Below are 57,671 nucleotides of genomic sequence, written 5' to 3'. Positions count from 1 at the left end.
CCAAGCCTTGCAATACCACGCCCAATTCTTGTGCTTTGTTATGGTCATCGGCCAAACGTTCGATATGATGATCCAGGGCATAGATACCGGCTGCCGCAAGAAAGCCGGCTTGCCGCATACCGCCACCCAGTATTTTCCTGACCCGAATGGCTTCATGGATCAGCTGCGCACTTCCCACCAGAACGGAACCGACGGGGCAACCCAACCCTTTGCTCAAACAAACGCTTATCGAATCGAAAAGAAGCCCATACTGCTTAGGGGTTTCCTTCTTGGCTACCAAGGCGTTCCATAGGCGGGCCCCATCCAAATGATAGGCCAAACCATGCGTTTCGCAGACTGCCTTGATTTTTCGCAATTCCGCAAAATCCCAGCACGCCCCTCCACCTTTATTCGTGGTATTTTCGATACAAACAAGACTGGTCAGGGGACTGTGGTAAAAATCCGGGGGGTTGATGGCCGCTTCGACTTGGTCGGCCGTCATCATGCCGCGATGGCCATCGACCAGTTTGCACGAAACCCCACTATTGAAACTCGCCCCTCCCCCTTCATAGTTGTATACGTGGGCATACTTGTCACAAATCAACTGTTCACCCGGGTTGGTATGTAGTTTTATCGCCGTTTGATTGGTCATACTCCCGCTCGGAAAGAACAAGGCCGCTTCTTTGCCGAACATTTCGGCCACTTTGGCTTCCAGTGCATTGACCGTGGGATCATTCTTAAAGACGTCGTCACCGACCTGTGCGGTCATCATGGCTTCAAGCATACCCCGCCCTGGCCGGGTAACCGTATCACTGATCAAATTGATTTCCATGGGTCAATTTTCTGAACAGGCCATGCCAATGGGCGATCCATCGGGAATCTTCGGCGCCGTCATTTTCTTTTTGTAACCCCTTGGATTTCCTATAAAGCCTTCTACTTCTTTGCGCATCAGGATGGCGTTGGGGTCGGTGACCCTTGATCCCTCTCCCAAGTAGGTTTTTAGCCGCATCATTTCAAAAAGGATGGTCTCCGTCACTTGGGGCATGCTATTTTTATTGCTCGCCAAATACATCAATTCTTGCAAGACCTGCCAATTGATGGTTTTCTGTAATTCACCGAGGTATCCCTTTTGACGTTTTGCTTTTAGGGTACTGTCGAACACGGTCTCAATAACTTCCTTTAGGCTCAATTGGTCATCATCCAAGGCTTTTTGCTGAATCAAACGATTTGCTCGCTCGGGGTGGAACAACAACGACAAGCTGGTCTCGCTGGCGGTCTCAACCGCCCCGAATGGATCGAAAGCGACCCCGGTCTTCCCTTTGAACGATTCGCGGGTCCTGTTATACCCGATACTCCTGGGTGGGAAAAGCGCTAGTTTCTCTTGCGGTATGGCCAAGGTTTTCGGTGAAATCGTTTTCAACAAGGCCTTTAAGGCGTTTTCCTGCGTAGCCCGGTTCACGACTTTTACGGTAAGCTGACCATCGCCTTTTACCGTATAATTATAATCCAGCCCCCCGACGATCTTGGCGACGGCCTCGGTCTGGTAGCGGTGCAGGAAGTACAAAGGAACGAACACATCTTCCAGTACCGAGTTCGGTTCCCCTTTTCTAATATTGTCAATAGAGAAATTCGCGATGGCTTTTTCCCTGATTTTAAGGATATCGTCCAACTCTTGACTGGCACTTGTCCCATTGTCCCAAAGGTGGGCAAGCGCATGGGCTCCACCTAGGGGTCGGGCATCTTGATCTGAAAGGTAACGCAGGCCTTTCGACTGGGCTTCGGATAGAATGGCATTTAGCGCTTGGGTCTCATCGGTACCTTTAGGGAAATCCGAATACGAATAGGCCACCGTAACCTTGTCCCACTCACCGATCCCGGTATCATAAGCCTTCGAAAAGTCGATTATCCCACCGTTCATGGTGAACTGTGGGTGGGGATAATCCATGACGGAGGCCCTATTGTTGGTACTGGCCGCAAAATTGTGGGCAAAACCGAGCGTATGGCCGATTTCATGAGCCGACAATTGTCGGATCCTGGCCAAAGCCAATTCAAGCATGGGCTGGTAATTATCATCCCGTTCGGCGAAGGGTTTGTCCATCAAAGCTTGGGCGATCAAGAAATCTTGTCGGATACGCAAACTGCCAAGGCTTACATGGCCTTTGATGATCTCACCGGTTCGCGGATCGGTGACACTGCTGCCATAGCTCCATCCGCGCGTCGAACGATGTACCCATTGGATGACATTATAACGTACATCCAATGGGTCGGCATCATCGGGCAATATCTTCACTTGGTAGGCGTCTTTGAAACCAATGGCCTCAAAAGCTTGGTTCCACCATTTACCCCCTTCCAATAGTGCGGAACGGACGGGTTCGGGCGTACCGTTGTCCAAATAATAGATGATCGGTTCAACAGCCTCACTGACCGCTGCCTCCGGATTTTTCTTTTCGAGACGATGCCTTCTAACGAACCGCTTCAATATCGGTTCTTGAACCGGTGTTGCATAATCATAATAGGTAAAAGGGTACGAGCCACATCGTGGATCGAACTGTCTTTTTTGATAGCCGTCATCCGGTAATTCTACTAAGGAATGGTGTTGGGCTACCGTTACCAAGTTCGGGTTCGGGGTCACCGATCGGATGTATCCCCCTTTGGCATCCCCTTTAAAAGTCAAGGTCAAATCGAACTCTACGTTCTTAGGAAAGGCTTTGGTACGCTCGAAGGCCAAGGCACTCTTCGATTTGTCCAAACTATACGACCCTTGGTCGGCCCGCCTTAATCGCGCGGAAACCCCATGGGCATCACGCATTAAAAAGTCGGTGAAATCGATCAAGTAACTGCCCTTTGATTCTTCGGCGATCTTAAATCCGTGTAAGACCGACTTCGCAAAGGCCTGTTCGACCGATTGCCGTTCCAAAGCATTGTCTGTCAGCGCACGGAAACGCATATTGGGCTGCACTAATAGTAATTTGGTCCCCGCCTTTTTAAAGAAAACCACTTGTTCATTACCCAACTGACCACGATCCAGGCCGATATCGTTGCTACCGATCCCACTGCTTAATGAATACACATATAAAAACTCCTTTTCGAGCTCATCGACCTGTAAATAAATCTTATCACTCGCATCGTCATAGTAAAAATTGAAATAGCCATCGAACTTTTGGAAATCTTTGGTCATCTCAAAATTTTGGGCGGATGTCGTCCCCCCTAAAAACAGCAAAAACAGGCTTATCACAGCGGTTGGTCTCATAGAAAATGAATTGATTTTAAAAATATATAAATTTGGTTGTCCAACCATAGTGAAAGTTTATTTTTGCCTGAAATCTAAACGGAATGGTAACTACAGATCAGCAGAAAGATCTTATCGAGCGCCTTGGTGCGTTAAGGAGGTATCTTTGACATTGATGCCAAACTCATCGAAATAGAGAACGAGGAAGAAAAAACACTCGCTCCAGGGTTCTGGGACAACCCCCAAGAAGCCCAAAAACAAATGCAGACGATCAAATCGAAGAAGAAATGGGTTGAGGAGTTCAACGCAGCTACTACCCATGCCAATGATTTGGAGGTGTTACTCGAATTCCATGAAGCCGGTGAAGTGACCGATGAGGAGGTTACGGAAAAGCACTCCCAAGCGCTTGAAAGTATTGAAAACCTTGAATTCAGGAACATGCTTTCAGAAGAAGGTGATGAATTGACCGCGGTATTACAGATTACGGCAGGTGCCGGGGGTACCGAAAGTTGTGATTGGGCTTCAATGCTCATGCGGATGTACATGATGTGGAGTGAAAAGAACGGCTACAAGGTCAAGGAACTCAACTATCAAGAAGGTGATGTAGCCGGGATCAAAACGGTGACCCTTGAAATTGAGGGTGAATATGCCTTTGGTTGGTTGAAGGGTGAGAACGGTGTGCACCGCCTTGTACGCATTTCCCCCTTCGATAGTAACGCCAAGCGGCATACCTCCTTTGCCTCGGTCTATGTATATCCTTTGGTCGACGATAGTATTGAAATCGAGGTAAACCCTTCCGATATCGAAATCACCACGGCCCGTTCAAGCGGAGCCGGAGGTCAAAATGTCAACAAGGTGGAGACCAAGGTGCAGTTGGTCCATAAACCCACAGGAATACAGATTTCCTGTTCCGATTCCCGCTCACAACATGACAACAGGGCGACGGCCATGCGCATGCTCAAATCGCAGCTGTACGAAATCGAATTGCGAAAGCGGCAAGAAGCCCGACAAGAAATCGAAGCCTCCAAAATGAAGATCGAATGGGGCTCTCAGATCCGGAACTATGTCATGCATCCGTATAAATTGGTGAAAGACGTACGAACCACCCATGAAACCGGCAACGTAGATGCGGTGATGGATGGGGATATCAGTGCCTTTTTGAAGGCTTATTTAATGATGATGGGGCAAAGAGAAAGCTGAATTCGTTAAGGGAATCCTAATTCCCGAATCAGCAGAATCCATTTAACAAACATTTAACCCGGTAGGACTAAACCCTACCCTACTTTTGAAATCCAATCGAAAATGAAAACATCAACACTACTTACCTCAATCGTGGCCATGCTTATGGTAACGGCTCCGATGATGGCACAATTCGGCACCCGAAACCAGTTGAACAACCGTCGCGGCGGTAGTGTCGTTCCCCAGGTACAGACCCCTCCAAAAGAACCGGAACCCAAAACGGCCGATCAGCTCGTCGATGAGCAAATGCCTAAAATCATCGAAAACCTAGAACTGGATCCTTTCGAAGAGGCCGTTATGCGCTCTACACTGGTCAAATACGTACAAAAGAGAATGGAGTTGCAGATCCTAAAACTGGAACCCCAGAAAATGAAGGAAGAGTTCGATAAACTGAGCGAACAACAAAACGAAGAATTGAAAGCCGGATTGCCGGAAGAAAAATACCTGGCCTATCTCGATCTGCAGAAAAACCGTTTTCAGGCCAAGAAGCGAAAGAAACGCAAAAAGAAGAAAAACAAAGAATAATATGCAAAAACTGTTCTTGGGATTGCTGCTGGCGTGCACTTCCCTTACTATGGCCCAACGCCCGCAAAACCTACCACAAGTAAAAATTTCAGGAACAGTCATCGACAAAGATTCAGGGCAACCCCTTGAATATGCCACCTTGGTCCTACAGTCGGTCCGCAATCCGGAAGTCGTCACCGGCGGCATCACCGATGCACAAGGCCGTTTCGAGGTCGAAACGACCGCAGGGCGGTACCACGTTTCGATCGAATACATTTCCTATACGACCTATCGCCTTGAAAATCAGCTGTTACGTTCCAATACGGATCTGGGGGTAATTTCACTCGCCATCGATGTTGCCCAGTTGGATGAAGTCGAGGTCATTGCGGAGCGGACCACGGTCGAATTGCGTCTGGATAAAAAGATTTACAACGTAGGCAAAGACCTTACCGTTCGTGGGGGTACCGTCAGTGATGTACTCGATAACGTACCGTCGGTTTCGGTCGATGTAGAAGGCAACGTGCAACTTCGTGGCAACGATGATGTCCGGATTTTGATCAATGGCAAGCCTTCGGCGATCACTGGATTGAACAGCACCGATGCTTTACGGCAATTGCCGGCTGAATCCATAGAAAAAGTGGAGGTCATTACCTCACCATCGGCCCGTTATGATGCTGAAGGATCTGGGGGTATTATCAATATCATTCTACGGCGTAGTAAATTGCAAGGATTGAATGGCGCCCTCACCGTCAATGGTGGATATCCGTGGTCGGCCGGGATCAACGGTAATCTCAACTACCGAACCGGGGATTTGAATTTTTTCACCAACACCGGGTATAATTACCGGGAGCGCCCCGGAAATTCCTTGAACGACACCGATTTTTTCGACAGCGATGGGCAGTTTACCAACAGTATTCGCGAAGAACGTGACTTTGAACGGGTCCGTAAAGGGCTGAACGCGAACTTCGGGCTTGAATGGTATGTCGGAAAGAACACTTCGATCACGAATTCCATATTTATCAGGGACCGTAACAATACCAGTGAAACCACGAACAATTTCAGCCAACGAAACGCCGGCGGAACGGAAACCTCCGGATTTCGCTTCGATCCCGAAACCGAGAATGACGATTCTTTTCAATATGCCTTGAATTTCGACACCCAATTCAATGGCAATTCAGATCATACGCTGACTTTTGCTTTTCAATACGAAACCAGTGATGAAGTCGAAGAATCGCTCATCGTACAAAATGGCTTTGACAGCGAACGCGTGCGCACGGCCGAAGACCAAGAACGGGTATTCTTTCAGTTGGATTATGTCGTACCATCAGGTAAAGGGGGGCAATTCGAGTTTGGTTATCGAGGGGACTTCAACCAATTGAATACGGATTATGACGTTGATTTCATCAGTCCTACGCTGACGGAGCTGGGTATTAGCGACCCGAGTAACGTACTCGAGTTCGAGCAGCGCGTCAATGCGTTTTACAGCCAATACGGCAATACCTTCGACAAGTTTTCCTTTTTGGCTGGACTACGTTATGAGGCCACCAAACAGATTGTTGAGCAATTGGAGACCAACGAATTCAGTGATAATGATTTCAACGGCCTCTTCCCTACCCTAAACCTGAATTATGAATTGAGCGAAGGGGAGAGTTTTCAATTCGGCTACAACCGTCGTATCCGACGCCCCCGGTCCTTTTTCCTCAACCCGTTTCCATCGCGTTCAAGCCCAACCAATCTATTTCAAGGGAACCCGAACCTGGCCCCCAGTTTTTCAAACCAAGTGGATTTCGGATACTTAAAGCGCTTTAAGAAATTGACCTTGAACGGATCCATCTATTACCAACGGGCCACGGATGTGATTACCTTCATCACCGAAGATACAGGTGAAACGACCTTGTTCGATGGCGAAACCGTCAGTATCATACGGCGTACACCGGTAAACCTCGCCAGTAACGAACGCTTTGGGTTCGAAGTGACCTCGAATTATCGCCCGACGCGAAAATGGAACCTCAATGGCAATATCAATATTTTCAATTTGATCACACGAGGTGATTTCAATGACCAAAACTTCGACGCGGAAAACTTAAGCTGGTTTATCCGTTTGAACAATAAGATCACTTTGCCCAAACAGATCGATTGGCAGACCCGTGTGTTTTATCGCGGCCCTACTGAAAACGCACAGACCAAAAACCAAGGCATTTTTTCAATGGATCTGGCCTTCAGCAAGGACTTTTTCAATGAGAAAGCATCATTGGCTTTTAACGTAAGCGATGTGTTCAATAGTCGAAGGCGGGTCAGTGAGACGGTAACGCCGTTCTTTGAGACCGACAGTGAGTTTCAATGGCGGGTTCGCAGTTATAACCTTTCGTTCACCTATCGCTTCAATCAGAAAAAGAAAAGAGGCCAACGCCAGCAGGATTTCGATGGGGATGGTGAAGAATTCGGAGCATAAAAAAAGGAGCTGAAAAGCTCCTTTTTAATTTATGCGTTTCGCTTGGCGCGTTTGGCCTCGCGTTTTTCCTTCCACATCTCGAGTAAATTTCCGGTCAACCAATAGGGTACTACAAAGGTCAACAAGAATATCATTAGCCAGAAACCGATTGTCAAAATGGTCAAAAACGCTAAAAATCCGAGATACTGATCAAATTCTACCATTGGTACTTTTATTTACAGGGCGAAGATACAAGGAAAAATTTGCAACTAAGTTATCGATCCTAAGAATTTTCCTTGGACCCGAACAGTTTCCTACGGAACATGCCGAACAGACCTACGGCCCCGAGTGCGATGAACTTCCAGAATTTCAATAACAATGCAAAGAATCCGGCTTTGGCCAAGACTTTTCCTGCAATGAGACCGCCAATACCGTAAGCCGCGACTTCATCAAGATCCGGGTTGAAATCGGAATATCTGTTGCCGCTGTTGAACTCCACGCTGGCGATAATGGGCTCGACATTCTCTTGCACCAAGGGCAGCTGTCCCATTTGACTGATAGCGTTCATGGTCAAGTATCCTTTGCGCCCTAAAATGCGGATGTTATAATTCAAGGTGTTTTCTTCCTCCCCTTCGAACTTGATTTCCTTGGCCCAATGGAGTTTTTTAGCCCCTTGGTCATAATAGGGTTTCGCGGCCCAACCGACGATTTCGATTCCGGGATACCCCATTTCGACACGACGATCGTTCTCGGCTACCGCATCTTCCTTCATCTGATCCATCAAATCATCATAATCGATATCCTCTGCATCCTCATCATCGATATAGCCGTCTTCGGAATAGGTAAGTTCAATGGCATAGGTAAAATCATCTCCCAGCAATGAAGTCCCTTCCGGAATCAACATCCCCAGGGGATCTGAAGGCGGATTGCCCCACAGGTCGGTAAGCAGACGTTGGGATTGCTCGGCATCCAAAAATCCGAAACCTTCCGGTACATGTAATGTGGCCAGGTCGTCGCCGATACTGATCTCGCCATGTTGGTACGTAAAAGAATCGTTGATACTGTCGAGCACCCTGGCATAAGCTTCCTCATCAAAGGAATCTTCGGTCGCCGTTGAATCGACTTGTCCGTGTAACACTAGTGCCCCAAAGGCACAAATCGTGGTCAATAGGTATTTTTTCATAGGTAATGATTTGGGGATTGGTTCATGGGACTTAACGTTCCTTTAAGAAAAATATTGGGGGAAGTGGCGCCTTTTTCATGGGAAGAAAAAGAACTGGCTATCTTTGTTCCATATTATTTGCAACTATGACGTATCGTATCGAAAAAGACACTATGGGCGAGGTGAAAGTCCCCGCTGACAAATACTGGGGCGCCCAGACCGAACGCTCTAGGAATAACTTCAAAATAGGACCAGCCGGATCTATGCCCCTTGAGGTGGTCAAGGGCTTTGCTTATCTAAAAAAAGCGGCTGCATATACCAACCACGAACTCGGGGTCTTAGCGGTTGAAAAACGGGACCTGATCGCATCCGTTTGTGACGAAATCCTTGCCGGCAAGCACGACGATCAATTTCCATTGGTGATTTGGCAGACCGGATCGGGTACCCAAAGCAACATGAACGTCAACGAAGTCATCGCAAACCGCGCCCATGAAATTGCCGGAAAGGTCATCGGGGAAGGCGAAAAGACCATTCAGCCCAACGATGATGTGAACAAATCACAATCTTCGAACGATACCTTCCCTACCGGAATGCATATCGCGGCCTACAAGAAGATCGTCGATGTGACCGTACCCGGTGTCGAACAGTTACGAAATACCTTGGACGCCAAGGCCAAAGCCTTTTCGAAAGTGGTCAAAATCGGACGCACCCATTTGATGGATGCCACGCCTTTGACGCTTGGGCAGGAGTTTTCAGGCTATGTCTCCCAGCTCGATCACGGGCTAAAAGCGTTGAAGCATACCATGGGGCATTTGGCTGAATTGGCCTTAGGGGGTACTGCGGTAGGTACCGGTCTCAATACCCCCAAAGGATATGATGTGACGGTAGCGCGTTATATTGCTGAATTCAGTGGACTTCCCTTTGTGACCGCCGAGAACAAATTCGAAGCCCTTGCTGCGCATGACGCGATCGTCGAAACCCATGGAGCTTTGAAACAATTGGCCGTTTCCTTGAACAAAATCGCCAACGATATTCGTATGATGGCTTCCGGACCACGCTCAGGAATCGGGGAAATCATCATTCCTGCCAACGAACCCGGAAGTTCGATCATGCCCGGAAAAGTGAATCCGACACAATGTGAGGCCATGACCATGGTCTGCGCCCAGGTCATGGGTAACGATGTCGCCGTTACCGTCGGTGGTACCCAAGGGCATTATGAGCTCAATGTCTTTAAACCCATGATGGCTGCCAACATCCTGCAGTCTGCCCAATTGATCGGGGATGCTTGTGTCAGTTTCGATGTGAACTGTGCTGCGGGAATCGAACCCAATCACGATACCATCGAACGGCTGTTGAACAACTCCTTGATGCTCGTTACTGCCTTGAATACGAAAATAGGCTACTACAAAGCAGCTGAAATCGCCAATACGGCCCATCAAAATGGAACGACTTTGCGTGAGGAAGCGATCAATCTCGGGTATGTCACCGCGGAAGAGTACGATGCTTGGGTAAAGCCCGAAGATATGGTGGGGAGCTTGAAATAATCATTCGCGAAACGAAAATGCAAAAAGGGCGGTCAAATCAATGACCGCCCTTTTCCGTGTATATAGTGTGTGTAGTGTTTAGGAAGCTTACTTTAGGGTGAACTTCGAAGTACCCAACAATTTCAAGCCGTCGTCATAAACATTCACCATGTAGTTCCCTTTTTGGAAATTACTGGCCGGTTTGTTGATGTAATCGCAGACATCCAATGAACTATTCTCATAGTAGAAACTAGTGCCCTTGCTGTAGGTAATCGATGCCCCGTCTTCGTTCGACTTGCTGAAGCTTTCGCCCAAAACGTTCCCTTGTGGGTCAAGTACTTCGATGAAGAACTCACGATCACCAGCTTGGGCGATTACGTTATCGGCAACGGTAAAACAAACTTTGAACTTATCGGTAGCTTTCGCTCTTGAAGTTGAGACCAATCGGCCGCTATTGCGTTCTTTCACCGCATCGATCTTGAATTCCGAAAGGTTCAAGGCCGAACCTCTTTCAACGGCATCAGCCAATTGGGTGTTCTGCACGACCAATGAATCGTTGAATACGGTTTGTTTTTCCAACTCGACAAAGGTACTGTCGCGTTGCATGGCCAACAATGAATTCGATTGGGTCAAGGAATCGACCTGCTTCAAAAGCTCTTCGCGTTCCGCTTTCAAGACACTCACTTGGCGACGGTATCTTGATAATGAGGCGATATCGGCCTTCATACCTTGCACCGAGTCGATATATTTTGCAATGTTGTCCCTTGCAGCGACCAATTCCTCATTGGTGGCATTGCTTTCAAGGATCGCTTTGTCATACTCTGACTTCAAACTGTTCAAGTCTTCAACCACCAAATCTTTTTCCTGCTTTAAGGCAGTAGTGGTTTTTTTCTTGTCTTGGTAAAGACTAACGGTGTAGATGATGGTCCCTAAAAGGATCACCCCTAAAAGGCCCGCTATCACTTTCAATCCGTTGTTACTTTTTGTCTCTGTCATAATTTTGATTTTAGTAATCGCTCTAAAAAATTATTTCTAGTGTTTGGTTTATATACGTCATGGTTTTCGATTTAGATTTCGGTCGGTTCTTTTTCCGACAAAAAACTTTGGTAAGCCTTTAAATACGTAGCTTTAGGGAAATAAAAAAATAATGCGGTTTTTCTATTGCATGCTTGGCTTGACCGTTTTCATTGCCTTTTCCTGCCGGGATAATCAAGCTTCGACCTCCACCGAAAAGGGAAATGACCTCTCACAAAACCATTTGGTCGTTACTCCGATTGAACATGCCACTTTTATTTTGGAATGGAACGGGGTGGTACTTTATGTGGATCCCGTTGGGGGAAAAGAAGCCTTTGCCGGACAAAAGCCTGCCGACCTGATCCTGATTACGGACATCCATGGCGACCATTTCGACCTCGGGACTTTGAAAGCCCTCGAAACCACCAAGGCAAAGATCATTTTGCCCCAAGCCGCCGCCAAAGGGATGCCCAATGAATTTGACCCCCAGTTGGATGTCTTACACAATGGCGATCAAAAAGAACGCTTTGGGATTACCATTACGGCGATTCCAATGTACAACCTTCGCGAAGCGGCACTTGATTTTCACCCTAAGGGTCGCGGTAATGGGTATGTATTGGAAATGGCCGATGAACGGATCTATATTTCGGGGGATACGGAAGACATCCCTGAAATGCGGGCACTGAAGGATATCGATAAGGCTTTTGTCTGCATGAACCTCCCCTATACCATGGACGTAGCGAGCGCCGCGGATGCTGTCTTGGAATTCCGGCCCAAAGAAGTGATTCCCTATCACTACCGCGGTAGTGCCGGGTTAAGTGACGTGCAACGTTTCAAAAGAATCGTGAGGTCGCAAAACGATGGAATCAAAGTTAGCCTGCTTCGATGGTATTGAGGCGTTTATCGGATGAGCTTTTTGTACTTGATCCGCTTTGGCATGATATCGGTGCCCAAACGTTTCTTCTTATTTTCTTCGTAATCGGAGAATGATCCCTCGAAAAAATAAACTTGCGAATCCCCTTCGAAGGCTAAAATATGGGTGCAGATCCGATCCAAGAACCAGCGGTCGTGGGATATGATCACGGCACAGCCCGCGAAATTTTCCAGACCTTCTTCGAGTGCCCGGAGGGTATTGACATCCAAATCATTGGTAGGTTCATCAAGCAGCAATACATTGCCTTCTTCCTTTAAGGTCATGGCCAGGTGCAAACGGTTCCGCTCGCCACCTGATAACATATTGACTTTTTTGTTCTGTTCGCTCCCAGAAAAATTGAAGCGGCTCAGATAGGCCCTGGAATTCACTTGTTTGCCACCCATCATGACCAGTTCTTGGCCGTCACTGAAATTCTCCCAAATCGTCTTCTCAGGGTCGATATTGGAATGGCTTTGGTCGACATAGGCCAATTTAGCGGTATCGCCAACGGCAAAGGATCCTTTATCGGGGCTTTCCTCGCCCATGACCATTCTGAATATGGTCGTTTTTCCAGCCCCGTTCGGACCGATTATCCCAACAATACCTGCTTGTGGCAACTTGAAGTTCAGGTCTTCATAAAGCAATTTATCCCCAAACGCCTTGCTAACCCCACTGGCCTCAATGACGTTGGTCCCCAATCTAGGTCCATTGGGGATATAGATTTCAAGTTTCTCCTCGAGTTGTTTTTGATCTTGATTGGCCAACTTATCGTAATTCTTCAAACGGGCCTTTTGTTTTGCCTGTCGGCCTTTGGCCCCTTGACGTACCCATTCCAACTCGCGTTCCAAGGTCTTTTGGCGTTTGGAAGCCTGCTTGCTTTCTTGGGCCAAGCGTTTTGCTTTTTGGTCTAGCCATCCAGAGTAGTTACCCTTCCATGGAATTCCCTCACCACGGTCAAGTTCCAAGATCCATCCTGCGACATTATCCAAGAAATACCGGTCGTGCGTTACGGCGATGACGGTGCCTTTGTATTGGGCCAAATGATGTTCCAACCAATGTACCGATTCGGCATCCAAATGGTTGGTCGGCTCATCCAATAGTAAGACATCCGGTTCTTTGAGCAATAACCTGCAAAGGGCGACGCGTCGGCGTTCCCCTCCTGATAATACTGATATGGGTTGGCTACCTTCCGGGGTTCGTAAAGCATCCATGGCGATTTCCAACTTGGTATCCAACTCCCAAGCATTGCTGGCGTCGATTTGGTCTTGCAAAGCTGCTTGCTTGTCCATCAACTTTTGCATTTTATCGGCATCCTCATAGACCTCGGGTAGCCCGAACATGTCATTGATCTTGTTGTATTCATCCAAGATGGCGACCGTTTCGGCCACCCCTTCTTTGACCACTTCCAATACGGTCTTCGATTCATCCAGTTGGGGTTCCTGTTCTAAGTATCCCACGGTATATCCGGGTGAAAAGACGACATCGCCCTGATAGTTCTTATCGACTCCGGCTATGATCTTCAACAGGGTCGACTTTCCCGATCCGTTCAATCCCAAAATGCCGATTTTGGCGCCGTAGAAAAAACTGAGGTAAATGTTCTTCAAAACGGGGGTATTGGCCGTCTTGAAGGTTTTGGTCACGCCGGTCATTGAAAAAATGACCTTTTTATCGTCTGACATAGGTGTATGTTCTTGGTAGTGTTATTTAAATATTGAATTTTCGAAGGTCCCTCCCGCTAAAAGTGCAAACCGATCATACCCTTCCTTTAAGGGCATTGAACACCCAGGCTATGGCAAAGAAGCCGACACCGACCGCACCGAAACCGTAACCTGCGACTTCATCATATTTGAACGCCCCTAAGGCGATCATTCCCAATCCCACCACGATCATTATTATCGTAGCATAGGTCAACACTGTGTTCTTGTTCATTCCCATAAGTTCCTATAAGTGAAAATCAAATATCGTAAAAAATGCCCCAACCTTAACCTCGGCATTCATATTTGTCGTAGTATCTTAGCTGGACCGGAAATATAGGAAACATGGATATCAATTTCAATAAAAACGAGGACCATAACAAACTGCAGCTCTCCGAACTGCGGAATCGCTTTGCCAAAGTCAAATTGGGCGGCGGTAAAGGTCGAATTGAAAAGCACCATGCCAAAGGAAAGTTGACCGCTCGTGAGCGTATCGCTTATTTGCTCGATGATGATGATCAAAGCATTGAAATCGGTGGTTTCGCCGGGGAGGGCATGTATGAAGAACACGGGGGTTGTCCTTCGGCCGGGGTGGTGGTCAAAATCGGCCACGTACACGGCAGGCAATGCATTGTGGTGGCCAACGATGCCACCGTTAAAGCCGGTGCCTGGTTTCCGATTACCGGAAAAAAGAACCTTAGGGCCCAGGAATTGGCCATAGAGAACCGTTTGCCCATTATCTATTTGGTCGACAGTGCCGGGGTATACCTGCCGATGCAAGATGAGATTTTTCCAGATAAAGAACACTTCGGGCGTATTTTCAGGAACAATGCCATCATGAGCAGCTCAGGGATTACGCAGATCGCTGCCGTAATGGGAAGTTGTGTGGCCGGTGGGGCTTATTTGCCCATAATGAGCGATGAAGCCCTGATCGTTGATAAGACGGGCAGTATTTTCTTGGCAGGAAGTTACCTTGTCAAGGCGGCTATCGGTGAAAGTATCGATAACGAAACCTTGGGTGGGGCGACGACCCATTGCGAAATCAGTGGGGTAACCGATTACAAAGCCAAAGACGACAAAGCCGCCTTGGATACCATCAAAGGGTTGATATCCAAAATCGGCAATGCCGAATCGGCGGGGTACAATCGCGTTAAGGCCAAAGCCCCAAAAGAGAACCCAGAGGATATCTTCGGAATCCTGCCCCGCTCGCGATCCGATCAATACGATATGTTGGAAATCATCAAACGCCTGGTCGATGATTCCGATTTTGAACAATACAAAGAAGGATACGGGAAGACGCTATTGACCGGCTATGCCCGAATCGATGGTTGGGCCGTAGGTATTGTGGCGAACCAGCGTAAAGTGGTCAAAAGCGGTAAAGGTGAGATGCAATTCGGTGGGGTGATCTATTCGGATTCGGCCGACAAGGCTACCCGCTTTATCGCCAATTGCAACCAAAAGAAAATCCCATTGGTCTTTTTACAAGACGTTACCGGCTTTATGGTGGGTAGTAAGAGTGAACATGGGGGCATCATCAAAGACGGTGCGAAAATGGTGAACGCGGTCAGTAATTCCGTAGTACCTAAGTTTACCGTGGTGGTCGGTAATAGTTATGGAGCAGGTAACTATGCCATGTGCGGCAAGGCCTATGACCCCAGGCTAATCGTGGCCTGGCCTAGTGCCGAATTGGCCGTTATGAGCGGAAACTCCGCGGCCAAGGTATTGTTACAGATCGAAAAGGCGGCCTTGGAAAAGAAAGGGGAAACCTTTGATGCTAAAAAAGAAAAGGACTTATTCGATACCATTAAGGCACGGTACGATCAACAAATCAGCCCGTACTATGCCGCAGCACGCCTTTGGACCGATGCCATCATCGATCCCTTAGCGACCAGGAAATGGATTTCCGCCGGAATCGAAGCGGCGGATCATGCTCCTATAACCAAGCCATTCAACCTTGGGGTCTTACAAGTTTAGTTGGCCGTAAAGGTGAAGAACAGCTGTTCTTTGTCGCTGTCCTTGTCCAAGCGTACCAGATGCTCTTCCGAACGTTGGTTCGGTTTTCCGTAGTTGTAATGTACCGTACACTTGACCCAATTCGGGGTTTCTTGTGCCGTGTTCAGGTTGGTCACGTACACCTGCCATTGGCCCACGGCCATGTCTCCCACGATCTCGAATTGTTCGACCGAATATCCATGCCGGCGTTCATTGACGATGGCCTGTTTGTCGGCCAAGGCCGAATGCTCCCAATCGAAAAAACGGTTTTGGGGGTTCACGAACTTCAATACGAAGGCGTCGGAAGCCCCTTGCCAATCGATGACCAACCGGGCATTGTAGGTCAGGTTGTTGCGATACGCGGCATCGACCTGGTCCAAATCGAGCTGTCCTTTCTTTTGGTTGACCAAATTGCGTAGTTCGGTGGCCGCGACCTTATGCAGCGGACTGAAATCGGTACCCGGATCCAAGGTGCCGGTCACCATACCGTTGAGCAATTGAAGGGCCTGTTGGTAGTTGCCCGCCTTTTTGTGCGTCATGGCCAAATCGAAGTGCGCCTGGATCTTCTTCGGATGACCTTCGGTCAGCAACCGCGCGGTCAACAAGGCTTTCTGATTTGCGCCCAAATGCACGTAATTCAAATAGAGGGCACGCAGCGCGTCATAACCCAGGTCCAGTTCGATGATGTTCGAAAGTACCTTATCGGCCAAACGGGTATTGGCCGTTCGGAAATAATCGGCCACATCGATATAATAGTGGAATTGCTCCTTATACGCTCCGCGTTGTTCCAAATACAATTGATACGCCTCCTTGACGCTCTTGGCCTTTTTCAGGGCCTTGAGGTATTTGGTGTTCAACTGTCCCTTCTTCGAGACCAACTTGCCTTCGAAGATGTTGTCGGTCAGACGCGCGCGATCGATCGGTTTGCCCGAAGCATCCCCACCTAAGGAAGTCTTGGTCGTGATCAAGATCACCCCATTGACCCCTTGGGTGCCATATCGGTTAGTAGCTGCAAGGCCTTTCAAGACCGTTACTTCCGCAATATTGGCCGTGTTGATAAAATCAACATTACCATTATTTGAAAGTGGAACTCCATCGACAACGATCATTGCGAATTGCACCTGTTCCAGCGAATTTATACCTCTGACGACGACGTTGTTCAAGGTACTCTTGTTATCCTCTCCGGGTTTGGTAATCGTGATTCCAGGCACCTTCCCATAGAGCGCTTCGCTAGCCTTGGCTTCGTTGTCATCGATATCCTCATCAGCAACGGTACTGACCACATAGCCTACGGCATTCTTGTTTTCCAACCCATACCCTGTACGGATTTTTTCGGGGCGTTCCAAAAATCGATCTTTGACCACGACTTCATCCAGCGCTACCGTTTGGGAATCCAAAAAGAATTGGATTTCGTCGTCTCTCGTCTTAATCGTACGAATGACTTCTTCTTGTTGATTGATGGCCACGCGTAATGAATCCCCTATCTTTCCAAAATACTCAAACCGTCCGTTCTCGTCTGTGACTACGGGTTCAGAACCATCAGCACCCAATACCCTGATATTTTCCAGAGGCTTACCATCCAAATACACAACACCAAAAATTCCTTGTGCATCACGCGTCTTATCTTTGGCTTTGGGATCAAGATCTACCAGGTCGATTCGGTTCAACAAGGCCCATAAGTTCAAGGTCTTTCGGTCGGCATCTTTTGTATTGACCACGAGCATGTCGCCAGGGTCCAAGGATAGGAAATCATTGGAATCGATCTTTCTCCCGTCCGTGAACACAATGGCGCGACCTGCGCGTTCAATTCCGTTCAGGTTGGCAAAATCGGTGCTTCCATCATAGACAATCCCTTCCAAGGCCGCATGGAACTCTTGTCTATTCCCTGCAACCTGGTAATCGGCAACCTCCCAAGTGTCCGAAAAAAGAAACAGTCGAACGCTTTGTATCTGGTCTTGAGCCAAAATACTGTCGAGAAAAGCAACTTCTTTTTTGATATCCGATTTCCAATGTGAAAGGGAATTATCCCAAAAAACGGTCATAACCTTTTCTTGGGCACCGACCATGATGCAGAGAAAAAATAGAAAGATGCTCAAAACGGAATTGGAGGGTCGTGTTATCATAGTTTGAAAATAGCCATTTGATTCATTGCTTGGCTTCCGCATTAGTCCTTTTGTACCCGTTTGTATCTAGTTGGCCGTAAAAGTGAAGAACAGCTGTTCTTTGTCGCTGTCCTTGTCCAAGCGTACCAGATGCTCTTCCGAACGTTGGTTCGGTTTTCCGTAGTTGTACTGTACCGTACACTTGACCCAATTCGGGGTTTCTTTTGAAGTGTTCAAATTGGTCACGTACACCTGCCATTGGCCCACGGCCATGTCGCCCACGATCTCGAATTGTTCGACCGAATACCCATGCCGGCGTTCATTGACGATGGCCTGTTTGTCGGTCAAGGCCGAATGCTCCCAATCGAAAAAACGGTTTTGGGGGTTCACGAACTTCAATACGAAGGCATCGGAAGCCCCTTGCCAATCGATGACCAATCGGGCATTGTAGGTCAGGTTGTTGCGATACGCGGCATCGACCTGGTCCAAATCGAGCTGTCCTTTCTTTTGGTTGACCAAATTGCGTAGTTCGGTGGCTGCGACCTTATGCAGCGGACTGAAATCGGTACCCGGGTCCAAGGTGCCGGTCACCATACCGTTGAGCAGTTGAAGGGCCTGTTGGTAGTTGCCCGCCTTTTTGTGCGCCATGGCCAAATCGAAGTGCGCCTGGATCTTCTTCGGATGGCCCTCGGTCAGCAACCGCGCGGTCAACAAGGCTTTCTGATTTGCGCCCAAATGCACGTAATTCAAATAGAGGGCCCGTAGCGCGTCATAACCAAGGTCCAGTTCGATGATGTTCGAAAGGACTTTATCGGCCAAACGGGTATTGGCCGTTCGGAAGTAATCGGCCACATCGATATAATAGTGGAATTGCTCCTTATACGCTCCGCGTTGTTCCAAATACAATTGATACGCCTCCTTGACGCTCTTGGCCTTTTTCAGGGCCTTGAGGTATTTGGTGTTCAACTGACCCTTCTTCGAGACCAATTTGCCTTCGAAGATGTTGTCGGTCAGACGGGCGCGATCGATCGGTTTGCCCGAAGCATCCCCACCCAAGGAAGTCTTGGTCGTGATCATGATGACGCCGTTGGCCCCCAAGGTACCAAAACGATTGGTAGCCGCCAGACCTTTCAAGACAGTTACTTCCGCAATATTGTCGGGATTTACATAATCGAAAAGTGCCTCCCGTTGCCCCTGTGCACTTGGACTTGCATTGTTCACTGCAGTCAAGGTGGCGTTGGCACCGAACGCCCCGAATTTATCCGTTGACTCCACAGGAATCCCATCAATGACGATCAGGGCATAATTGTTCATATTGATGGAATTCGTTCCCCTAATCAAAGTGCGGCCCAGCGTACTTCGATTATCCCAACCGGATGCTTTGGTTATTTGCATGCCCGAGACCTTACCGTCTAGCGCTTCGTGTAATTTCGCTTCGGAATCATTGATATCACTATCGGCCACCGTACCCACCGAATAGCCAACAGCGTTTTCATTTTGGAGGCCATAGGCGGTTCTGACCTTGGCGGTTTTGGACAGGTAACGGTCTTTGACCACGACTTCATCAAGGGCAACGGTTTGTGAATCTAAAAAAAAGGTGACATCGCTTTCGCGGGATGTAATGACCTGGGTCATTTCGCGTTCCCCGTTCAAGGAAATACGTAGCGTGTCCCCTACCCGTCCGCCATATTCAAATCGTCCGGAAGCATCCGTAATAACAGGTTCACTGCCTGGGGCGCCCTCGACCAAAACCTGTGCCAGGGGCTTTCCATCCATGAATACCGCTCCTTTGATCCCTTTTTTTGGGGCAATTTTCAATCGGCTATCCGGATTGAGGTCGATAAGGTCGACCCGGTTCAAAAAGGCCCATAGTTGTAAGGTCTTGGTATCGGCTGTATTTGAATTGACCAAGAGCAAATCTCCCTTGTCGAGCGAGAGGAAATCATTGGGGACCACGATATTTCCATCCGTAATTCCCACTACCCGCCCGATTCGCGCTACATGATCTAAATTGTCGAAATCGGTACTTCCGTCATACACCGCATTTTCAATGGCGTCCTTCAAGGACCTCCCCAAGTCTGGGCCGTCCAAATCCGTGATTTCGTAGCTGTCCGCAAAGGACACCCATCGTACTTTTTCAATGCGGTCTGCCTGGATCAAACTATCCAAAAATCGCGTTTCAACGGTAGTATCGGTTTTGGCGTGTGAAAATGAACAATCCCAAAAAACGGTTAGGGCCTCTTGCTGCTGTGACATACCCAGTACGGGCACAAGCAACAATACGATAAGTAGGTTGGTCTTTCTTACAAGGCTCATGAACAGAAGTTACGGATTATTTCCGCGCTTTCATAATGATGTTGGCCGTCAATTTATCGGCCACTTGGAGCTGAAGCGTCTTATACCCTTCCTTGGAGAAAAGCAAGAGATCGTTTTTTCGAACTTCTATGGTATAGCGGCCTTTTTCGTCGGTCATGACCTGATCCTTAGTGCGTTGGTTCAGTACTTGGACGTTCGATAACATGCGTCCCCTTTCGATGGTGAAACCGGATAGCGTGCGTGCTTTTTTCTTTTTCTTGGCGGTGCGCCGTTCATAGCGGTCGGCAACTTTATCAGGGACCATCAGGGAAGTCTCTAAATAATAGGCCATGTTCCGATCATTGATCCGCTTCCATTTTGCTTGGCTAGCGTATTTTCGATAGGATCCGTAACGGCTACTTGCCGCGGCCAAGAGCAAGCCTAATTCTTCATTGCCGTAAACCTGCAACAACTCCAATGAGACCATGAAATCGTCTTTCACATAGATGTCATAGGGCTGTAAATCGACCCACTTGATATGGTCGTCCTTTTTAACGGTAACCAATATGTTCTTCTTCGAGGTATTCAGATTGGTGTTTGGTCGGCCAAGGCTACCGTCATCGTCATAAATATTCACACGGAGTAGTAAACTGTCGGATGGATTATGAAAAACCTCGAACTGGAGGCGTTCTAGACGGCGCAAACCGGTTTTAGCAAAAATGCGGGTCGCGAGTTCACCCCCTAAAGCGATGTTATCCTTCCAGTACCCGAAATCCTGTTCCCCGTAATTTCGGTACCCGATATTATCGGGAATGAAACGCCCTTCACGATTACTGACCACCACTTCATTCAGTGCCAATGGGGAGGGCCTCATTTTGAAATCGGGATAGGCGTTGAAAACCATAGGAAAATCCTTTATCGCAATTTCGAGGGATTCATACCCAAGAGCTGAAAATAAAATCAGTTCGTCAGGTCGTGGCTCGAATTGGGTCAGGACCAAGTGGAAGATGCCTTCTTCATTGCTCACCGTACCGACATTACGTTCTTGGATACCGATATTCACATAAGGAATGGGGACTCCGGTCTTCCCATCGATAACCCGCCCTTTATGATCTTGTTGGGCCGAAGCAAGAACACCGAAGAAAAGAAAAAAGGCCGTTACTACAAAACGGCCTTTTTGTGGTATGTTATTCAGTGGCCAATCCACTCACCTGTAGTTTGAACAATTCTTGATTGACATCCTTTAGGCTTAACTTGAAGACCTTGGTCTCCTTGCGCTGGGACCGACTACCGTAATTGTAATATACGGAAGCTTTGAGATAAGTCGGGGTCAAGCTTTTGTTACCCAAGTAATTCACGTTGACCGACCAGGTGCCAGGTAACGAATCGTCGATAAGGTATTCCTTAACGTTATAACCAAAGTCCTTTTCGCGCTCGATTTCATCGGCATTTTCGGCCAAGGAGTGTTTCCATTTGTAATATTGGTTTTCAGGATTGACGAATTGCAGATCGAACTCGGCTTCCCCATCATTCCATTCAAATACCAAACGGGTTCCTTTAAAGCTTTCGTCGGCAACGAATAATTTCTTCGCTTTGCGCCCGTCGACCACGGCATTGCGATCGATGGCCAGCAAGTTGTTGAATTCCCGGTCCATTATGGGGCCGAAACCTGCCGTATCGACTTCCATAAAGCCTTCTTGCAAAAGATACTCATAGCGGGTGTATAAGGCCGCTGCTTGTTTAGGGGTATTCAACTCCCTGTAACTATTGGCCATATCCATATAGCTCTGGGCATAATTCGGACGCAGGATAAATACCTCCTTGAACGTCTCGTTGGCTTTCTCAAAACGGTTCTGCTGCTGATAGGTATAGGCCAATGCCTTTAGTAAAACGGCATTGTTTTCGAACTGACCGAAATTGTCCGCGACGATTTGGTCGGCGAAATCCCGTTCGTTCCACTTTTCGGTAAAATAAGTGTACGCATCCAAATAGAAATACGGGCTCCCTTGATACATCGCATCAAAGCGATCAAAGACCTGGCGGGCTTCGGCAAAGGAAGCACTGGCTTCCAACTCCTTCATGTAAGTGGGCCTGTTTTCGGCAATTTCCGATTTGGTCAGCACCTTGCCATTTTCATAATTGTTCCGCAATCGGGCACTGTCGACGATCTCCCCACTTCGTGGATTACCGGTTTTGGTATTGATGACGATCACACCACCGGCCCCTATGCTTCCATAACTCGTGGTCGTGGCGAAGTTGTTCAAGATCGCGATGCGTTGGATATTGGCCAAGTCGATCCAAGTGGGTACGTCAGTGAAAATCTGTCCGTCTACATCGAAAATGGCTGCGGCACGATTGCTTATCGACCCCGCACCACGAATGAACACGGCTCCTGGCGACTGAATTCCAAATTGACCTGGTGTCGATGTTGGCCGAAGACCTGTGGTAGCACCTACGACACGCACCCCGGGAAACCTATTCTGTATCAACTCCAAAATCCCAAGGTTTACCGTGTTTATCTGACTTTCATCGAGCATGCGTACATTTCCGGCTGCCCTATGTGCATCCAAATACCCCCAAGCGGTTTTGATGATATTGTTGTTGATCACATAATCTTCTTGCAAATCTTTTTGGGAGCGTCGTTTGCTTCCTTCGACCACGACTTCATCCAATTCTTCAATATCCGGAATCATGATCGGGTTCAATATCCGGGTTACATCTTCAACACGGATCGTTATGGTCTTCATTCCGGTGTAGGAGTACTGTAAGCGGTCTCCGGTCGCTACGGCGATTTCATAGCTGCCGTCAGCTCCCGTTGCCGTAGCCTCGCCTTTGTCCAAGACTTGGACGTTCACATTTTCCATCGGGGACTTGCCATCACTGACCTTTCCCTTCACCTTACGTTCTTGTGCCAGCCCGGTCATCATGGCCAGTGCGAGCACGATTGTCATTTTCATTTTCATAGTTCAAATTTTTAGCTTTCAATATGTTTTGGGTCGTCGTTAACCACGGCCCTTTTTGTCGTTTTTCACGGATAAATCTCGATATGGCGTTCGTAAAAGATCCGGCGTTGCACCCTTGTTTTATGTAAATCGAGGAGGCCCGCAGGAAAACGGTCCAGTTTGGCAATATACAAGGTGTCGTTATCAATGATCTTATAGCCCATGGTTGCCTGCTGCTCTTCGAATTCACGTCCTACCAACAATCGGGTCCGGATTGGTTCGGTAGGTGTTACATACCCCTTGAACAGTCGATATTCCGAAGGGACCTTTCGTTCCTGGTCACAGCACGCTTTATGTCGGGGTTGATGGCCCAACCCAAACCAAATCGCGATACCCAAAACCAAGATCTTCCCCATGAGCACTTTATTAGCCATTACATTCCAACTGCTGTTGCAGTCAAAAATGATACTGCTTATCCATATGTCCGGAAGCCTTTGACGTGGGGGAAACGTGCTTGGATTTCCGTATCGGTCCTTAGCTGACCGACATTGAATAAGCCACAAACATCCTGCCAAAAATGTTAAAATCCGACTGAATGTTAATTTTTTTTCTTGCCTTTCGAATAGGGCTATCCCATACTTGGTTTTTACCCCTCCTTAAATTACGGAATTCCGGCCTTTTTCTAAAACTTCGGCTTTGAAAAAAGGGGCGTACAAAAAAACCCGTATCCTGTGACACGGGTTTTCAATACGATATGGCGGGCAAAGGTCAGCGCGAAACCAACTTGCTACCAACGGCAATCGTAAAGAGTTCTTGCGGGATGTCTTTCAAGCTCAACTTGAAGACCTTGACTTCTTTGCGCTGCGCATAGGTTCCGTAATTATAGTACACGGTCGCTTTCAAATACGAGGGTGTCAAACTCTTATTACCCAAATACCGAGCGTTGACCGTCCATTTTCCTGGCAGTGAGCCATCGACCAAATACTCAGAAATGCTGTAGCCGAAATCCTTACCGCGCATCACTTTGGCTTCATTGTCGGCCAAACTGTGCTTGATGGTATGGTATTGATTCTGCGGATTTACGAACTGCAATTCGAATTCGGCCTCACTATTATCCCACTCAAACACAAGCCGGGTTCCTTCGAAATCCTCTTCAGCGATATAAAGCTCGCTGGATTTTTCACCGGTAACCACTGCGTTTTTGTCTAACAAAAGGAAGTTGTTGTACTCCCGTTCAAAGATGGTAGCGAAATCCACCGAGTCCATTTCCATCATCCCATCTTCGATCAAGTAATTGTATCGTGTGTAAATCGAAGCGGCTTGTTTCGCATCGCGCAAATCGCGATAACTGTTCGCCATATCGACGTACGATTGTGCATAATCAGGTCGCAATTTCAATACTTTCTTGTAAAAATGATTGGCCTGCTCGAATTCGCCTTGTTCCTCGTAATGATAGGCCAATGCCTTAAGCAATACCGGGTTGTTGTCAAACAGCGCGAAATTGCTGCCGATTAAATCATCGGCATAGCCCTTGTCGTTCCATTTTTCTACGAAGTACTTCTGGGCATCCATAAAGTAATAGGGTGAGCTGCTGTAAATCTTGGCATTTTTCGCATAGGTCTGCTTAGCTTCCTCCAATGACCCACTGTTGTATAGGTCTTGTAAATAACTTGGCCAATTGCGTTGCAATTCTTCTTGGGTCTTGATATTCCCGGCCACGAAATTGTTGCGCAATCTCGCTTGATCGACGATTTTGTTCGAACGCGGACTGGCCACTATGGTGTTGACCACGATCACCCCACCGGCTCCGGCACTTCCGTAAGCCGTTGTCGTCGCGAAATTGTTTAAGATGGCGATGCGCTTGATGTTCTTTACATCGATCCAAATCGGAGCGTCATTGAAAATTTGACCGTCGACATCGAAAATGGCCGATCTTGGGTTGAACAGGGAATTCCCGCTTCGGATAAAGACCTTGCCCGAATTCAGGGCACTTTGGATACCGGTACCTTGATCACTAAGGCCGACTACACCTGGGTTGTTCGAATTTTGGGCGGTGATATTCGTCAATTGGGTGCTGCTACCTGCTCCGGGACCGAAGGCCCCTAAACAGGAACCTTGTACGCGCACCCCGGCGAATTCGTTTCGCAACAAGTCCAAAATACAGATGGCAACCGAATTGATCTCATCTTCACGCATGAACTTGATATTGCCCGGGGCCGTTTCGGCATTCAAGTAACCAAAAGCCGTTCTGATGATATTTGGGTTTTGCTGATATTCGACCGCCAATTCGGATTGACTTTTCCGATTGCTTCCTACCACTGTGACTTCTTCCAATTGCTCGATATCGGGAACCATTGTCGGATTGAGGATACGGGTGACGTCTTCGACTTTAATGCGTACGGTTTTCAGACCTTGGTAGCTAAACGTCAGGATATCACCGACCTCCGCGGCCAATTCATATTTACCCGACGCATCGGTGTAGGTGCTATTGGATGACCCCTCGATACCTACCGCAACATTCTCAATGGTCGAACGACCGTCGGTGACCATACCACGGATGGTCTTTGAGGTATTCTGGGCAAAACAGAAACTTGTCGCTAAGAACAAGCACAAAAACAATTTCTTCATTACGCTAATTTTACTACAAAAATTACAAAAAAAATGGAGAAAAGTGTCTCTTTTTGACGGAAAAGTGTTTATAATCAATTATTTAAGTGTTTTTTAACACGAGGCACCAAAAGCAGTTCGGTCTGTCTTCCATTGACGTATCTGAAGCCATTCCCTCCATAAAAACCGGCTTCTTCAAGCATGACGCGGATGTCCGTTTTCCATGCTTCGAGGTATACTTTGGTGTTCAGTTCTATCGCATAAACGGTGTTCGGGTTCAAGGGATAATTTTCACCGTCGTCTTTCATCACTCCTTCTTGGGCATCCCACATCCCGATAGTGGTACCGGCAGAATGGCCATACGTTCCTAAAGGATGGGTATAAATGGTTGGTCGATACCCTGCGGCCCTACCCTCAGCCAAAGCATTGGCGAGAATTTCATTGCCAGTGCGACCCACTATCATATTTTTGGTCAAAATATCCTGCACCCGATTACCCGCTTCAAGGGCCTTTACCAAATATCCTGGGGCTTCTTTTTCTTCGGGTCGTAAGACATAGGCCAATTCTTGGCAATCGGTGTTCAAACGCAAATAAGTAATTCCGATATCGCAATGCAATAAATCCCCGGGTTGGATCACCATTTCTTCAGGTCGCCCCGAAAAGGCATACAATGTATTCTCAGTACCCTCACTGCTGCGCTGCAAATCCACCGTAGGATGAAACCAGGTTTTTAAACCCAAATCCGTAATTTTTTGACGCATCCACCAAACGACTTCATCGGTAGTCGTCACGCCTGGCGTGATGACCTTTTCGGAAAATGCTTCGGCGATGATATCATGGGTGATGTCGACCAATTGGTTATAAATCGTCATTTCACGTTCGGTTCGGGTCTCGATCCAACCCACCGCCAATCGCTCGGCCGAAACTACCCGTTTGCGGAAAGTTTCGGGCAAGCGTTTTATGAATTCATCATGGTCGGTCTTGTCCAAACCATCGGCAATGTTATGGTCCTTGGAAAAATTCAACCCGATTTTTTTCGGATTCCTTTCCGAAATCAATTGCATCAGTCGTTTCCATTGATCGGGTTCTTTTTCCTTGTCCCATGCGGATTGTATATTGGCCCCGACATTGTAGCGTGCGACCGCCAACTTTTCCAATCGATCGGCTTGCTTATCACGGTAAAACACCAAGATGGTCCGCCTACGGGCGTTCAACCAGGTAGCCGGCAACATGGTCTTCAAAACGGGGTCTTCATTGTACTCCCTTGAAATCAACACCCACATATCGATGCCGCTGCGGTCCATAAGTTCGGGTAGCACGTTCTCGAAGCGTTCCGCCAACATGCCATCAATGACCTTGGCGCGTTCTTTTTGTGGAAGGATCTGTTGGCCGAACAGAGTGGCCGTAAAGAGGCCGGTAGCCAAACTTAAAAGGAGGGTTTTCATCGTATCGGGTATTTGCGACAAAGTACGAAAAATGGGAGTTACAAGCGCTCCATTGTCGCCTTTCTCGCGATCTTTCCACTGGCGGTCTCAACGAATCGATACAACACGATGATCGCTTTGGGAATTTCATATTTTGAAAGCCCTGCTTGATCATAGTGCTGCTCGGCTATGGGTCCATCCCATTCGCCTTCAACGAGGAGTACCACTTTTTCCCCTAAACCGGCATCAGGAACCCCTGCGATAAAATATCGGTTTGAAATTAGCCCGGTAAGCTTGCGCTCGATTTGCTCAGGAATCAATTTGACCCCACCTGAGTTGATGATGTTGTCGTAACGGCCCAGCCATTGAAACCCAGTGTTCCCTTCAAGGGCTACCAAATCGTTGGTTACTATCGGATCATGGGCCAGATGTGGGGCGTCAACGACCAAACAACCCCTTTGGTCTTTCGAAACGGTCACTTGGGGCAAGGTCTTAAACTGAAGGGCCCCTAATGGTTTGGTAGCGATATGGGTGATGGTCTCTGTCATCCCATAGGTCTCATGGATCTCAGTCGAGACCGAACCCAATCGATTGGCCAGTTCAGCTGAAACCCGGCCACCACCTATAATGAGTTTATCCAGTCGATTAAGCTGATCGATCGAATGAAAGGCTTGTAGGGGCACCATGGCCGAAAATCCATAACGTTTGCCAGTTTCTGAAAGTGGCTGCGAACCGACCGTTACATGATCCAGCTCCCACCCCAAGACCATGGCGCGCACCAACATCATCTTTCCTGCAATATGGTTCGCAGAAAGGCAGAGTAGCGCACTTGTGCCGGATGGCAGCTTGAAGTGTTCGCCAGTGGCCAAGGCCGAATTGACCATGTTCCGCTTTTCAAGTGGGATGGTTTTTGGCGTACCTGTTGAACCGGAAGTCTGCACTAGGAGTTCAGGATGGGGATCGAACCAGTCCAACAAAAAACGTCCAATATCCTTTCTATAGTCGGATGCAAGACATAATGTCTTGGCGTGACCGATCAATCCGGTTGCGTCGTAGGATGTACCGTTAAGCTTAAATTTCGGATGCAGCTCCATCTTCCAAAGCCATGAATTCTTCACGTGATAAGACCTTTCCGAATAACTTTTCGTTCCAATCACGCCATTTGTATGTTCGTGACATGATCAGCAATAGGAGCGGGAAAATTACGAAAACGGGAATGAGGGCGTCCCATCCCAAAATCGGTTCGGAAACATCACGATAAAACGAGTCGGTTTGAAAGGCCGTCCAGTCGGCAGTTACCAAAAGGGCGGTGATCAAATTGTTGGCCGCATGATACCCCAAGGCCAATTCAAGCCCCTCGTCCATCAAGGTCATGATCCCCAAAAAGAATCCGGTTCCAATGTAGTAGACCATGATGCCGTAGCCCAACTTGCCGACTTCAGGATTGCCCAAATGCATCAATCCGAACAAGGTAGAGGTGACTACCAAAGGCACCCACCGGTTTTTGGCGGCAATTCCCAATCCTTGCATCATATAGCCTCGAAACAAGTACTCCTCGAAGCTGGTCTGTAGCGGTACCAACGCAATGGCGATGATGGCCAATATGATGAACTTGTTGAGATCGAAATTCCATACGTAGTCGTCTGGTGACAACCAGATGTCGATTCCGGTCAAGGCGACGGTAAGCCCCCCCCATAGTACAAACGAGAAGAGAATGCGTTTCCAGTCCACTTTCTTTCTTGACGTAGTCAGGGAAGTGATCGATTGACGGTGTACTAGCCACGTCCACCCTAAAACGACAAACAGTCCGACGGCCAGGGGAAGCAGTAGGGTTACCAAAACCACGTTCGTGCCCAATTGCTCGATCATGATATCCAAGGCTTCTTCCGTACTCATAGGTGAGCTGACCGTAGCAATATAATTGAGCACCATCAAGGCGATGAACCCACCTGGAATGATCAGGTATTTCCAGAGTCCGATCTGACCTTTGTATCCTTGTTCTATGTACATAAACCTTCTATTACGTTGGGCGGCCAAGATAGGCCATTTTTATATAGCAATTGTCCTTGATCAACCTGTAGCGGACCTTCGAAATTGTTCGTGAACAGTCCCCCGGTACCTAGGCCCTGCGGTATCTTCGGGTTTAGGCCGAAGGTAAACTGCGCAATGGCATTCAGGCCGATATTGCTTTCAAGCGCACTGGTGATCCACCAACCAATACCTTGGTCTTCGGCCAAGGAAATCCAATTCTGCGTGCCTAAGAACCCCCCAATGAAACTCGGTTTCAAAATAATGTATTGGGGTTGGATGGTTTGTAGCAATTCTTCGCGTTCCGTTACACCCAGCACCCCGATCAATTCTTCATCAAGGGCGATGGGTAAGGGTGTCAAACGACATAATTCGGCCATAGCACTAGGGTTTCCGGCTTTTATGGGTTGTTCAATGGAGTGGATGTCCAAGGCAGCCAATCGCTCCAATCGCTTCGGGGCTTCTTTGGGGTCGAAGGCCCCATTGGCATCGACCCGCAATTCAATATCGGTTTTTGAAAACCGCTGGCGAATGCTTTTCAAAATCCCTAGCTCGGTTTCGAAATCCAAAGCACCGATCTTCATTTTAAGGCAGGTGAAACCGCTCTTCAACTTGGTTTCAACCTGCTGGACCATATATTCGGGATCGCCCATCCAAATCAGCCCGTTGATCGGAATAGCAGCCTCCTTGGTGGTAAAAGGGGAAGGAAACAGTTCATAAGGGTCTTTGGAGGATAAAGAACGAAAGGCCTGTTCCAATCCGAATTGAATGGAAGGGAAGGATTTGAGTTCTTCGAGTAAGCTGTCCAATCCGAGGTCGATATGATCACATGCCCATTGTACACGGTCCCCGTAATCGGGCACATCATCGAAACTTAACCCCCTTAACAGTCCACATTCACCGATACCATATCCCTCCGTATCCTTCAGTATGATGAACCAGGTTTCTTTTTGGGTCAATATGCCGCGTGAAGTTCCGCCGGGCACCTTGAACTGCAAGATGTATTTTTTGCAGACCGCTTTCATTTCTTGTTCAAATTTAGGTATATTTTGGAGCAAAAGCCCTTATGGGAACTCTAGAAAATAAAGTCATTTGGATTACAGGAGCTTCATCGGGTATCGGTGAGGAATTGGCCTATCAACTTTCGCAACGATCCTGTCGTTTGATCCTATCGGCGCGTCGGGCCGAGGAACTTGAAAAAGTGCGCAAAGCCTGTCAAAACCCAGATCAGGTTGCCGTATTGCCACTCGATATCATTGCTTATGATACTATGGAAGCCAAAGTCCGTCAAGCGATTGACACCTATGGAAGCATCGATATCTTGATAAACAATGCCGGAATCAGCCAGCGTTCGCTGATTGTGGAAACCGATTTTGAAGTCTACCGTCAAATGATGGAAGTGAATTACTTCGGAACGGTTGCCCTGACCAAAGCGGTACTCCCCTATTTCGTTTCTAGAAAGCAGGGACACTTTGTCGTAGTCAGTAGCCTTATGGGCCGGTTTTCATCCCCTTACCGATCCGGATATTGCGGTGCCAAACATGCCTTACATGGTTTCTTTGATGCACTTCGGTTGGAACATGATGCCGATCAAATCGATGTGACCTTGGTCTGCCCAGGGTTCGTACAGACCGAAATCGCGAAAAATGCGTTGACCAAAGACGGATCGCCACAAGGAGCCGATGACGGGGCTACCCAAAATGGATTGCCCGTTGCGGTTTTCTGCAAAAAGATGATTCGGGCCATTGAATCGGCACGATTCGAAGTTTATATCGGAGGCAAGGAAGTCAAGGGAATCTTCATGAAGCGCTTTTTTCCAAAAAAGCTGCACCGATTGGTACTCAAAAGCACGGTGCGATAGCTTAGCTGAAATTAAACCAAAACCGAACCCCTTCGTTGTTCTTGTCGATGTTCAGTTTTGATTGGAGTTGGTTGACCAAACGGTTGATCAAACGGAGCCCCATAGAGGCATTGCTGCGCTCATCACTGTCATCGGGCAGGCCTACACCGTTATCGGCATATTCGAAATACCCCTGCTCGCCATTCTTTCGAAGATGGATGTAAATCTTACCGTTTTCGTCGCTCTCTGGAAACGCGTATTTAAAGGTGTTCGATACCAGCTCGTTCAAAATCAATCCGAAAGGGATGGCCCTATCGATATCAAGCTCGGTGCCTTCAGCATCGACGGTAATATTGATGTTGTGACCTCCTTTTTTGTAAACGCTCTGTACGCTGTTGATCAAGCTTTCAATATACCCCTGCATCTCGATGACCGAAAGATCTTCGTTTTGATAGAGTTTTTGATGGATCAATGCCATGGCTTTTACCCTACTCTTTCCCTCTTCCAACGCCTCGATGGCCGCCTTGCTCTTTGTGTTCCTGGTCTGTAGGCTGAGGAGACTGGACACCATCTGGAGGTTGTTCTTCACGCGATGGTGGATTTCTTTCAGCAAAGAATCCTTTTCTTTTAATGAATCTTCGATGATGTGCTTTTGTTCGGCGATCAAACGTTGGTTTTTAATACTTTTCAGATAAGCATATACCAAACCGGCAAATCCGAGCAAAGTGAAGATCAATGAAATGAACACCAAGTTGATCCGTTCGTTCTTTTCTTGGATCTCGCTTCTGATTTTCTCATTATCCGATTTCTGTTGGTCGATCAATCGTTGGTAGTTCTCCAAATCCGAAGTACCCACGATCGCCACCAATTGTTGGTTCAGGATATTGAGTTCGCTTGCCTTGAGTGAATCACCGATCCTTTCATTACGTCGGTAATAGATCGAGGCATTCTTGAAATCCTCGAATTTATTGTAATAACCTGCTAGCAAGCGATTGCGTTTCACTTGAAGTACGACATCAAGCGATTCGTATTCAATGTCCAACAAACGTTTCGCGGTCCGGTTGTTGTTCAAGGCCAAATGTGCTTCGGCCAAGGCCAGTCGATTGTCGGCGATTTCCGTTTTGTACTGGTTGGCGTCGGCCGCCTCAAGGATTTTCAAACTGTTCCCCAAATTTTGGATGGCTTCAACGTATTCTTTTAGCTGTACTTGGCTTTTTCCGATGTTGCCTTCGATCTCGGCCTTCAAGTTCTCACTTTCAAATATGTCGTTTTCCGACTTTTCGATGGCGATGTCGTTGCGGTACACCTCCAAAAAACCCAAGGCTTTTTTGAATTCATTGATCGCGGTCGGTGGCGATTTGTCCAACCTCAAGTAGATGCCTGTTTGGTTGTGGTATTTGGCCAATTCCAAAAAGTCGTTGTCGGCAATGGTCGGTTTGACGGCGAGGATGTACTTTTCCATGGCTTTACGATACAGTCCCATATTTGCATAGATATCGTAAAAGGCAATCGATTCGTTAACCCCGAGATTCTTCATGCGCTCGCGGATTTCGATTTGTTTATTGTACATCTCGAGTTTGCCATAGTTCTCATCCAAGAGCCCCAACAATCGAGAAAGGTTGGCCACTTTTAGCGTATCCCTGTTTTCGAGCAAACCCTTTGCGATGGTGATGCTTTTGTCGAAATCACCGATATCACTGAACAGTTGGGACTTCATTAGGGTATAGGCATTGATCGCTGCGGAATCATTCGTTTTTTCAGAAGTATTCAGATAGACATTGACCACTTCGAGCCAGTCGTAGGCCGAATTTTTTCGGTATCGGTTTTGTTCATCGAAGAAGAAACGCAATTTCAGGGCATGCCCCTCTGTATTTTTGAAGAGTTCCAAGGGGTCGTCTTGATTCACTTGGGTTTGGCCATTGGTTATGGTCGCCCCAAAAAGGAACGTCATTATCAATAAGTACATCAAACCTTTGCGCATCAATTCGATCTTTTGTCGTTTAAAATTACCGTATTGGATCCGGTTGGATTAATTTTTGTTGCCAACCTGGGGTAACAGCTAGTGTAAGGGCCATTTGCTTGGGTTTGGTATACCCAAACCGAAAACCCGAATAAAAAAGACCATGCACCGCATTGATGCATAGTCTTTTTGACACTATCTGTATGTAAGATTCGGGGCAAATCAATACAATTCAAAAATACCTTGAAAGGAAGGTGTCTATTTTAGAATGTTGTGAAAGCGATAATTTTTGTTGTGAAATGCACCTCCAGAAAGGTGAATGTGCCATTTACCGATTTTTTTGGTATTTCATGGAATGGCATCGGAAGCTTTTTTAAAAGCGAAAGGTCCTGCCAACTGACAAGACCCTTCTACGAGAACACTATATGAAAATGAAAAAATTACTTTTTAATATCGTATCACTCAGATACACTACGAATGTATTTACAAATGGGCAGCCACTGAAAATATTGTTGTCAAGCGCTCGTATCCTGTTGTCATTGCCCGCTTATTTGAAGCAAGGCAAAAAAAAAGTGCCTTTCGGCACTTTTGAATCTTTATAGACTGGGGTCTTACGAGTTCATTGAAGAAATTATGAACTCCTTGAAGTCTTTCGATATCGGAATCAAGGTATTGTTGATCATGATATCTTTCGAATTGATCGCATCGATATGGTCGACATTGACGATATATGACTTGTGCGCCCTGTAGAACTTGTTCTTGGGCAACTTTTCCAAATAATCCTTCAAGGGGGAGCGCACCAAAAATTTCTTATCGACGGTATTCACCTCAAGGTAAACGTTATCGGCTTTGATGAACTGGATATCCCCGAATTGGATGCGGTAATACAAGTGTTGTTTCTTCACGAAAATCGAATCCTTCAATACCGAATTCGACATAAAACTATCACCTTCATTACCGGCAATCTCTTTCGAATTGGCTTTTTGGTTGTAATTGAAATTGGAAAGGGCGATCTCTATGGACGTGTAAAGGTCTTGCTGTTCAAAAGGTTTGACCAGATAGCCATCGGGTTTGACCGTTTTGGCATTCTCTACGGTCGCCTTATCCGAATTCGAAGTGACGAAGATGAACGGGATGTTATACGCATCCCGGATGTGTTTGCCTAGATCGATCCCTGTTTTATCGGAAGCCAGGATAATATCGATCAAGACCAAGTCGACATGGTTGTTTTTCAATACTTCAACAGCCTGCTCATACACAATGACATTATCGACAATCTCATAACCGATCTCTTCGAGCATCGATTGCATATCATCGGCAATAATTACATTGTCCTCGACTATGAGAATTTTTATGGGGTGTTCCAAAATTAGCTTGGTTTAGAAAATAGTAACACTCAAAATTACAAAAAATAATTAATCGCGGTCATGAACAACAGACTTAGCAAAAAGGTCGATAAGGCCAATTTCTTAAGCTCTGGGTCGAATTGTTGGGGGTTTTCAGCTTTCAAAACCCGGATAAGGTGTAAGAAAATCAAAAGCCAGGGAAGGCTTAAAGAGACGACCAAGATCCAACTTCCCAGAAAGCCGGCATGTACTATAGAAAGCAATAGCCCGAGCAAAATCAATACCGCATGATATCGCTTGCCTCCGGACCCGCCCAACTTGACGGCCATGGTGTTCTTTCCATGTTGGATATCGGATTCACGATCGCGCATGTTATTCAAATTCAATACTCCGACACAAAAAAAGCCTATCGCGATGGCTGGCATCAAATCAAGTCCGTGCAATGCCTTGGTAAAAAGAAACTGGCTACCGAGCACCGAAAGAAGACCGAAGAACAAAAAGACAAACAGATCACCCAAACCGAGGTATCCATAGGGGTTCTTTCCCATGGTATATTTTATTGCCGCCCAAATACTAGCCAAGCCTAACACTGAAAACAGCAGGACATAGAGCGTATTCGAGGTGCCAAAGGCATAAAAAATCAACGCCAAACTCAATAAGAACGAGATCAAGGCCCCGATACCAACACCCCATTTCAATTGACCGGGACTAAGTGCACCACTTTGCAAGGCCCGTTTCGGCCCGATGCGATCGGCACCATCGGTACCGCGCATTCCGTCACCATAGTCGTTGGCGAAATTGGATGTGATCTGATAACAAACGGTGGTCGCCAAACAAAGGATGAGCATCCAGGTGTCGGAATAGCCTTTGGAATTCGCCAAGGCCGTTCCAACCAAAATACCGCTGATCGATAAGGGCAGGGTCCGCAAGCGGGCCGCACTTATCCAGGCTTTTACCGTTTCCAATTAATTCGAAGGTTCTATTTTGACCCGTTTCCCATCTTGGTATGAGGCTACAAAGGCATCTTGAAAGCCCATCCGAACCAGTTCTTTCCTGAAGGTCTGTGCTTCATCAAGGGTTTCGAAATTACCAAGGGAATAGGCATAGAACGGATTGGTTTTGACGAACATGGTATTCGTCAATGCTTCGGATGACAGGGCCACGTTGTTTTCGACGAAAGATTTGACCTGGACCGAATATATCTTCTCTTTTTCCAAGAACTCCTTAGCCAAATAGAATTCTTTGACAAGGCTGAGTTCTTGGTTCTGTTCTTTCAATTTATCGATCCGCGCCTTGATGGCGTCCAAACTGTCGATGGAGACCAAAAGATTGTTTTGGTTGCTGTTCGAAGAATAGAGACCGGCCCTAAAGGAAGTGATGGCCAGGAACCCGACCAAAAAAAGCATGGTTATCCCAACGAAAACATTGCGCTGGATCTTGATTTTTTTCAAGTCCTTGTTCTTGAATTTTATTTGATCTAACAGTCTTTCGTTAATGATTTGCGATTTCTCGATATCCTTGTGCAAATCCAACAGGTCATTCTCTTCAATAAACGGCATTGCTAATGGACTTAATAATTATAAACCTTTAAAAACCAGGAATTTAAAAAATTCAAATTTTACAAATGTACTCCTTTTGGCAAAAGAAAAAAATACTAGGATTAATATAGGGATCTTTTGCCAAAAAACGAAGCCCGGGCCTATTTTGTGGCAACCAAAACGATGCCGTCTTCCTTGATTTCGATTTTACGTTGTTTATACAGCACCCCGATGGCTTTCTTAAACGCTTTTTTACTGATCTGCAGCTCATTTTTAATCGCTTCGGGAGACGATTTATCATGGAGGGGCAGAAATCCATTTTCCTGTTGTAATCGATCGAATATCATGGCGGCGGTCGGTTCAAGCATTTTGGCACCTATAGGTTGAAAACCCACGTCGACCTTGCCATCTTCACGAACGGTTTTGACGAATACCTTGAATGCATCGCCCGATGCGATTTCCCTAAACACATCGGTATGGAAGATCAATCCTTTGAATTTACCCTCCAGCAAAACTTCCCAACCCAAAGGGGTTTTGCGATAAGCCACCGCCTCTACCTCATCACCGATCGCATAACGATCTTTAGGGAGTTCCGCGAACCTATCGAGTCGGGAAGAACCTACCAAACGAAAGCTCTTCTTGTCCAAATAACAATGTACCAAATAGGTTTCGCCGGTCTTCATGCGTTCTTGCTGTTCGCGAAAAGGCACTAAAAGATGTTTTTCCAACCCCCAATCCATAAATGCTCCGAATTCACCTACTGCAGCGACCTTAAGGGCCGCGGTGGTATCTCGAAGGATCTTGGGTTGCAAGGTAGTGGCTATTGGGCGTTCGGCACTATCGAGATAACAGAACACGCGAAGGACTTGGTTCTTCGCCACTTCTTGCGGCACGTATTTGTTGGGCAGCAAAATCTCGGTTTCCTCCCCATCCCCTAAAAATATACCGACACTGGTGCTCCGTAGTACGGTCAGTTCATTATAATCTCCCAATCGTATCATCAGCTGTGCTTATCAAAAAAAACCGCAGCCTTGGTGCCGCGGTTTTATCATCGTTGTTCGTATCCGTTAATTATATACCGATTCTTTTCCGAAATGCCTGGCCAATTGATAGTAAATGACCGCGCGGTGTTTGTTCTTTTCGGAACGTCCGTAGGCTTCGATGACCTTGTTAATGGCCTCCATGAGTTCAGGTCCGTCGGAAAGGCCGAGTTTCTTCATCAAGAAATTGTTCTTTACCGTCTCCAATTCCTTATCATCGCTACCCGATACTTTTGAGGCGTCCAAATTGTAAATGGCCGGGCCAAGCCCGATGGCCACCTTGTTCAATAGGTCCATATCGGGTGTCTCCCCGAATTTCTCTTTGATATCGGTCGCGTATTTGGCCACCAGTTCGTCTTTTTTGCTCATAATCGCTAGTGTTTTATCGTTAATGTCCGGTCTAAGATAGGAAATCGAAATATTCAAGCAAAATGCGGTCATTGACCGTTCTCGGGGTCTGTATTTCAAGCAGTTTCGGTCGCTCTGAAGCATCATAAAACGATTGAAGCAACTGGTCGAGCCCTGCTGCATCGGCGCATGACATATATTCGATTCCATAATGGGCACAAAGGTGCTGTGCCGTATGCGAATGCTTGGTTTCAAAGAAGGTCTCGAAGTTCTCGGAAGGTTCCGCCCCAGGTAATATCCTGAAAATACCCCCTCCGGAATTGTTGATCAGTACGATTCTAAAATCGGCTTTTACATAATCGTTCCAAAAGGCATTGCTGTCATAGAAAAAACTTAGGTCACCGGTAATCAAAACGGTCTGATGGGATGCATAAACCGACGCACCAACAGCTGTTGATGAACTTCCATCAATACCACTAGTGCCCCGATTGCAAAATACCCGAATCGAAGCATGGATATCGAACAATTGCGCATAGCGTACCGTTGAGCTGTTCGAAAGTTGTAGTTGGATCCCTTCGGGAAGTGATTCACAAATCGTATGGAAGACCGAAAAATCACAAAATGGAATCTTCCCAAGATAGTCTTCACGCTTTCGTTCATAATCCCGTTTCCTTCGAAACCAAGTTTCGAAATAATCGCTTTGCATCCTATCTTTTTCCACATAAAGCTTGGAAAGCAAGGTGTCGGGCAGCGTTGGAATATGCTGTTCCAATGCGAAAAAGGTATCATAGGCCTTACCATGACCGACATGCCAGTGGCTTGTCGGGGCATACTTCCGTAAAAAGGACTTTATTTTTTTTGAGACGATCATTCCCCCGATCGTAAGGAGGAGCTCAGGTTGCAGGTCCGTGAATTGCCGGTCTTTGACTTCGCGTTTTTCAATTGGGAATACGATGCTGTCGATACTTGGAAAAAAATTCGGGTGGTTCAAGTTCGAAGTCGTCTCGGTAAAAACGATTACCGTGGGGTCGCTGGCCAAAGCCTCGATCTGATTTTCGGAAATGGAGTTCGGAGACAGGGTGCCTACCAAGACCATTTTGCGTTTCGCCTTCCGCCATCGCGAAATAAAAGCTTCATAGTTTATCGCTTCGTGTGAAGGTTCGCGTGACGCGCGCGTCCCGGTGAAAATGGTGGGTTCCGAAACCGTGTCGTAAAGGGGCTCTTCAAGGGGTACATTGACATGAACGGGCAATGCATCACCCACTGCTATCGAATAGGCCCGTTGCAACACCTCTTCGTTATGGTGCTGAATCGTGGCCTGCCCTTCTTGCATCAATTCGGGAGCAAATCGGTTTACGGTAGCAGACGCGTGGGAAATGTCCAATTTCAAACTGGTCGAAAACCCAATGTGGTTATCATAGACCTTATGCTGTCTGATGGTCTGTCCGTCACCGATATCGATTTTGTAAGGGGGTCTATCGGCCGAGAGCACCACCAAGGGTATGCGACTGTAGAAGGCTTCCGAAATCGCGGAATAATAATTCAAAAGTGCACTTCCCGACGTGCAGACCAGGGCAACCGGCTTTTTGGTTTGTTGGGCCATTCCCAGAGCGAAAAATGCGGCGGAACGTTCGTCGACGATACTAAAGCAATTGAAAAACGGGTTTTCTGAAAATCCGATGGTCAAAGGGGCATTTCGTGAACCTGGCGAAATCACCACATTTCGGATGCCGAATGCTTCAGTTACATGAACCACGGTCTGGGCCGCGGGTATGCTCGTGTATTCCATACGCTACAAAAATACGACGAATGCGACCGGCCACCAATCGAAATGATCTAATTCAGTAGCCGTAGCATGACCTTACTTTTCTCTTGGGTCTCGATCCATTCTCGGTCAGGATCGGATTCGTTGGTGATCCCTCCTCCAACGAATATCGAATAGGTGTTTCCATCGTGCTTCATACAGCGTAGATTCACATAAAGCGAGGCTTCGATGTCGGCTGTGGGCTGAAGTTCACCGAGGTAGCCGGTATAATACTCCCGCTTGTGGTTTTCGTGCCTTTCGATAAAGCGATAGGCATTGGCTTTTGGCAACCCGCAGACCGCCGGTGTCGGATGTAGGGCATCGATCAACGCCTCCAAATCGGTTTGTGGCTCGAGTTTTGCCTTAATGACCGTCTTCAAATGCCAAAGACTTCCAGCGCGTACCGAGGCAACCGGAGCGACCGAAATGGTATCGAGCTCTTGGTCAAGGCTGTTTACGATATAGTCGGTGACCACCTGTTGTTCATAGGTTTCTTTGGGCGACCAGTTCGGGGATTCCCCTTCGTTATAGGCTAAGGTACCTGCTAGGGCCACCGTTCGCAATTGCCCTTTTTCGATATGAACGAATTGTTCGGGAGTTGCCCCAAGCCAACATCCGATTTTAGGATGGTATACCAGATAAACGAAAGTCTCAGGATAGGTGGCCAAGGCTTTCCTAAACGAGGTGAATACATCAGGGCCTTCGCGTCCATCGATTCTTCGGGAGAGCACGACCTTTTCCAAATCTTCTGAACGGATTTGGTCTATTGCCTCAGCAACGACCGTTCGGTAGGCCTCCTTACCCTCTTCCCCTTTCAAATCCATAGGTGCGAGCGGAAGTGCCGAACCTTGGAAGGAAGAGGTCAATGAATCATCGGGTCTGAAATGGATTTTGTCCCCGTTTTGGTGAAAGGGAGCGAACACGAACCTTGAATCCACTTCCCTGTGGTAGCTCGCGTCATCTTGCAACAGCCCATTGACCTCATCAGTTGCAGGTTTACTGTACAAGACAAAGGGTAACCGCAGCTGCAGTTGCTCCATCGCCTTGGCGATCATGCCTTCAAACTTAATTTTTCTTGGGGAGCGCAATCGTCGTCAGTTTGCAGTTTGAAATCAACTCGCCCTCGTCATTCGTCACCTTGATTTCCCAAAGTTGGGTGGTCTTCCCCTTGTGCAGGATGGAAGCCCGAGCGTAAACGAAACCATCGCGAATGGAACGAACATGGTTGGCCGCGATCTCGATACCCCGAACAAAGAAAGCATTGCCGTCAAGAAACACATAAGATGCGGCACTTCCGACACTTTCGGCAAGGGCGACCGTCGCTCCACCATGGAGTACCCCGTCAGGCTGGTGCACCTTGGGAGAAACCGGCATACGGGCAATCAGATAGTTTTCCCCAACATCTACGTATTCGATATCAAGGGTTTCCATCAATGTGCCTTTGCGAATGGCGTTACAAACCGCTAAAATTTTTTCCTTAGGATCCTGCATGCGCTTCTTTTTTGTAAAATTACGTATTCCGAAAACAAAAAATGCCCCTACATTTAGAATATGGATCATCTCAAGAAAACCGTTGGCTACACCACAGTCAATTCATACGAAACCTTAAACCAGTTGAGCGCGAAGACCACCCACATTTGGGTCGTTTTCCACGGCATCGGCTATTTGAGCCGGTATTTTTTAAAGTACTTCAAAACGCTTGACCCTGAGACCAATTACGTGGTCGCACCCCAGGCACCGGCGAAATATTATTTGAACGACTCCTATCGTTATGTGGGTGCCAGTTGGTTGACTAAGGAGGATACCGATCAAGAAATCACCAATGTCAATCGCTATCTCGATGCGGTTTTCGAGAACGAGCAATGGCCAGCCAATGCAAGACTGGTCGTTTTCGGGTTTTCGCAGGGTGTTTCCATAGCCTTGCGTTGGTTGGCCTACCGTCAGTTGACCGTAAAGCAGTTGGTCTTGTATGCCGGTGGTATCCCAAGGGAGCTTAAAGCCGAAGACCTTGCCTTTTTAAGAGGGAAGTCGCTAGTGAAGGTCATTTATGGCTCACAAGACCCCTATTTGACCCCTGACCGATTGTCGGAACAGGGAGCACGGGTTTCCGAACTATTCGGTGAGACAGCCCAACGTATCGAATTTGAAGGCGGTCACGAGGTTAAAATAGAATTGATCCAACAGCTTGTCACAACGGATCGGGATCGAAATGACGTTTAGTCTTCCTCGGCGGTAGTCTCTTCAGGATAGTAGGTAATCCTTCGGGTTATATAGGTGTTATCAGGGGTAGTGATTTTTTTTACCCAATTCTTCTCACTATGGTCATCGAATTGAAAAATAAAGGCTTTTGAAGATCGGGCATTGCCCACTTGGTTTTCCGACTCGGCAAGAAAACCATCGGTATCATAAGCATACCGTTCTATTTCTTGAGAAACGAATTGTTGTGATTTTCGATCATAACCAAAAGTTTCCTTGCTGATCAACTTCCCTTCCGTATCAAAGCGCTCTTCTACCGCCAATGAAGGTTCACCATCCACAAAGTCTTTGGTCAAAGTGACCGTAAAGGTATTTCCGCCGCGAGATCGTGTCGATTTTCGGATCGATTTTAAAATGGTTCCGTTCAACACATAGGTTTTCGTTGTTTCACCTTTGTACGCCTCGTAGGCTATAACCATTTCATCAACGGCGTTTTCATGCGAGGTAATGATCCGAGCAAGCCTTCCTTGATCGTCATAGAAATAACGCTGTTCTTCATAAAACTCCTTATCCAATGATAGAATACGTTCGTGTACCGTCATCACTTCACTGGAATCGACTTCATACAAGTTGACCATTGAGGTGGATGGATCAAGAACCCCGTTTTTGTAACTTTCAAGACGCTTCTCGGTCAAAAAAGCATCCTTATAGCGATAGCTGGTAATATCTTGATCTTCCTGATTGTATTTGGTCACCACCTTCTCCAACCGGCCAATGCTATCGAAACTAAAGATCTCGCGTCCATAATCGGTAACCACCTCACACTCCTTAACCGCCCCGTTCAAGTCAAAATCCTGAAGGCTGAACAACTTGAGGTCTTGGGCCTGCATCATAACCGATGCGAAACAAACCAATAAGCCGACGTAGTGTTTTACCATGATGCAAAATTAGCAGGTCTACTCTCAAATTAAAAGCAAAAGCAGTGCCAAACAACGAAAATTTAATGTGGAGCGTGGTTTAGAAGCGCCGATTTGGCGAAAAGGGGGTTAGGTCCATGCTTGTGGCTTTTCCTGAAAGGAGTTCCGCTATCAATTTGCCGGTCGCTGGTCCCAAACTCCAACCCATCATTGCATGGCCCGCAGCGATGAAGAGGTTTTCAAAATGTACCGGCCTGCCAATGTAAGGTAGTCCGTCGGGGGATACGGGACGCAAGCCACAGGCCGCCTTGGCTTTGTCCGATTCCGAAATTTCCAAATTGCAGTAGTACTTTTCCGCACCTCGGGCAATGGCATCGACGCGTTCTTGTCGAATGTGGTGGTTGATTCCGGAAAACTCCATAGTTCCGGCAAAACGGGTGAATCCTTGCATTGGGGTCACCGCCATTTTGGCCTCCATAAGAATCGCGGGCATGCGGATATCGGTCTCTCGTTCTACGTTGATACGATATCCTTTGCCGGCCTCAAGGGGCAATCGTACCCCCAACTGCTTTAATACCTTGGTCGACCAAACCCCGGATGCCATGACCACGGCATCAGGCCGATACCGATTCTTCGTTGTGGCCACCTCGACAACGCGATTGGAGTCTTTTAACAAATCGATGACTTCCTCATCATAGTTCATGGCGATTCCTTCCGAATTGAGGTAGGTCCGCATTTTATCCATGAACTGGTTCGGACTCATATGACCATCGCATTCATAGTGGATAGCGCCTTTCACGTCTTGGGCTACTCCGGGTTCCATAGCTCGAAGCGCCGTAGCATCCAATTCATTGACCTCCAGGCCCAAAAACCGGGCTTTTCGGGCCACTTCGAGCTCATGATCCCTAGCTTTCCCCGTTTTGTACAACATGAGCAACCCTTTTCGCTCCAAATGAAAATCACCTAATTCCCCGGAATCTTTGATACCCATGAACAATTCACGACTCAATATATTGATATCCTTTATCACGGGAATGGCCTTTTCGACTTTGGATTTGGTGGCCGACTTTTTAAAATACCAGGCCCACTTCAAGAATTCGGCATCCAATCGGGGTTTCATATAAAACGGGCTGCTAGAATCGAACATATAGCGCAGTCCTTGATTGATCATGCCCGGGGCGGCCAAAGGGATGATATGACTGGGTGTCAAATACCCTGCATTGACATGGGAAGCGCCATGAGATCCATTCGATTTTTCGATCAAGGTCACCTCGTGCCCTGCTTTATGGGCATAGTAGGCCGTCGACAGCCCAACGATACCCCCTCCAATGATCAGCAGTTGTTTTCCCATATCAAATCACTTGAAATCCGTATGCAAAAGGGTCGTCCTCAGGATCGATCGTTATGGTGTTCCGTCCATAGGCCTTCGCCCATCCTTGTACGCTGGGTATAATGGCCGGATGGGTACCGATGGTAGTCGTTTCCTCAACCCGTCCTATAAAGGTCGATCCGATGTAACTCTCGTGAATATACGCTTCTTTGGGCCGCAACAAGCCCTTGGCATGCAATTGCGCCATTCGGGCCGAGGTACCCGTGCCGCAAGGGGATCGATCAATAGCCTTGTCACCGTAGAAAACCGCATTCCTACCCGATGAGCGCTCGTCTAAAACACTTCCTGTCCATAGCATATGGGACACGCCATTAATCGTATCGTTCTCTGGGTGTATGAACCGATCAGGGTAGCGTTCATTGATGAGGTCGCGCAGTTTTTGGGAATATTGTATCAATTCAGCAGCGGTATGGTGCTGTAGTCCCCCGAAGTTGGTCTGGGGATCGATAATAGCGTAAAAATTACCCCCATAGGCGACATCAAAGGTCACAGGCCCTAAATGGGGTGAGTGGATTTCAAGTGCCTCTGCGGCAAGGTAGCTTTTGACATTGGTCAACCGTACCCATTCGACCTTGCGTTCCGGGCGATGGTAAGCGATGATCACCAATCCTGCCGGGGTTTCCAGCCGTACCTGTCCCTTTACCTTCGGTGTGATCAGATCATTTTCAATAGCCATGGTTATCGTACCTATGGTACCATGACCACACATGGGCAGGCAGCCACTGGTCTCGATAAACAAGACCGCGACATCGTTTTCTTTGTCGTGGGGCGGATAGAGGATACTCCCGCTCATCATATCGTGGCCGCGGGGCTCGTACATCAATCCCTTGCGTATCCAGTCATAGTGCTGCATGAAATACTGCCGCTTTTCACTCATGTCGTTACCGATCAAATCGGGCCCTCCTTTGGCCACCAACCTAACGGGGTTGCCACAGGTATGTCCGTCAAGACATTCGAAAACCGATGCAGCCATATTCAGTCGTTATTGGAGTTCATATAGGTTCTAATGCGTCGTTCCAAAATAGGAAGGGTAACCGTACCTTGTTCCAATACGATTTCATGGAATTCCCGGATGTCGAACCGGTTTCCCATTTGGGATTCGGCATTCGTCCTGAGTTCCCTGATTTTCAATTCCCCGATCTTATACGATAGGGCCTGTCCGGGCCAAGCGATGTATCGATCCGTTTCGGTATTGACCTCATGGACCGACAAGGCCGTGTTCGCCAACATGAAATCGAGTACTTGTTGTTTCGACCAACCTTTGGCATGAATACCGGTATCGACCACCAAACGGCAAGCCCGCCACATTTCATACGTCAGTTTTCCGAATTGCTCGTAAGGCGTCTCGTAAATACCCATTTCGTCAGCCAAGAATTCGGTGTACAGCGCCCAACCCTCACCATAAGCGGACAGGTAAGTACGCTTTCTGAAGTTGGGGATACTATCGCCCATTTCCAGGTTCAACGCACCTTGTAGGTGGTGTCCAGGAACCGCTTCATGGGCGGTCAACGAAGGCAAAACATATAGAGGTCTACTGTTCAACTTGTAGGTATTGACCAAATAATAACCCGGTTCGGTATCTTTTGAAGTACCCGAATACCGGCCACCGGTATACTTGGGTGCTATGGCATCGGGGACCTTGATCACCCCATACGGTTTTCTCGGCAGCGTCTTGAAATACTTAGGCAATTGCGCATCGATTTTCTTGGCGATATTACGTGCGTGCATCAACAATGCATCCCCCGTTTCAGCGTAAAACTGCGGGTCGGTCCGTAAAAAACCCAAAAAAGCATCGAAACCGTCCGTGAAACCCAAATCGGCGATGATCCCCTCCATTTCACCACGGATACGTTTGACCTCGGCCAAACCGAGTTGATGGATCTTATCTGCATCGTACGCCTCGGAAGTGGTGTAATAATCGATTCGGTTTTGGTAAAATCCCCTTCCATTAGGGGTTGCGGAAACCCCGATGGCATCGCGCGTCTTTGGGATATACTCCTCTTCGAAAAACCGTTTTATCTTTTCGAACGAGGGAACTACATCGTTAGTGATCCGTTGTATGGCTACTTCCTTTAGCGAATCTTGTTTTTGTGCCGATATTGTTTCGGGTAGCGATTCAAAGGGTGTGAAAAAAGCACTTTTGGATGCATCGCTAACGATATGGGTATCGTAGGTGGACGCATAGCCTTCAAAAATCACTTTCGGTTGCGAGATTCCCATTTCCAAACCTTTACGCAGCAGGGTAAAGTGTTGTTCGGTGTAGGCGGGTATCGCCGCCAATAGCTTGAGATAACGTTCGGCATCGGTTTCGGAAAGCAAAGGACGGATCCTGTAATTCAAGTTGAGATGAAACCCTTGATCGGATTGTATGGGGTTGAAATGCATTCTGAAATCATAGGCATTGATTTCATTCTTTAGAATAAATCGCAGCATTTCCCAAGAAATCCATTCGGTTTCCGACAAGTCATCCCCATTGATGGTTTCCAATCGATCCAGCCAACTGCTTGCCGCGTCCCGTTCGATACGATAGATACTGTCGGTATGCAGACCCAAGGGGTATTCTTCCCTATCGTAGACCTTGAAATCCTCATAGTCCGCAATAACCCCAGCCAGCACCTGCGATGCTTCCGGTTCGGATGTCGTGCAACCGCAAACCAGGTATATCAAAACAAGTCCGATCAAAATGCGTCCCATTACAATGCTTTAGCGGTTAATTCCCCATTTACGAGACGTGTAATTCCTAGGGGATTGGCATCCCTTAACTCTTGCGGTAAAGCGGAATCGGGCCAGTTTTGGAAACTCATGGGCCGGGTCCAACGATCGATCGCATGGATCCCCACCGCGGTAAAACGGCTATCCGTTGAGGCCGGATATGGTCCGCCGTGATGCATCGCAGGACAGACTTCCACACCTGTGGGCACTCCATTGAATATCAACCGCCCTACCCTACTTTTCAACGCATTGACCAGGGCTCCATAGGTTTCCAGTTCTTCGGCATTACCCAGGATCGTTCCTGTCAATTGGCCCTCCAACTGATCGATGGCGGCTCGCATTTGTTCGTGGTCATCAAAGGCGACTACCATGGAAAAAGGACCGAAAACTTCTTGATGTAGTTTGGGGTTATTGATAAAGGCCTCTCCTGAAACTTTCACCACTACTTGCTGTGCAGAATTCGGTGGGACGTCGTTCGTGTATTCAGCGACTACGGTTACCCCATTTTGCGCTTGTACTTCCTCTTTATTGTGTTGGTAATTCCGCTTGATGTTGGGGTGCAACATACAACTTGGTTCGATGGTTTCTATGGCTTCGGACAAGTCGGTAACAAAGGCATCCAAATCGCTTCCCTTCAAACCGAACAACAAACCAGGGTTGGTACAGAACTGGCCCGCCCCCAAAGTAATGGAAGCCGCATAACTTTTGGCCCATTCGGTGCCTTGTTCACGTATGGCTTGGGGTAATAAAAGGACCGGATTGGTACTTCCCATTTCTGCGAATACGGGTATCGGTTCGTCGCGTTTCGAAGCCAAATCGAACAAGGCACGACCTCCTTTGATGCTGCCGGTGAACCCTACCGCCTTGATCCCTGGGTGATTGACCAAAGCGACACCTACCTCAATACCACTACTGTTCAAATTCGAAAAAACGCCAGCAGGCATCCCAGTCTCAGCCGCTGCTTTGGTGATGGCATTGGCTACCAACTCCCCCGTACCTGCATGCATTGGATGGCTTTTCACGACAACAGGGCAGCCTGCTGCCAGGGCACTGGCCGTATCGCCACCGGCTGTGGAATAGGCCAAAGGAAAATTACTGGCCCCGAAAACCGCAACGGGCCCCAAGGGTTGTCGCATCTTTCTCAAATCCGGTTTGGGAACGGGTTGTCGATTTGGTTGTGCGGTATCGATTGTCGCTTGTACCCAATTTCCTTTTTCGACCAAATCGGCAAAGGACCGCAGTTGGCCCATTGTCCGCCCGCGTTCCCCTTTGGCACGGCCTTCCGGTAGCCCGGTCTCTTGGCAATACACCTGGATCAAATCGTCACCCAATTGTTCGATTTGATCGGCAATCGCCCGCAAAAATTCCGCTTTTTGCTTGGCAGGAAGTGCACCGTATTCGTGCATAGCCTCTTTTGCCAAACCTACGGCAGAATCGATTTCGGCTGATGTGGCTTCAGTAAATAATTGTGCGGTACTTTGATCTTGAACAGGGTCGTAGGTGGTGAATTGAATTTCGCCATCAGACGACCGTTGCGATCCAATGTGGTTTTTACCTGTTAATTGCCCCATTTAAAGATTTTTATAGTCCGGCAACTTTGGTCGATTTGCCAAACCTGTTTCAATAATCCGTTCTACGCGTTCCCTTTCCTGTCCTTTTAGCGGAAGCCTTGGAGGGCGCACGTTCTCAGTGCCGATACCCGTGGCTACTTCGGCAAGTTTGATATTCTGCACCAATTGTGGACTGATATCGAGCTCCAATAATGGTAGAAACCAACGGTAAATCGCTATGGCTTCCTCTGCCCTACCCGCTTGGACCAATTCATAAATCGCGACGGTCTCCATCGGAAAGGCACAGACCAAGCCGGCCACCCATCCTTCAGCGCCCATCAATAGGCTTTCCAAGGCTAACGTATCTACCCCGCATAACACCTTTAACCGATCACCGAAACGGGACTTGATTCGCGAAATATTGGAAATATCACGTGTCGATTCCTTCACCGCTTGTATCGTATCGTACCGCAATAAAGTCTCGAACATATCTAAAGTTACTTCAATTTTATAATCAACGGGATTGTTGTAGACCATGATGGGTAAATCGGTGCTGGACGCTACGGCCTCAAAATATGCCACTGTTTCACGATCGGTCGATTTGTAGCGCATTGGGGGCAACATCATAAGGCCACTAGCACCATAATCCTGGGCATTCGCCGCAGCTTCTACCGCAGCTTTGGTCGATTGTTCGGCTATGTTCAAAATAACCGGGACACGCCCCTTTACGATCTCGACGCAAGATTCGGTCAATAGCTTTTTTTCTTCATGGGTCAGCGTACTCGCTTCCCCTAAAGTGCCCCCAAGTATTATCGCATGTACGCCAGCGTCAAGTTGGGCATTGATGTTTTTTTCAAACCCCTTGATATCCAATTGATCATCATCGGTAAATTTGGTGGTCACCGCGGGCATTACCCCTTTCCATTGTAGTGTCGACATTTCCTGTTTTTTTGTAAAAGTAATTCGAATGAGAAGGATAGCATACGCAGATATTAGCTACTTTTACCTATATATTAACCTAATTAGTCAATATATTGGATCAATAACGATTATATGAAGGTATATCCTTTCGTCATTCCCAAGGCTCCCCAACAGCAGCTGATCGTGCAAGAAGATCGAGATCGCATCTTCTATGATCGCCTACACCAACATGAGGAAATTCAACTCAGCTACCTTATTGCGGGTAGTGGGAAATTGATCGTAGGCAACTCGATCCATCACTATGGCCCAGGAACCCTAGTGGCCTTAGGACCCCAACTCCCCCACCTTTTTAAAAGCGACCCCAGCGATACCGAATCCCATATGATGAGTATCTTCTTTGCAAGCACCGCCTTCAATCGCTTTTTCCTTGATGCCCCGGAAATGAATGCCTTACAACCTTTCTTCGAGAAGGTGCAGTATGGATTTAAATTAGCGCATTGCGGACAAGCCATAGTCGATTTCTTTCATTCCTTGCCAACCACCGAAAGGTTCGATCGTGTGTTAGGGGTTTTGCAACTGTTGCGGCAGTTGGGAAGCCTTTCTACCAAAAGCCTCGGCAATGAAAACTATCGCGCGTTGAAATCGGAGCAGGGCGAGCGCCTGCAAACCGCCTATGACTACGTAATGCAACATTTTCAGCATGAGATCGAATTGTCACAAGTGGCCGAAAAGGTCTTTATGACCCCCAACGCGTTCTGTCGATTTTTCAAACAGCGGACCCGAAAGACCTTTTTTCAGTTCGTTATGGAAGTCCGTATCACGCATGCCTGCCAGCAATTGATCGATTTTCCGGAGTATTCGATCGCTGAGGTAGCAACCCGGTCGGGATTTCCTACCATTTCGAATTTCAATAAGTACTTCAAACAGTTCAAACACCAAAATCCGAGTGCCTATCGCAAGGCAATGTTATCGGCTAATTGATTGAAGTTCATTTTGTTTCCCTATTTTAGCGCTTGAACTAAGCTCAACTCATGAAAATCCCCTTTGCCTTCATCCTTTTGTTGGCAGTTGGTTGTTCTAGCTCCCAGCAGACCATGGGAGAAAACCAACAGTCCGTCATTACACCAAACGATCCCGAACGATTTGCCGCATCGATTACCGAACCTGAGTTAAGCGAACACCTCTATATTTATGCATCTGATGCCTTTGAAGGCCGCGAAACAGGGCAACCCGGGCAAAAAAAGGCGGTCGAATATATTATCGATCAATATAAGGCCCTTGGCATACCCGCGGTAAAAAGTGATGGAGATTACAAACAAACCGTTCCCCTTGAGACCAATGGGGTGCCTGAAGGCAGCATAACCATTAATGGTAACCGCCTTATAGTGGGCAGTGAGGTGCTCACCTTTACCGAAGCCAAAGGAATCTATAACGAGGTGGTTTATGTCGGTTACGGCATTGAAGATGAAAACTATTCGGACTACGATGGAATCGATGTATCGGGAAAAATCCTGTTGGCCAAATCAGGGGAACCGCGAAATGCCGACGGCACGTATCGCGTGTCTGGCACGACCGAGAAATCGGATTGGAGCAACATGTCGGAATCGATGGGGAAACGAACGGCATTGGCGATTGAGAAAGGTGCAAAGGGCGTACTGTATTTCGACCCACAAAACTATGCACGTTATAACCGCTTTTTCAATTTCATGAAAGGGAATAAAAGCGGCCGTATGGGTCTTAAGGCCGATAAGACCGATGCTTTCGTCATTCTATTGAACAATCAGGCCGTCACCACTTTATTGCCCGATATTCTTGATAACAGCGCTGCCCGTGTGATTCCCGCACAGGTAAAATTGGATGTGAGCAGCGCCGGCAATACCATCGATAGTGAAAATATTGCGGCTATTTTGAAAGGGACCAGCAAACCGGATGAGTATGTGGTTATTTCATCACACCTAGACCATATCGGCATGACTGAAGACGGCAGGATCAATAATGGTGCCGACGATGACGGATCGGGAACGGTGGCCTTGTTTGAAATCGCCGAAGCCTTCAAAAAAGCCAAGGACGATGGTAAAGGGCCCGCACGTTCCATCGTATTCCTCCATGTCACCGGAGAGGAAAAAGGCTTGCTGGGATCGCGTTATTATACTGATTTCGAACCTTTGGTTCCTTTAGAGCAAACGGTTGCCAATCTCAATATCGATATGATCGGTAGGATCGATCCCAAAAGAACAGGCGATCGCAACTATATTTATTTGATCGGGTCCGATAAGTTAAGTACGGAACTACACGAACTTTCAGAAGCCGTCAATACCAAATACACCCAAATCGAATTGGACTACACCTACAATGATGAAAATGACCCGAATCGCTTCTACTACCGCAGTGACCACTATAATTTCGCCAAGAACAATATTCCGATTATCTTCTATTTCAATGGTACCCATGCCGATTACCACCGCCCGACCGATACCCCGGACAAGATCAATTACGATTTGTTGAAAAATCGAACCCAATTGATATTCCACACCGCTTGGGAAGTGGCCAACCGCGAAACGAAAGTAGCCGTTGACAAGGCTATTGAGTAAACATTTACCCTTAACTAGTTAATGTTGAAAATGGGTTTTACTTCAAGGTAAAGTCATAATGGTCAAGATAGCCAAGTATTAAAGGGAAAGAAGCTATAAACAGAATAGATCTTTCATCAAGGAACGAATATCACCTTGCTCGTAAATCTGCACGAGTATCGAAACATATTCTTTCACGAACCGAACGTTTTCGGTCAAATCACCGAACAGTTCGGGCTGTTCCAAAAAAGCGGTCAAGTTCGTTTTTGTTTCCCAAGCCGCTAGATGGAGGGTTTCCTTATTGTCATCAATGATTTCCAAACTTCGCCCTTTTTCGTCCTTCCCCACATCACTATAATAACACCAGGCAGCCAAAACAAAAGTTGCGAACCGTATACTGCCTTCATAGGCGAGATTGATTCGCAAGGTAGGTATCAGGAACTTGGGTAACTTGGCGGAACTTTGGGAACAAATCCGGGAGACATTATCCTTGATGTTCGGATTCGCGAACCGGACCATCAAATCGTCTTTATAACCTTCCATATCGAACCCTTGGATCTTCCCTAGTACCGGAGTGGCTTCTTCATCAAGAAACCTTCTCAAGAATCGTTTGAAAATCCCATCTTGCATACAAGCGTCAATGGTCGGCAATCCGGATATGGCCCCTGGAATACCAATGACCGAATGCCCAGCATTCAGCAACCTGATCTTCATGAGTTCATAAGGGGCCACATTGTTCACAAATTGGACCCCGACTTCCCCCAATTCGGGACGACCGTTCGAAAAGTCGTCCTCAACGACCCATTGTATGAAAGGTTCGCAAACTACGGGACGTCGATCGACAATGCCGTAGCCGCGTTCAAGAACTTCTTTGATCTCCGGTGAAGTTACAGGAGTGATCCGATCGACCATACTATTTGGGAAACTGACATGATCGGCTATATATTTGGCCATGTCCGGATCTTGTTTCAAAACAAAGGCCAAGGTCATCCGGCGCAGCACCGAACCATTGCCTTGAATGTTATCACATGACAAAACGGTAAAAGGCCGTATGCCGTTTCGCTTTCTCCTGCGCAAAGCTTCGACAAGATAGCCATAGACCGATTTTGGAACAGCAGGTTGGGTAAGGTCATGGACGATATCGGGGTTGCTAAAATCAAAATGTCCCGTAGTCGGATTGAAATTATAGCCACCCTCCGTAATGGTCAAACCCACGATCCGGGTATCGGGATGGGCCAATTTCGCGATGGCCGCTTGCGGATCATCAGGGGCCAATAGCATCTCCTTCATTGAACCGATGACCTCGCAGTCGTTCTTACCATCTGGGTGCTGGGTCAAGAGGGTGTACAATCCATCTTGTTGCTTTAAATCTTTCAGCATCCCTCGGTCTTCTTCACGAAGACCAAGACCACAAATGGCCCAATCGAAAGCTTTGCCCACTTGCATCAAACGATGCAGGTAAAATGCCTGGTGCGAACGATGAAAGCCACCCACCCCAATATGTACCACACCGGTTTTGAGGTTCGACCGATCATAATTCGGCCGGAGGACATCCTGTTTTAGGTCCTTAATGGACTCTTGCTGCAATTCCATAGATTCTTTATTCTTTATTTACAATTTGCCTCTTCTTCAACCGCAAGCCCATAAAGGCTAAAATGAAATAAGCGATGGTGCAAATGAACCCATAGCGATAGAAAAGCTCGCGTTGCGATTCATAGGATGTGGTATCCTCACTACCTAGGAGCACGTTGATCGCTAGGATCAACGTAATAAACAAAGCGATATATCCCATCCCTTTCAAAATTTTCGAACCTCTTGATGGTATAGATTGCAAAACCCCTTCCTGTCGCCGTAAATCTTCTTGATACGCTTCCACCAAGGTTTCTCGGGCTTTCTCCTTATTGCGTTCCGATTCATATTTCCTATCCGCACCACTATATTTTGCCCAAATGGTATATAGGATGATCGTAAATACCCAAGTCGGGAGAAATAAATAATAAAAAGACATAAGGTCTAGGTAATTCAGTGTAAATCCGAAAACCAAGCCGATGCCCCAAGATGCAATGGCCGGGAGACGCCGCAAGTACCCTTGATACTTGGACCAATACGGGGTCAACCCAAGTTTAGGGAAGAGTTGGTGTTCGGCAAACACAATAGCCCCAACAGGGGTCACCAAAAGGCCCGCATATGTCAGCAGCGGCAACATTTGGGTGAAGACGAATGGAAAGCAAGCAATAATGATCATGATCAAACCAACGACCAAGGTGGTCTTTTTCCGCGATTTACGTGTAAAAATGGCTTGGGCGGCCAATCCGGCCCGATATAAGTTGGTTATGGCCGTGGTCCAACCGGCTACGATGACGATTACGAATCCTGACCAACCCAAAGCATAATAGGCCACGTCACCCGGGTCAAGTTCGACGATGGATTTCCCGAGGATTACGGCAGCACCGGCCCCCATGATACCGGCCGCGATCCATGCAACATAATGACCGAATAACATCCCGGTACCGGTCGCCAACCCATAGCTCTTCTTTTTCGCAAAACGTAAGAGCGCCATGTCGATCAATCCAAAGTGGGTAATCGTATTCGCGGCCCATGCAAACCCAATGACCTCGACCAGGCCGATACCAGGTTCCCCATTGCTATCCAATCCTGTCCAAATAGCATGGTCTCCCATAGTAATGAAGGCGTCCCAATTGTTAGGTAATAGATTTCCGTTGACACTCATCGACAACTCAGGCAAAAGCACCAAGGCCCCACTGGTGAACATCACGAATAACCATGGTGCACATATCCCGGAAAATTCTGAAACCGCTTTGAATCCATATATGGCGATATAGACAACGAACAATCCCACGAGGACCACCACAAGCACGAACCATACATTGCTAGGGTACCAATTCAATTGGGCCGGAATATCAAAAGCAAAACGTACTGCGGTTGCCGAAACGGTTACCATTGCCGCTGAAATCACCGTAAAAATGAGCACGTTGGCCCAATCGTATAAAGTTGCCATCTGTTTCCCGGCAATCTTTTGTAGGTAGGTGTACAAACTCAGTCGGGTGTCAACTGCAATCGGTGTGGTGATCAGCGACCAGCTTGCAATGGCTAAAAGATTTCCAATAAGCAACCCAAGAAGGATATCCATGGTCTTGGCCCCCAATGCGACAAAAGTCGCACCAATAACGAATTCGGTCGCTGCTACATGTTCCGCAGCATAGAGCCCAGCAAAATGGGTCCAATGATGTAAGCGATGTTTTGGTACGGGAAGTTGTTCCTCATCCAAACCTTTCAATTCGGAAAACTGTTGCGATTTCTGATCCATGTTATTCAGTGGTTTGACTTATTTAATCGTTTAAACAAATATCTAAATCTTAGAGGTCTCCTTGGTTCGTATTGGGTAAAACCAAGTTTCCTTTTATAATTTCTTGAATGGTTTGTCCTTGATCATTTTCGATTTTCGATATCAAAAAATCCATAGCCTTACGCCCCATTTTTTCCAAGGGTTGTTTGTAATAGGTGATCTTACTTGGAAAAATATCGTAATACGGAGCTTCATCAACAGCCATGATATCGATCATATCCGGCACCCTAAGTTTGTTCTTAATGGCATATCGCATTCCATACAGTGCCAACAGGTCGGTGGTGAACAATAATGCATCGATTTCCGCATTGGTTTCGAAAAGCATGTCCAAAGCCTCGGCAACCTCTACTCCCAATCTGTTTCCATTCACCTCCCTAACCAGACATAACCCTAATATGCCCGAATTTCGACACGCATCCAAAAACCCTTTCTTCCGATCTTCGATATGGCTTAACGGAATGTCCAAAGTCACCAGTACGATCTGTTTTCTGCCACTTCGGATCAACTGTTCCGTCGCAGTGTAGGTCGCATAATAATTATCGTTGATCACAAAGTTGAACGGTTTCTGAGGGAAATAGCGATCCATAAGAACATAAGGGATCCCCTTGTCATGAACACGTTGGATCTCGTCTTCACATTTGGCTGCAGGTAGCAAGATCATGCCATCTACCTGTCTATCGATAAAACTAGAGACCACTTCCCGAAAAGCGGTTTTGTTCTCATCCGTACTGCCCATTAAAACAATATAATCGGATCGTTGGGCCTCATTCTCGATAATGCGGGCAACTTGAGCTGAAAACGGATTGGCCAAATCGGCTAAAACCAATCCTATGGTATAGGTGCGTTGCGACTTTAATGCTTTAGCCAAAAAATCCGGACGATAGTCCAATTCAGCGGCGATGGCCTTGATACGATCTGCCGTTTCCGTTTTGATACGATTCGAATGGCGACCGTTCAACACATACGACACCAAGGCCGTCGAAACGGAAGCCCGCTCGGCGATGTCCTTTAATGAAACTTTCTTTGGCCGCTCCATAGCCATCAAATATAATTGTTTAAACGATTAAATAAAAAATGAAATGTTCGATTCTCTTGAAAAATGTACTTAACGAAACTAGTGTCCTTAAATCATAAAGTTTTATTAATAACACAAGGTTTTAAAAGGAATTGACATCCAATCGATAAACAATTTCTTAATACTATGAAGTTATATCACAACAAAACACTGTTCCTTTTGGCCTGTATGGCCTTGATCTTTAACGCCTGTACCACCGATGATGACCCTGTAATCGGTGATTCGGATGCAACGGAAACCGAAACCATCAACTTAGCCGATTCCACAGCCGAATTGATCGTACAATGGAGTGATCTATTCGTTACGATCGACCAACACACCATCGACATGCGGCCGAACAGCGTAACCCGAAGTTTGGCCTATATCCATTTGACCGGATACGAAACGGCCGTGCCATTCATGGATACTTACAATTCGAATACCCAAAGGTTCAATGAACTTTCCATAGATACCGATGTATTCGAAACCGATATCGATCTTGAAATCGCTTTGAACGAGGCGTACGGCGAAGCCTTATCGCATTTTATGTTCAGCATTGCCGGTTTTGCCCAAACTTCGATCTCGGAGTTCAGGAATGAAAAACTTGAAACCTACTCACAAGGTTTGAGCGAAGAGGTCATCGAACGGTCGAGACGCTGGGGGCGCCATGTCGCCCGACGCGTTATCGCCTATAGTGAAACCGATGAAGCTGGTGAGGATCAAATTCGTAACCCCACCCCAGCTGATTACATAGCCCCTGTCGGTGAAGGACTTTGGGCTGCCGGGGAGAACGAAGATGCGTGGTTTCCGTATTGGCGTGAAGTGAGGACCTTCGCCATTGGCCCAGAAGCGACCAGCACTACTCCTTTCACTTCCTTGTTCAGTTACAGTACCAAGGCCGAAAGTGCCTATTATACCAGTATGACCGCTGTATACGAAACGGCCACTGCGGCAGCCACCGACAATGCAGAGGAATTGTGGATCGCTGAATTTTGGGCGGATGATGTGGAGGGATTGATGATCAGTCCACCAGGAAGGCAGTTTTCGATCGCCAATCAGCTCATTGCACAATATGAACTGGGTTATGAACGTACTTTGGAGCTGTTGTTACGTTTGGGATTCGCACTAAACGATGCCGCTGTGTCGGCTTGGGACGATAAGTACACCTACAATACCCAACGCCCAAGCACCTATATCAACGAGACTATCGATAAGGAATTCACCACCAATTTGGCACGATTCGTCGTGGCGCCCAACCCGGCCTTTCCGAGTTACCCTTCAGGACACGCCACCTTTGCAGGTGCCGCTGGTGGGGTGTTCATTGCCTTTTTCGGAACCGATGATGTTGCCTTTACCGATAATACCTACCTCGGTTTTGACTATGTCACCGAGTTCAATGGAACACCTCGTAGTTTTGACTCCTTTACCGAAATGGCCTATGAGAACGCCTATTCTCGGGTACCCCTGGGTGTACATATTCTTGAAGACGCTACTGAAGGATTACGCTTGGGGTATGAAATCGCCGAAGCGGTCAATGGATTGCAGTTGTCGAACTGATTTTTTTGGTGCCGGGGTGAACTCAGCTGCGCCCAATCCAATTCGCCACGCTGCAAGCAACGGGTATAAAACGGAAAAGCCCAAGACGATCGTCCCGGGCTTTTCTTTTTTAAAGGGTGGAAGACCGGGTTCGAACCGGCGACCTCTGGAACCACAATCCAGCGCTCTAACCAACTGAGCTACAACCACCATTTTAAGCGAGGGCAAAGGTAAATCATTTTGTGAAACCTTTCAAAATAATAATAGTATTTCAAGCTTGGGGCATACGTACTTACCTATAAAAGTGTACCTTAGGTTTAAAATTGTCCCCCATCGTATTGTCTGTGCTTCACATAGGACGTATTTCCATATGCCGATGTTTGTTGGCCGTTACCCTATTCGCCCTATCGCAGACCCCGGGTCGGGCCCAAGAAAAATTGACTGATAGCCTGGGTAATATCAAAGCCGACTTCGAGTCACGACCCGATTTCAATCCGAGCGACA

47 protein-coding genes and 1 tRNA gene (2 of these 48 cut by a window edge) are annotated in these 57,671 nt (G+C 47.3%); 12 read left to right on the top strand and 36 right to left on the bottom strand.

Annotated features, from left to right (window positions below):
* Positions 1-811 carry the 5' portion of a threonine aldolase family protein gene (locus tag ABV409_RS07655; protein ID WP_353876990.1) on the bottom strand. The gene continues 215 nt to the left of window position 1, outside the view, so the window shows 811 of its 1,026 coding nt (coding positions 1-811); it begins with the start codon at positions 809-811; its stop codon lies off the left edge, out of view.
* 3 nt (positions 812-814) lie between these two features.
* Positions 815-3,229, bottom strand: a complete 2,415-nt coding sequence (locus tag ABV409_RS07650) for a zinc-dependent metalloprotease (RefSeq protein ID WP_353876989.1) — start codon at positions 3,227-3,229, stop codon at positions 815-817.
* Positions 3,230-3,312: 83 nt separating this feature from the next.
* On the opposite strand from ABV409_RS07650, the gene prfB reads away from it, so the two are divergent.
* The 3 genes from prfB to ABV409_RS07635 all read left to right on the top strand — a co-directional run bounded on the left by prfB (position 3,313) and on the right by ABV409_RS07635 (position 7,403).
* Positions 3,313-4,408, top strand: a protein-coding gene (prfB, locus tag ABV409_RS07645) for a peptide chain release factor 2 (RefSeq protein WP_353876988.1) whose coding sequence is annotated in 2 segments (ribosomal slippage) — positions 3,313-3,375 and positions 3,377-4,408 — 1,095 coding nt in all. Because the reading frame shifts where the segments join, the coding sequence is not laid out codon by codon here.
* A gap of 102 nt (positions 4,409-4,510) precedes the next feature.
* Entirely contained in the window at positions 4,511-4,972 is a 462-nt protein-coding gene (locus ABV409_RS07640; RefSeq protein WP_353876987.1) for a hypothetical protein, read from the top strand.
* A gap of 1 nt (position 4,973) precedes the next feature.
* Positions 4,974-7,403: a TonB-dependent receptor gene (locus tag ABV409_RS07635; protein WP_353876986.1), complete on the top strand. Its 2,430-nt coding sequence runs from the start codon at positions 4,974-4,976 to the stop codon at positions 7,401-7,403.
* Positions 7,404-7,432: 29 nt separating this feature from the next.
* Here the strand turns inward: ABV409_RS07635 and ABV409_RS07630 are convergent, their stop codons facing one another.
* Entirely contained in the window at positions 7,433-7,606 is a 174-nt protein-coding gene (locus ABV409_RS07630; RefSeq protein ID WP_353876985.1) for a hypothetical protein, read from the bottom strand.
* A gap of 59 nt (positions 7,607-7,665) precedes the next feature.
* Positions 7,666-8,565, bottom strand: a complete 900-nt coding sequence (locus ABV409_RS07625) for a DUF2167 domain-containing protein (RefSeq protein WP_353876984.1) — start codon at positions 8,563-8,565, stop codon at positions 7,666-7,668.
* A 125-nt stretch (positions 8,566-8,690) separates the two neighbouring features.
* Here ABV409_RS07625 and fumC point away from each other — a divergent pair, with 125 nt between their 5' ends.
* Positions 8,691-10,088 carry a class II fumarate hydratase gene (fumC, locus tag ABV409_RS07620; protein WP_353876983.1) on the top strand — a complete coding sequence of 466 codons (1,398 nt, stop codon included), beginning with the start codon at positions 8,691-8,693 and terminating at the stop codon, positions 10,086-10,088.
* Between the two features lie 87 nt (positions 10,089-10,175).
* Here fumC and ABV409_RS07615 read toward each other — a convergent pair whose 3' ends face one another.
* Positions 10,176-11,063: a hypothetical protein gene (locus ABV409_RS07615; protein WP_353876982.1), complete on the bottom strand. Its 888-nt coding sequence runs from the start codon at positions 11,061-11,063 to the stop codon at positions 10,176-10,178.
* Positions 11,064-11,214: 151 nt separating this feature from the next.
* Here ABV409_RS07615 and ABV409_RS07610 point away from each other — a divergent pair, with 151 nt between their 5' ends.
* Positions 11,215-11,976: an MBL fold metallo-hydrolase gene (locus ABV409_RS07610; RefSeq protein WP_353876981.1), complete on the top strand. Its 762-nt coding sequence runs from the start codon at positions 11,215-11,217 to the stop codon at positions 11,974-11,976.
* 5 nt (positions 11,977-11,981) lie between these two features.
* Here the strand turns inward: ABV409_RS07610 and ettA are convergent, their stop codons facing one another.
* Both ettA and ABV409_RS07600 read right to left on the bottom strand, forming a co-directional pair.
* Entirely contained in the window at positions 11,982-13,673 is a 1,692-nt protein-coding gene (gene ettA, locus ABV409_RS07605) for an energy-dependent translational throttle protein EttA (RefSeq protein WP_353876980.1), read from the bottom strand.
* A gap of 73 nt (positions 13,674-13,746) precedes the next feature.
* Positions 13,747-13,929 (bottom strand): CAL67264 family membrane protein, encoded by a 183-nt coding sequence (locus ABV409_RS07600; RefSeq protein WP_353876979.1) that lies wholly within the window; start codon positions 13,927-13,929, stop codon positions 13,747-13,749.
* 104 nt (positions 13,930-14,033) lie between these two features.
* Here ABV409_RS07600 and ABV409_RS07595 point away from each other — a divergent pair, with 104 nt between their 5' ends.
* Positions 14,034-15,662, top strand: a complete 1,629-nt coding sequence (locus tag ABV409_RS07595) for an acyl-CoA carboxylase subunit beta (RefSeq protein ID WP_353876978.1) — start codon at positions 14,034-14,036, stop codon at positions 15,660-15,662.
* On the opposite strand, the gene ABV409_RS07590 is transcribed toward ABV409_RS07595, so the two are convergent.
* The 10 genes from ABV409_RS07590 to ABV409_RS07545 form a co-directional block, all read right to left on the bottom strand.
* Positions 15,659-17,803 (bottom strand): TonB-dependent receptor plug domain-containing protein, encoded by a 2,145-nt coding sequence (locus tag ABV409_RS07590; protein WP_353876977.1) that lies wholly within the window; start codon positions 17,801-17,803, stop codon positions 15,659-15,661. The genes ABV409_RS07595 and ABV409_RS07590 overlap by 4 nt on opposite strands.
* Before the next feature lie 66 nt (positions 17,804-17,869).
* The gene (locus tag ABV409_RS07585) at positions 17,870-20,098 is read right to left on the bottom strand and encodes a DUF2135 domain-containing protein (protein WP_353876976.1); all 2,229 of its coding nucleotides are present in this window, start codon (positions 20,096-20,098) and stop codon (positions 17,870-17,872) included.
* 16 nt (positions 20,099-20,114) lie between these two features.
* Positions 20,115-21,284 carry a carboxypeptidase-like regulatory domain-containing protein gene (locus ABV409_RS07580; RefSeq protein WP_353876975.1) on the bottom strand — a complete coding sequence of 390 codons (1,170 nt, stop codon included), beginning with the start codon at positions 21,282-21,284 and terminating at the stop codon, positions 20,115-20,117.
* Positions 21,265-23,034 carry a DUF2135 domain-containing protein gene (locus ABV409_RS07575; protein ID WP_353876974.1) on the bottom strand — a complete coding sequence of 590 codons (1,770 nt, stop codon included), beginning with the start codon at positions 23,032-23,034 and terminating at the stop codon, positions 21,265-21,267. The genes ABV409_RS07580 and ABV409_RS07575 overlap by 20 nt, the downstream gene beginning before the upstream one ends.
* 71 nt (positions 23,035-23,105) lie before the next feature.
* Complete coding sequence (locus tag ABV409_RS07570; RefSeq protein ID WP_353876973.1) at positions 23,106-23,435, bottom strand: hypothetical protein; 330 nt, start codon at positions 23,433-23,435, stop codon at positions 23,106-23,108.
* Between the two features lie 352 nt (positions 23,436-23,787).
* On the bottom strand, positions 23,788-25,647 hold the full coding sequence (locus ABV409_RS07565; protein WP_353876972.1) for a DUF2135 domain-containing protein: 1,860 nt from the start codon (positions 25,645-25,647) through the stop codon (positions 23,788-23,790).
* Positions 25,648-25,721: 74 nt separating this feature from the next.
* The gene (locus ABV409_RS07560) at positions 25,722-27,071 is read right to left on the bottom strand and encodes a M24 family metallopeptidase (protein WP_353876971.1); all 1,350 of its coding nucleotides are present in this window, start codon (positions 27,069-27,071) and stop codon (positions 25,722-25,724) included.
* A gap of 38 nt (positions 27,072-27,109) precedes the next feature.
* The gene (locus tag ABV409_RS07555; RefSeq protein WP_353876970.1) at positions 27,110-28,168 is read right to left on the bottom strand and encodes an AMP-binding protein; all 1,059 of its coding nucleotides are present in this window, start codon (positions 28,166-28,168) and stop codon (positions 27,110-27,112) included.
* Complete coding sequence (locus ABV409_RS07550; protein WP_353876969.1) at positions 28,122-29,060, bottom strand: CPBP family intramembrane glutamic endopeptidase; 939 nt, start codon at positions 29,058-29,060, stop codon at positions 28,122-28,124. Before ABV409_RS07550 ends, ABV409_RS07555 begins: the two co-directional genes overlap by 47 nt.
* Positions 29,051-30,103 carry an o-succinylbenzoate synthase gene (locus ABV409_RS07545; RefSeq protein ID WP_353876968.1) on the bottom strand — a complete coding sequence of 351 codons (1,053 nt, stop codon included), beginning with the start codon at positions 30,101-30,103 and terminating at the stop codon, positions 29,051-29,053. Before ABV409_RS07545 ends, ABV409_RS07550 begins: the two co-directional genes overlap by 10 nt.
* 41 nt (positions 30,104-30,144) lie before the next feature.
* Between ABV409_RS07545 and ABV409_RS07540 the strand changes: the two genes are divergently transcribed.
* The gene (locus ABV409_RS07540) at positions 30,145-30,939 is read left to right on the top strand and encodes an SDR family oxidoreductase (protein WP_353876967.1); all 795 of its coding nucleotides are present in this window, start codon (positions 30,145-30,147) and stop codon (positions 30,937-30,939) included.
* 1 nt (position 30,940) lies between these two features.
* Here ABV409_RS07540 and ABV409_RS07535 read toward each other — a convergent pair whose 3' ends face one another.
* The 9 genes from ABV409_RS07535 to ABV409_RS07495 form a co-directional block, all read right to left on the bottom strand.
* Complete coding sequence (locus ABV409_RS07535) at positions 30,941-32,899, bottom strand: sensor histidine kinase (RefSeq protein ID WP_353876966.1); 1,959 nt, start codon at positions 32,897-32,899, stop codon at positions 30,941-30,943.
* A gap of 590 nt (positions 32,900-33,489) precedes the next feature.
* Positions 33,490-34,245, bottom strand: a complete 756-nt coding sequence (locus ABV409_RS07530; protein WP_353876965.1) for a LytR/AlgR family response regulator transcription factor — start codon at positions 34,243-34,245, stop codon at positions 33,490-33,492.
* Positions 34,246-34,280: 35 nt separating this feature from the next.
* Positions 34,281-35,189, bottom strand: a complete 909-nt coding sequence (menA, locus tag ABV409_RS07525; RefSeq protein ID WP_353876964.1) for a 1,4-dihydroxy-2-naphthoate octaprenyltransferase — start codon at positions 35,187-35,189, stop codon at positions 34,281-34,283.
* Positions 35,190-35,783, bottom strand: coding sequence for an SPOR domain-containing protein (locus tag ABV409_RS07520; RefSeq protein ID WP_353876963.1), 594 nt, complete (start codon positions 35,781-35,783; stop codon positions 35,190-35,192).
* Between the two features lie 140 nt (positions 35,784-35,923).
* Positions 35,924-36,763: a CvfB family protein gene (locus ABV409_RS07515; protein ID WP_353876962.1), complete on the bottom strand. Its 840-nt coding sequence runs from the start codon at positions 36,761-36,763 to the stop codon at positions 35,924-35,926.
* Between the two features lie 66 nt (positions 36,764-36,829).
* Positions 36,830-37,171 carry a DUF2853 family protein gene (locus ABV409_RS07510; RefSeq protein WP_353876961.1) on the bottom strand — a complete coding sequence of 114 codons (342 nt, stop codon included), beginning with the start codon at positions 37,169-37,171 and terminating at the stop codon, positions 36,830-36,832.
* Between the two features lie 31 nt (positions 37,172-37,202).
* Positions 37,203-38,939 carry a 2-succinyl-5-enolpyruvyl-6-hydroxy-3-cyclohexene-1-carboxylic-acid synthase gene (menD, locus tag ABV409_RS07505; protein WP_353876960.1) on the bottom strand — a complete coding sequence of 579 codons (1,737 nt, stop codon included), beginning with the start codon at positions 38,937-38,939 and terminating at the stop codon, positions 37,203-37,205.
* A 47-nt stretch (positions 38,940-38,986) separates the two neighbouring features.
* Positions 38,987-40,009 carry a chorismate-binding protein gene (locus tag ABV409_RS07500; protein ID WP_353876959.1) on the bottom strand — a complete coding sequence of 341 codons (1,023 nt, stop codon included), beginning with the start codon at positions 40,007-40,009 and terminating at the stop codon, positions 38,987-38,989.
* Between the two features lie 10 nt (positions 40,010-40,019).
* Positions 40,020-40,445 carry a PaaI family thioesterase gene (locus ABV409_RS07495; RefSeq protein WP_353876958.1) on the bottom strand — a complete coding sequence of 142 codons (426 nt, stop codon included), beginning with the start codon at positions 40,443-40,445 and terminating at the stop codon, positions 40,020-40,022.
* 60 nt (positions 40,446-40,505) lie between these two features.
* On the opposite strand from ABV409_RS07495, the gene ABV409_RS07490 reads away from it, so the two are divergent.
* A complete protein-coding gene (locus ABV409_RS07490; protein ID WP_353876957.1) occupies positions 40,506-41,174 on the top strand; it encodes an alpha/beta hydrolase in 669 nt (222 codons plus the stop codon).
* Here the strand turns inward: ABV409_RS07490 and ABV409_RS07485 are convergent.
* The 6 genes from ABV409_RS07485 to ABV409_RS07460 form a co-directional block, all read right to left on the bottom strand.
* Entirely contained in the window at positions 41,171-42,088 is a 918-nt protein-coding gene (locus ABV409_RS07485; RefSeq protein WP_353876956.1) for a hypothetical protein, read from the bottom strand. The two genes, ABV409_RS07490 and ABV409_RS07485, sit on opposite strands and share 4 nt — an antisense overlap.
* Before the next feature lie 79 nt (positions 42,089-42,167).
* Positions 42,168-43,418 (bottom strand): NAD(P)/FAD-dependent oxidoreductase, encoded by a 1,251-nt coding sequence (locus ABV409_RS07480; RefSeq protein WP_353876955.1) that lies wholly within the window; start codon positions 43,416-43,418, stop codon positions 42,168-42,170.
* A gap of 1 nt (position 43,419) precedes the next feature.
* The gene (locus ABV409_RS07475; RefSeq protein ID WP_353876954.1) at positions 43,420-44,430 is read right to left on the bottom strand and encodes a 4-hydroxyproline epimerase; all 1,011 of its coding nucleotides are present in this window, start codon (positions 44,428-44,430) and stop codon (positions 43,420-43,422) included.
* A 2-nt stretch (positions 44,431-44,432) separates the two neighbouring features.
* On the bottom strand, positions 44,433-46,151 hold the full coding sequence (locus ABV409_RS07470) for a DUF885 domain-containing protein (RefSeq protein WP_353876953.1): 1,719 nt from the start codon (positions 46,149-46,151) through the stop codon (positions 44,433-44,435).
* Complete coding sequence (locus tag ABV409_RS07465; RefSeq protein ID WP_353876952.1) at positions 46,151-47,740, bottom strand: aldehyde dehydrogenase (NADP(+)); 1,590 nt, start codon at positions 47,738-47,740, stop codon at positions 46,151-46,153. The genes ABV409_RS07470 and ABV409_RS07465 overlap by 1 nt, the downstream gene beginning before the upstream one ends.
* Entirely contained in the window at positions 47,741-48,658 is a 918-nt protein-coding gene (locus tag ABV409_RS07460) for a dihydrodipicolinate synthase family protein (RefSeq protein ID WP_353876951.1), read from the bottom strand.
* A 114-nt stretch (positions 48,659-48,772) separates the two neighbouring features.
* On the opposite strand from ABV409_RS07460, the gene ABV409_RS07455 reads away from it, so the two are divergent.
* Together ABV409_RS07455 and ABV409_RS07450 are read left to right on the top strand one after the other, a co-directional pair.
* A complete protein-coding gene (locus ABV409_RS07455; RefSeq protein WP_353876950.1) occupies positions 48,773-49,621 on the top strand; it encodes an AraC family transcriptional regulator in 849 nt (282 codons plus the stop codon).
* Between the two features lie 50 nt (positions 49,622-49,671).
* On the top strand, positions 49,672-51,231 hold the full coding sequence (locus tag ABV409_RS07450; protein ID WP_353876949.1) for a M28 family peptidase: 1,560 nt from the start codon (positions 49,672-49,674) through the stop codon (positions 51,229-51,231).
* A gap of 93 nt (positions 51,232-51,324) precedes the next feature.
* Here the strand turns inward: ABV409_RS07450 and ABV409_RS07445 are convergent, their stop codons facing one another.
* Genes ABV409_RS07445 through ABV409_RS07435 form a run of 3 tightly spaced genes read right to left on the bottom strand, consistent with a single transcriptional unit; the run spans position 51,325 to position 55,613 of the window.
* A complete protein-coding gene (locus tag ABV409_RS07445; protein WP_353876948.1) occupies positions 51,325-52,803 on the bottom strand; it encodes a mannitol dehydrogenase family protein in 1,479 nt (492 codons plus the stop codon).
* Between the two features lie 7 nt (positions 52,804-52,810).
* Positions 52,811-54,538, bottom strand: coding sequence for a purine-cytosine permease family protein (locus ABV409_RS07440; protein WP_353876947.1), 1,728 nt, complete (start codon positions 54,536-54,538; stop codon positions 52,811-52,813).
* A 49-nt stretch (positions 54,539-54,587) separates the two neighbouring features.
* Positions 54,588-55,613: a LacI family DNA-binding transcriptional regulator gene (locus ABV409_RS07435; protein WP_353876946.1), complete on the bottom strand. Its 1,026-nt coding sequence runs from the start codon at positions 55,611-55,613 to the stop codon at positions 54,588-54,590.
* Between the two features lie 165 nt (positions 55,614-55,778).
* Between ABV409_RS07435 and ABV409_RS07430 the strand changes: the two genes are divergently transcribed.
* Positions 55,779-57,188 (top strand): vanadium-dependent haloperoxidase, encoded by a 1,410-nt coding sequence (locus ABV409_RS07430; protein WP_353876945.1) that lies wholly within the window; start codon positions 55,779-55,781, stop codon positions 57,186-57,188.
* A 114-nt stretch (positions 57,189-57,302) separates the two neighbouring features.
* Here the strand turns inward: ABV409_RS07430 and ABV409_RS07425 are convergent.
* Positions 57,303-57,378 (bottom strand) — tRNA-His (locus ABV409_RS07425).
* A 172-nt stretch (positions 57,379-57,550) separates the two neighbouring features.
* Between ABV409_RS07425 and ABV409_RS07420 the strand changes: the two genes are divergently transcribed.
* Positions 57,551-57,671, top strand: the 5' portion of a protein-coding gene (locus ABV409_RS07420; protein WP_353876944.1) for a tetratricopeptide repeat-containing sensor histidine kinase. It continues 1,841 nt past the right edge of the window; the window shows 121 of its 1,962 coding nt (coding positions 1-121); it begins with the start codon at positions 57,551-57,553; the stop codon falls past the right edge of the window.

The sequence above is a fragment of the Flagellimonas algarum genome (assembly GCF_040513375.1).
Taxonomy (GTDB): Bacteria; Bacteroidota; Bacteroidia; order Flavobacteriales; family Flavobacteriaceae; genus Flagellimonas_B; species Flagellimonas_B algarum.
This window is presented reverse-complemented; position numbering and strand designations above follow the sequence as displayed.

Coding starts and splice junctions, on each gene's coding strand:
- ABV409_RS07570 (WP_353876973.1), bottom strand. CDS start 23,435: ATGGGGAAGATCTTGGTTTTGGGTATCGCGATTTGGTTTGGGTTGGGC.
- ABV409_RS07625 (WP_353876984.1), bottom strand. CDS start 8,565: ATGAAAAAATACCTATTGACCACGATTTGTGCCTTTGGGGCACTAGTG.
- ABV409_RS07565 (WP_353876972.1), bottom strand. CDS start 25,647: ATGAAGAAATTGTTTTTGTGCTTGTTCTTAGCGACAAGTTTCTGTTTT.
- ABV409_RS07635 (WP_353876986.1), top strand. CDS start 4,974: ATGCAAAAACTGTTCTTGGGATTGCTGCTGGCGTGCACTTCCCTTACT.
- ABV409_RS07640 (WP_353876987.1), top strand. CDS start 4,511: ATGAAAACATCAACACTACTTACCTCAATCGTGGCCATGCTTATGGTA.
- ABV409_RS07440 (WP_353876947.1), bottom strand. CDS start 54,538: ATGGATCAGAAATCGCAACAGTTTTCCGAATTGAAAGGTTTGGATGAG.
- ABV409_RS07480 (WP_353876955.1), bottom strand. CDS start 43,418: ATGGGAAAACAACTGCTGATCATTGGAGGGGGTATCGTTGGGCTGTCG.
- ABV409_RS07445 (WP_353876948.1), bottom strand. CDS start 52,803: ATGGAATTGCAGCAAGAGTCCATTAAGGACCTAAAACAGGATGTCCTC.
- ABV409_RS07455 (WP_353876950.1), top strand. CDS start 48,773: ATGAAGGTATATCCTTTCGTCATTCCCAAGGCTCCCCAACAGCAGCTG.
- ABV409_RS07610 (WP_353876981.1), top strand. CDS start 11,215: ATGCGGTTTTTCTATTGCATGCTTGGCTTGACCGTTTTCATTGCCTTT.
- ABV409_RS07550 (WP_353876969.1), bottom strand. CDS start 29,060: ATGTACATAGAACAAGGATACAAAGGTCAGATCGGACTCTGGAAATAC.
- ABV409_RS07535 (WP_353876966.1), bottom strand. CDS start 32,899: ATGCGCAAAGGTTTGATGTACTTATTGATAATGACGTTCCTTTTTGGG.
- ABV409_RS07590 (WP_353876977.1), bottom strand. CDS start 17,803: ATGATAACACGACCCTCCAATTCCGTTTTGAGCATCTTTCTATTTTTT.
- ABV409_RS07490 (WP_353876957.1), top strand. CDS start 40,506: ATGGATCATCTCAAGAAAACCGTTGGCTACACCACAGTCAATTCATAC.
- ABV409_RS07575 (WP_353876974.1), bottom strand. CDS start 23,034: ATGAAAATGACAATCGTGCTCGCACTGGCCATGATGACCGGGCTGGCA.
- ABV409_RS07435 (WP_353876946.1), bottom strand. CDS start 55,613: ATGGAGCGGCCAAAGAAAGTTTCATTAAAGGACATCGCCGAGCGGGCT.
- ABV409_RS07585 (WP_353876976.1), bottom strand. CDS start 20,098: ATGAGCCTTGTAAGAAAGACCAACCTACTTATCGTATTGTTGCTTGTG.
- ABV409_RS07615 (WP_353876982.1), bottom strand. CDS start 11,063: ATGACAGAGACAAAAAGTAACAACGGATTGAAAGTGATAGCGGGCCTT.
- ABV409_RS07650 (WP_353876989.1), bottom strand. CDS start 3,229: ATGAGACCAACCGCTGTGATAAGCCTGTTTTTGCTGTTTTTAGGGGGG.
- ABV409_RS07450 (WP_353876949.1), top strand. CDS start 49,672: ATGAAAATCCCCTTTGCCTTCATCCTTTTGTTGGCAGTTGGTTGTTCT.
- fumC (WP_353876983.1), top strand. CDS start 8,691: ATGACGTATCGTATCGAAAAAGACACTATGGGCGAGGTGAAAGTCCCC.
- ettA (WP_353876980.1), bottom strand. CDS start 13,673: ATGTCAGACGATAAAAAGGTCATTTTTTCAATGACCGGCGTGACCAAA.
- ABV409_RS07540 (WP_353876967.1), top strand. CDS start 30,145: ATGGGAACTCTAGAAAATAAAGTCATTTGGATTACAGGAGCTTCATCG.
- ABV409_RS07475 (WP_353876954.1), bottom strand. CDS start 44,430: ATGGCTGCATCGGTTTTCGAATGTCTTGACGGACATACCTGTGGCAAC.
- ABV409_RS07520 (WP_353876963.1), bottom strand. CDS start 35,783: ATGCCGTTTATTGAAGAGAATGACCTGTTGGATTTGCACAAGGATATC.
- ABV409_RS07495 (WP_353876958.1), bottom strand. CDS start 40,445: ATGCAGGATCCTAAGGAAAAAATTTTAGCGGTTTGTAACGCCATTCGC.
- ABV409_RS07485 (WP_353876956.1), bottom strand. CDS start 42,088: ATGGTAAAACACTACGTCGGCTTATTGGTTTGTTTCGCATCGGTTATG.
- ABV409_RS07430 (WP_353876945.1), top strand. CDS start 55,779: ATGAAGTTATATCACAACAAAACACTGTTCCTTTTGGCCTGTATGGCC.
- ABV409_RS07470 (WP_353876953.1), bottom strand. CDS start 46,151: ATGGGACGCATTTTGATCGGACTTGTTTTGATATACCTGGTTTGCGGT.
- ABV409_RS07515 (WP_353876962.1), bottom strand. CDS start 36,763: ATGATACGATTGGGAGATTATAATGAACTGACCGTACTACGGAGCACC.
- ABV409_RS07560 (WP_353876971.1), bottom strand. CDS start 27,071: ATGAAAACCCTCCTTTTAAGTTTGGCTACCGGCCTCTTTACGGCCACT.
- ABV409_RS07500 (WP_353876959.1), bottom strand. CDS start 40,009: ATGATCGCCAAGGCGATGGAGCAACTGCAGCTGCGGTTACCCTTTGTC.
- menD (WP_353876960.1), bottom strand. CDS start 38,939: ATGGAATACACGAGCATACCCGCGGCCCAGACCGTGGTTCATGTAACT.
- ABV409_RS07545 (WP_353876968.1), bottom strand. CDS start 30,103: ATGAAAGCGGTCTGCAAAAAATACATCTTGCAGTTCAAGGTGCCCGGC.
- ABV409_RS07465 (WP_353876952.1), bottom strand. CDS start 47,740: ATGGGGCAATTAACAGGTAAAAACCACATTGGATCGCAACGGTCGTCT.
- ABV409_RS07630 (WP_353876985.1), bottom strand. CDS start 7,606: ATGGTAGAATTTGATCAGTATCTCGGATTTTTAGCGTTTTTGACCATT.
- ABV409_RS07460 (WP_353876951.1), bottom strand. CDS start 48,658: ATGTCGACACTACAATGGAAAGGGGTAATGCCCGCGGTGACCACCAAA.
- ABV409_RS07595 (WP_353876978.1), top strand. CDS start 14,034: ATGGATATCAATTTCAATAAAAACGAGGACCATAACAAACTGCAGCTC.
- ABV409_RS07510 (WP_353876961.1), bottom strand. CDS start 37,171: ATGAGCAAAAAAGACGAACTGGTGGCCAAATACGCGACCGATATCAAA.
- ABV409_RS07600 (WP_353876979.1), bottom strand. CDS start 13,929: ATGGGAATGAACAAGAACACAGTGTTGACCTATGCTACGATAATAATG.